This window comes from Leucobacter celer subsp. astrifaciens (assembly GCF_001273835.1).
In the GTDB taxonomy this organism is placed as follows: Bacteria; Actinomycetota; Actinomycetes; order Actinomycetales; family Microbacteriaceae; genus Leucobacter; species Leucobacter celer.
In genome coordinates this window covers 282,689-339,839 of record NZ_JHEI01000134.1, presented here as the reverse complement: position 1 = coordinate 339,839, position 57,151 = coordinate 282,689, and the positions used below count along the sequence as shown (strand labels likewise).

The window sequence follows — 57,151 nt, the reverse complement described above, 5'->3', positions numbered from 1 at the left end:
CGAAGAGCAGCGTGGGATCGACCTGTTTGAGGTGCAGATAGCCGATGCGCTCGGGCCGCTCCTCGATGAGCTTCACGTTGTCGCCGCCGTAGTAGGCGAAGTGGCCGGTGTCGAGGCAGAGGTTGGTGTACCGCGGGTCGGTCTCGTCGAGGAAGCGCAGCACCTCGCGGGTGGTGCCGATGTGGCTGTCGGCGTGGGAGTGGAACTGCCGCCGCATGCCGAACTCCTCGAGCAGCGCCTTGCCCAGGCGGTCATGGCCCGCTCCGAGCTTCTGCCACTGCTCGTCGGTGAGCGTGCGCGGCTCGAGCACCTCGCTCGTCGCGTCGCTGCGCCAGAGATCCGGGATCACGACGAGGTGCTCCGCGCCGAGCTTCGACGCGAGGCCCGCGACGGCGAGCGCCTGATCCCACGCGCGCTGCCACTGCTCCTCGCCCTTGTGGAAGCCCGTGAAGACGGTGCCGGCCGAGAGCTTGAGGCCGCGCTTACCGAGCTCGTCCTCGAGCTGATGCGGATCGGTCGGCAGATAGCCGTACGGGCCGAGCTCGATCCACTGGTACCCGGAGGCCACCACCTCGTCGAGGAAGCGCTCCCAGGGCACCTGCTTCGGGTCGTCGGCGAACCAGACGCCCCACGAATCGGGGGCCGTGCCGATGCGCAGGCCCGGGTTGTCGACTGCTTCGTTGCTCATCTGCTCACGCGCTTTCTCGTGATGTCTCGGTACCGCAATAGTCTACCCTCGAATCCCTACTTTGATAGGACAATAGACCAAATTTGCAGGGGTTTTCCTCTTCGCTCGCGTTCGGACGGGCGAGGGGCCGCGGAAGGTCTGGGATCTGCGGAAGATATGGCGGATCCCGAGCGGAACCGCCATATCTTCCGCAGATCCCATACGGACGGAGGCGCGGCGGCGCGAGAGGCCGTTCGACCGGCAGCAGCAGCCGCGGGCCCGGCAGCAGCCCCGGCCCCCGGCCCCGGCAGCGGCGCGACTACCCGAGCAGCGGCCTCTGGGCGGCGACCTGCTGCTCGTATTCCGCGCGGGCGCGCTGCGTCGACTCGAGCGTCGACACCTGCGGCACGGGGACGTCCCACCAGCCCGCGCCGTCAGGCGCGTAGATCAGCGGGTCGCTGTTGATGTGAATGAAGGTGGCGCGATCCGACGCCTTCGACTGCGCGATCGCGGCCTGCAGATCCGTGATCGCGGAGGCCCCGGGATCCACCTCGATGACGTCCATGCCGTAGCTGCGCGCGTTCATCGCGAGGTCGACGGGCAGGATCTCGTCGCCCTGGAAGTTCTTCGCCTCCTCGTCGTAGGAGCGGTACCAGGTGCCGAAGCGCTCCGATCCGACGGTCTCGGAGAGGTGGCCGATCGAGGCGTAGCCGTGGTTCTGAATGAGGATCACGATGAGCTTGATGCCCTCGGCGACCGCCGTGACGAGCTCGGTGTTGAGCATCAGGTACGAGCCGTCGCCCACCATCACGATCACGTCGCGGTCGTCGCCCGCGGCCAGCAGACCGCGCTTCGCGCCGAGCCCGCCGGCGATCTCGTAGCCCATGCACGAGTACGCGTACTCGACGTGGTAGCCGAGCGGGTCGCGCACCCGCCACAGCTTGTGGAGGTCGCCCGGCAGCGATCCCGCAGCCTGCACGATGACGTCCTCGGGTGCCGACGCCTGCTGCACCGCGCCGATGATCTCGGGCTGCCCGGGCAGCGCGAGACCGGACGGCGCGAAGGCCGCGTCCACGGCGGCGTCCCACTCCGCCTTCTCGGCAGCGATGCGCTCGGCGTAGGAGGGATCGACACGCAGATCCCCGGCCGCCCCGTCTCCGTGGGCACTGCCGTCAACGGCACCGATCAGCTCGAGAAGCGTCTCGCGGGCGTCGGCGATCACGGGAATCTGCGTGCCGTGCTTGTAGGCGTCGAACGACGCCACGTTGATGTTCACGAACCGCACGTCCGGGTTCTGGAACGCCGTGCGCGAGGCCGTGGTGAAGTCGCTGTACCGGGTGCCGATGCCGATGATGAGGTCGGCCTCGGCGGCGAGCCGGTTGGCCGCGAGCGTGCCGGTCGCGCCGACGCCGCCCAGGTACTGCGGGTGGTCCCAGTCGAGCACACCGCCGCCGGCCTGCGAGGAGCCGACCGGGATGCCCGTCGCCTCGACGAACTCGCGCAGCTGCTGCTCGGCATCGGAGTACAGCACCCCGCCGCCGGCCACGATGAACGGGCGCTTCGCCGCGCGGATCGCCTCGATCGCGAGGGCGAGCACGTCGCGCTCGGGCAGGGGCCGGCGGATGCGCCACTCGCGGGGCTGCAGGAACTCGAGCGGCACGTCCACGGCCTCGGCCTGCACGTCCTCGGGCAGCGCGATGGTGACCGCGCCCGTCTCGGCGGGGTCGGTGAGCACGCGCATCGCGGCGAGCGCGATCGAGAACAGCTGCTCCGGGCGCTGCACGCGATCGAAGAACTTCGAGACCGGGCGGAACGCGTCGTTGACGGTGAGGCCGATGTCGTGCGGCTGCTCCAGCTGCTGCAGCACGGGATCGGCGACCCGGGTGGCGAAGGTGTCGCTCGGCAGCAGCAGGGCCGGCAAACGGTTGGTGGTGGCCAGCGCCGCGCCCGTGAGCAGGTTCGTGGCGCCGGGGCCGACCGAGGCCGCAGAGGCGTAGGTGCCGCGGCGCCGATGCATGCGGGCGTAGCCGACGGCCTGGTGCACCATGGCCTGCTCGTTGCGGGCCTGGTAGTAGGGCATCAGATCGGGGTTCAGGGCGTTGCACTGCTTCAGGGCCTGGCCCACGCCCGCCACATTGCCGTGGCCGAAGATTCCGAACATGCCCGGAATGGTGCGCTCGCGGATCTCGCTGCCGTCGGCGGCGCGGTCGACGGTCCACTGGTTCGCCAGGAACTCGACGAGCGCCTGGCTGACGGTCATGCGACGGGTGGTCATCGTGGTCTCCTTGCGGGTTCGTTTCTCGTCATCCTGCAGTCATGCTGCGCGACCGGAGGGAGTCGCAGTACGCAGGACCTTGGTTCAAAATGTGGATTCTGCGACTCGCTGGCCCAGTGGGGCCACCGTGAAATGCGATAAACGCTGACGCGTTTCTCTCCGAGCATTTCACGCGCGCAGAATGACGGGTCTGACGATGCGTTCGTCTATTCGGCGGTGAAGGGGAGCCGGGGATCGAGCTGCTGCCCCTCCCAGGTGTCGCGCACCCAGCCGTGGGCCGGGTCGTCGCTGATGAGCCAGCTGCGATCGGGATCGGGTCCGGCCATCACGTTGAGGTAGTACATGTCGTAGCCCGGAGCCGCGACCGCGGGCCCGTGGTAGCCGTAGGGCACGAGCGCGACGTCTCCGGTCTTCACCTGCGAGTCGATCTCGAGGTGTCCGGCCGGCGAGGAGTACGAGCTGAACATGCCGAAGGCGCGTTCGGGATCGACGCCCGCGGGCGCATCCTTGACGGGCGCCACCTCGAAGTAGTAGATCTCCTCGAGCTGCGACTCGTGTCCGGGCACATGCTCGTCGTGCTTGTGCGGCGGGTACGACGACCAGTTCTCGGCGGGGGTGATCACCTCGACCACGATGAAGCGGGCCGCGTCGAGCACCTCCTTGCGGCCGAAGTTGTGCACCTGGCGGCTCGACGCGCCGGCACCGCGCAGCTCGACGGGGATCTCGTCCACCGGCAGATAGCGCGTGGGCCGAACCGTATCGGTGGGCGAGGTCGCGACCAGGAAGCGGCTCTCGCCCTCGGAGCGTGCGGTGACCGTGCCGGTCGCCGCCGCCGAGAGGTAGAGCATGTCGGTGCGGCCGTCGAAGACGGAGGCGCGGCCCGCCAGCTCGGTGATGGTCTCGACGCTCTCGCCACCGGCCGCGTTCTCGGTGTGTGCCACCGAGAACGCGCCGGAGAGGGGAACGATCAATCGCTCGACGCCGGTGCCGTCGAGCTCGAGCGAGGCGCCCTGTTCGAGTCTGCCCACTCGAATGCCGGTGTGCTCCCACCCCGGGATGCGCTCGTCGACCACGGTCTCCCAGCCGCCCTCGGCGAGTTCGCCGCGGCGGTGGAACCAGCGCTGCTCTGTCATGTCGTGCCCTTTCAGAAGGCGCGTCCCGCTGATTGAGCGAGCTTGCGAGTCGAAATCAAGGGTTTCGGCTCGCTCTGCTCGCTCAACCGGCGGCAATGCCTAGTCGTTCTGCGGGAAGCCGAGGTTGATGCCGCCGTGCTTGGCGGGATCGAGCCAGCGGCTGGTGATCGCCTTCTCGCGGGTGAAGAAGTCGAAGCCGTGCACGCCGTAGGCCTTGGCATCGCCGAACAGCGACGCCTTCCAGCCGCCGAAGGAGTGGTAGGCCACGGGCACGGGGATCGGCACGTTGATGCCGATCATGCCGACCTGGATCTCGTGCTGGAAGCGGCGAGCCGCACCGCCGTCGTTCGTGAAGATCGCGGTGCCGTTGCCGAAGGCGCCCGAGTTGATGAGGCTCACGCCCTCCTCGAAGGTCTCGACGCGCACGATCTCGAGCACCGGGCCGAAGATCTCCTCGGTGTAGGCGCGCGAGGTGGTGGGGATGTTGTCGATGAGGGTGGGGCCGACGAAGAAGCCGCCCTCGTGACCGTCGACCGCGAAGTCGCGACCGTCGACGACGATCGTCGCGCCGTCCTGCTCGGCGATGTCGATGTAACCCTTGACCTTGTCGCGGTGCACATCGGTGATGAGCGGCCCCATGTCGGGCTCGGGCGTCGAGGCGCCGTTGCCGATGTTGAGCTTCGCGATGCGATCCTTGATCTTCTCGATCAGCTCGTCGGCCACCGGCTCCACGGCCAGCACCACCGAGATCGCCATGCAGCGCTCGCCTGCCGCGCCGTACCCGGCGTTGATCGCCTGGTCGGCCACGAGGTCGAGGTCGGCGTCGGGCAGCACCAGCATGTGGTTCTTCGCGCCGCCGAGCGCCTGCACGCGCTTGCCGTGCTTCGAGGCGGTCTCGTAGATGTACTGCGCGATGGGCGTCGAGCCGACGAACGAGATCGAGGCCACGTCGGGCGAGGTGAGCAGGCCGTCGACCGCGAGCTTGTCGCCGTTGAGCACGGTGAACACGCCGTCGGGCAGACCGGCCTCCTTCCACAGCTCGGCGAGCCACAGCGACGCCGAGGGATCCTTCTCGCTCGGCTTCACGATGACCGCGTTGCCCGCCGCGATGGCGATGGGGAAGAACCACATCGGCACCATCGCGGGGAAGTTGAAGGGCGAGATGATGCCGGCGACGCCGATGGGCTGCTTGATCGAGTACACGTCGATGCCGGTCGAGGCGTTCTCGGAGAAGGCGCCCTTGATGAGGTGCGGGAAGCCGGTCGCGAGCTCCACGACCTCCTGGCCGCGCAGGATCTCGCCCATCGCGTCGGAGAGCACCTTGCCGTGCTCGGCGGTGATGATCGCGGCCAGCTCGCCCTTGCGGGCGTTCAGCAGCTCGCGGAACTTGAAGATGATGGTCTGGCGCTTCGCCATGGAGAACTCGCTCCACAGCTCGAAGCCGCGGTGCGCCGACGCGATGGCCTCGGCGATCTCGGCCTCGTCGGCCAGCGCGACGTGCGCCTGCACCTCGCCGGTCGCGGGGTTGTAGACGGGCACGGTGCGGCCGCTCGCCGACTCGCGGCGGGCGCCGTCGATCCAGTGCGGGATCACGGGGGTTTCGGTGGTCATGATTGCTCCTTCTTCGTCATCCTGCGGCCGCGAAGCGGATCGCAGGATCCAGGTCGAGTGGGGTGAGATCCTGCGACGCGCAAGCTTGCGCAGGATGACGGCGGATTGCGGAATCCCTACAGGTCAGTGTGCACGAGGCGGGCGGCGGTGTCGACGGCAGCGGCCACATCGTCGTCGTGCGGGTAGAGGAGCGTGCGGCCCACGGTGAGGCCGCGCACGCCGGGGAGCGCGAGCGCCTGCTCCCACGAGGCGAAGGTCTCGTCGGGATCGCCGCCGTTGTCGCCGCCGAGCAGCAGGGTCGGCATGGTGGTCGCCGCCATCACGCGCTCCATCTCCGGCACGACCGGCAGCTTCATCCAGGTGTAGGCGCTCGAGTTGCCGAGGCCGGAGGCGATGGCGGTCGAGAGGATCACGGCGTCGGCGCTGAGGTCGTTCACGACCCTGCCGTCCACGCGGTTGCTCATGAAGGGCTCGAGCATGATGGGCAGCCCGGCCGCCGCCGCCGCATCCACAGCCCGGGCGGTGGCCTCGAGCGTGGCGGCCGTGCCAGCATCGTTCAGGTCGACCCGGATGAGCGTCTTCGCGAAGTCGATCCCCTGCCGCACCATCGCCTCGACGTCGTAGGCGGTGTACCGGTCGTCCATCTCGAAGGAGGCGCCGCGCAGCCCGCCGCGGTTCATGGAGCCCACCACGATCTTGTCATCGAGCAGGCCGAGCGCGGCGAGGTCGTCGATGATATCGGGGGTGCCCAGCACGCCGTCCACTCCCGGGCGGGAGACGGCGAGCGCCATGCGTTCGAGCAGCTCGTAGCGGTCGGCCATCGCGGTGGGATCCGCGCCGACCGCGACGGCGCCTCGCGCCGGGTGGTCAGCCGCCACGATGAAGAGGCGCCCATCGCCGCGGATCACCTCGCGGCGCTTGCGCTCCGCGAGAGCGCGGCCCACGCCGGCGGGGTCCGCGGCGCGCAGCTCGCGCAGACGCTCGAAGTCCAACGCCATCTTAGGCTCCCTTCGTCAGTACGGCTTCGACCTCGGTGGCGTCGGGCATGGCCGTGGAGCACTCGAGTCGAGTGGCCACGATCGCGCCGGCGACGTTGGCGAAGCGGAGGATGCGCTCGAGGCCCCAGCCCTCGAGCAGGCCGTGGCAGAGCGCCCCGCCGAAGGCGTCGCCCGAGCCCAGGCCGTTGACGACGTCGACGAAGTGCGGCGGCACCTCGACCCGCTCCTCGCGGGTCTTGGCCAGCACGCCCTTGGGGCCCTGCTTCACGATGGCCAGCTCGACGCCGCGCTCGAGCAGCGCGTCGGCTGCGCGATCGGGCTCGGTCTCACCCACGGCGACCTCGCACTCCTCTTTGTTGCCGACGGCGACGGTCGTGTTCTCGATCGCGCGCGCCACCTGAGCCGTGGCCTCTGCGGGATCCGCCCAGAACATCGGGCGGTAGTCGAGGTCGAAGACCGTGTGCTGCCGGCGACCGCGGGCCTCGAGCGCCGCGTGGTGCGCGGCGCGGCTGGGCTCCTCGCTGAGACCGGTGAGCGTGAACCAGAAGATGCGGGCCTCGCGCACGGCGTCGAGGTCGAGATCCGCACTCTCGATCTGCAGGTCGGGCGCCTTCGGCTTGCGGTAGAAGTAGAGCGGGAAATCGTCGGGCGGGAAGATCTCGCAGAAGGTGACGGGGGTCGGGTGCTCCGGATCGACCCGCACCTCGCGCGGGTCGACGCCGAGACGGTCGAGCTCGCGCAGCAGGTACCGGCCGAAGGGGTCGTCGCCGACGCGGGACACGAGCGCGGCCGAGTGCCCGTACTTCGCGGCGGCCACCGAGACGTTGGCTGCGCTGCCGCCGAGGTACTTGCCGAAGCTCTCGACGTCTTCGAGAGGGCCCTGCTGAAGCGGGTAGACATCGACTCCCAGCCGGCCCATCACCAGCACGTCATCAGGACGCCGTTGTTCCGACATTCGCTACCCGCCTTCCGAGGTGACGCGCAGCGCGGAGTGCGCCGGCGCATTTGTCCTAACAATAGCACGAATGATCGGCAACGCACCTCGCTTTCCGCCGCGCCGCACGTCTCAGCACCGCTCACACGGCCAGTAAGAGGTAATGTTGTCATCACAAAGCGTGGCCGGGTCCGCCGATCAACGCCGCTCGATGTTCCAAGGAGGGACCATGAGCACTGCCCCCGTGTGGCCGGACGAGCTCTTCACCGACCTCGATCGCTCCGGCCCGGTACCCCTGTACTTCCAGATCTCCAGCCGCCTCGAGCGCGCGATCCGCGAGGGCGTGATCCCCGCGGGCGCCCGCCTCGAGAATGAGATCTCCATCGGCGAGCGCCTCGGGCTCTCCCGCCCGACGGTGCGACGGGCAATCCAGGAGCTCGTCAACAAGGGCCTGCTCGTGCGGCGCCGCGGCATCGGCACGCAGGTGGTGCAGGCCCGCGTGAGCCGCCCGGTCGAACTCACGAGCCTCCACGAGGATCTCACCCGCGTGGGGCACAAGCCCTCGACGCGCGTACTCTCGCTGGAGCGCATCCCGGCCGACGAGGATGCGGCGCAGCGCCTGCACGTGGCGCCGGGAGCCGAGATCACCCGGCTGCGCCGCCTGCGCAGCGCCGATGGCACTCCGATGGCGATCCTGGAGAACCTGCTCCCGCCGGAGTTCTCCGATCTCACGACCGAGAAGCTCGAACAGCAAGGCCTCTACGAGATCCTGCGCGCGCGCGGGATCACCATCAAGATCGCCAACCAGGTGATCGGCGCACGACGCACGCACGGCGACGAGCACGAACTGCTCGAGATCGCCAAGGGCAGCCCGCTGCTCACGATGGATCGCGTGGCGTTCGACCACGGCGGGCGCGTGATCGAGGCCGGCCACCACTGCTACCGGCCCGACCTCTACTCCTTCGAGACGACGCTCGTCTCGCGCTGACGGTGCCGGGGAGGGCGGGCGCGGGCTATCGCATCGCGGTGCTGATCAACCCTACCGCAGGGCGCGGGCGGGGCGCCCGTGTCGGGCAGGCCGCGGCGCGGCGTCTGCGGGCATCGGGTGCGGAGGTGCGGGTGCTCGTGGGCGGTTCCCCCGGGGAGACGAGACGTCACGCGACCGCGGCCGTCGCCGACGGCATCGACGCGCTCGCGGTCGTCGGCGGCGACGGCACGCTGTCCCTGATCCTCGACGAGGTCATCGGGTCTGACGTGCCGGTCGCCCTCGTCCCCGCGGGTACCGGCAACGATCTGGCACGCTCCCTCGGTCTGCCGCACGGCTCCGTCGAACGGGCCGCGGCAGCGGCCGACCTCGCACTGCGGGGCCGGGCGCGGAAGATCGACGCCGTCGAGGCGGTGTGCGGCGGTCGACGCCGTCGGTTCCTCACGGTTGCGGCACTCGGTTTCGACGCGAACGTCAGCGAACGCACCAACCGCCTGCGCTGGCCGGGCGGCGCCGCCCGCTACTACCTGGCACTGCTCATCGAGCTGGTGCGGCTGCGATCCGTCGCATTCGCGCTGAGCATCAATGGCGGATCCGTGCAACGCGTTCCGGGGATCCTCGTCGCCGTGGCGAACACCCGCAACTACGGCGGCGGGATCCCGATCTGTCCGGATGCCGATCCCGGAGACGGCCTGCTCGACGTCACGCACGTGGCCCCGATCGGGCGGATCCGACTGCTCCGGCTGTTCCCGCTGCTGCTGCGCGCTCAGCATGCGCGACGCCCCGAGGTAACGCAACATCGGGGATCGAGCCTCGAGGTGTCAGCGCCCGGGTCGGTCGTGGTGCTCGACGGCGACCGCCTCGGCACCGACTCAGTGAGCTTCCGGGTGCTGCCCGGCGCGCTCCGCGTGTTCGTGCCGTGAGAAGGTCGCGCAGATAGGGTCAGCCACGATTCTTGGCGTCCTATCCCTGCCCGACGGGAGCGACCGCGAGATCGCGCAGCACGTTCGTGACCCAGTCGACACCGAGGAGTCCTCCCAGCACGGGCAGTTCGATCCGCCGTGTCTCCGCGCCAGTGCCGCGATCGTATGACACCAGCAGCGCCTCGCCTGTTGCCTGCCGCCACACGACGGCTGTCAGCGCATCCGCGTCGAACTGGATCGAGATGTCGTCCTCCGCCGGATCGGGAGCCGGGTCGACTTGCAGGAGCCGCTTCGTCGCACCCGTCATGACGTCGGTCGAGAACACCGTCCCCTCCTGCGTCACCCAGTCGACCCGGCCTTCCCGGTACGCCTCGCTCGACATGCGCGCCCAGAACCCGAGATCCGGGAGGACGAGCTCCGTGAGAGCACGCCCATCCGTATCGACCAGGTCGACATCCGTGAGCTCACCCGTCGTGATGTTCCAACTCCGCAGGATCGGAACCTCCCCGCCGGACGTGTAGCGTGAGCCGATCGTGCGAATCACGCCCTCTGCGCAGGGCACGTCCTCGCCGATCGTGATCGAATCGACGGTGTCGACGATCGCGACAACCTCCTCCTTACCGGAGGACGTGCCCGAGAGCCGCGAGAGCATGACTGCGGTGAACCCGCTCTCCCCCTGAATCGCCCCGCCTCGCTTCTCGACCGTCTGCGCATAGGGGCCGCTCGGCTGGCCGATGCCATAGAGCGTGCCGTCGCAGAACGAAGTGGCGAAATAGTATCCCTCCACCTCACGCAGCGTCGAGATACGCCCATCGAACTCCACCACCTGCGACACGTACCCGTCTTCGACAAAACCGTCGTTGTAGGCAGCGACGGAGCCGCCGTCGCCGGTGGCCTGAATATCGTACTGGGACTCTCGTTTCGGACTCTCGGACCGGACTAGCTTGCTCGACAAGCGATAGTCGTACTCCTGATCCGAGAAGAACAAACCGCTCGCATCCCAGGACAACTGACCCAGGTCCATGCCCTCCGTGCGAAAGACGCGCTCAGCACCATCGCCTTCGACCAGCACGACATACCCGCCAGGGGCACCGTCGTTGAGTTCGATGCTTTGCGGACTCACGTACACAGCGGCGAGCGCGCCTCGCAGGGTCACCTCCTCTGCGCTCACGAACGAGTCTTCAACCGCCCGCGGGTACTGCCCTACTGGGGTGCCGCATCCTCCGGTTGCGCCAATGGCGAGGAGCACGATCGATGCCACCGCTGCGATCCCGCCCCGCTTGCTCGTTCTCACAGAACCTTGTACGTCTTGGTGAGCTGGGGCAGGCTGCATGCCTTGCTTCGCAGTGTGTCGAAAGCGTGCTTCCCCACCGCCTTCCGGTTCTTCGAGGTTGTCTGTGCTTCTCATCTTGAACGTATTCTTGCTGACCTTGAACGTAGCCGCACTGACAGTGCCGATCTTCATTTATTCAGGCCGGAGCCTGAACGAAGGCGCTCTTGCGAGAAGGCCTGCCAGTACGCTAATGCTTCACGAATCCAGCGGCGGCCGGAGCGACGAAAAGTGTCCCGATTTGCAAGGCACTCTTCACCAAGGCTGAGAGGTTTAGGCATGAGAACTTCTCCGCCGCGGGGGCAACAGGTAGACGCCGCCTCGGCTCCGCCCTGCGCAACGCTCCCGCGCCCGCTCCTTCGACGCGCGACCTACCGCTGACGCGCGACCTACCGCTGACGCGCAACCTACCGCTGGCGCGGCGGGTCAGCGGGCCAGCAGCTCGCGGTAGACCTCGAGCAGGCGCTCGGCCGAGACGTCCCAGCTGCGCTGCAGGGCGTGCTCCCGGGCCGCCGCTCCCATGCGCTCGCGCAGCTCCGCGTCGCCGAGCAGCCGCTCGATGGCCTCGGCCCAGACCCGCGGATCGTCGCCCGCGTCCGCATCGGAGTCAGGGGAGATGAGGATCCCCGTCTCGCCGTCGATCACCGCCTCGCGCAGGCCACCGGCGTCGCGCGCGATCACGGGGATCCCGGAGGCGGCCGCCTCGAGCGCGACGAGCCCGAAGGTCTCGGAGTGCGACGGCACGAGCATGATGCAGGCGCGCCGGATCCGCTCCGCGAGGTCGCTGCGGCGCAGCGCGCCGTCGAAGGCGGTCGTGCGGAGCATGCCGTGCTGCGCGACCGACTCGTGCAGCGAGCGCACGTAGTCGTCGCCGTCGGGCGGCGGCGCCCCCACGACCCGCAGCATCGGGCGGCGATCCGGCTCGATGGCCGCCACCGCGTCGATGACGAGGTCGAAGCCCTTCAGCGGGTGCAGACGGCCCACGACGATCGCCTCGGGGCGGCCACCGCTGCTGAGCCAGTCCCGATCCTCCGCGCACTCCCGCGTGGCGCAGGGGTGGAAGAGTTCGGTGTCGACGCCCAGCGGCACCACGCGCACCCGATCCTCGTCGCCGTCGAGACGCTCGAGCACCGTGCGCCGCTCGGCCTCGCTCACGGCGATCACGAGGTCCGCGTCGTGCGCGAGCCGACGCTCACCCGCCAGGCGTCCGGGTGACTCGGGGCGCTCGCCCTCGCCGAGGGGCGACTCGGGCGGAGCCGCGATGGAGTGATAGCTCTGCACGAGCGGGATCCCCGCCCGCCGCGCGGCGGGAAGCGCGGCGATGCCCGAGAACCAGTGCTCCGCGTGCAGCAGGTCGACCGGGCTGCTCTGCAGTTCGGCGTCGAGCAGCTCGCCGAAGCGCTCCATGACCGCCTCGTGCTCGCCCTTCGCCAGCAGTCGCGCCGGGCCGGCGTCGAGATGCACGACGGCGAGCCCCGGCCGCAGCTCGGCGCGCTGGGGCAGCGCGGGATCGCTCCGCCGGGTGAAGATGACGACGTCGTGACCGGCGCGCGCCAGCGCGTCGGCCTGCGCGCGCACCACCACGTTCATCCCCCCGGCGTCCTTGGTGCCCGGCACGTCGAGCGGCGAGGTGTGCAGCATGACGAAGCCGATGCGGAGCGGTGAGGTGTTCGGCGCAGAGCCCATGCATCGAGCGTATCGCCTCGCGCGGGAATACCCCGCCGGTGTCACGGGTTGTGTTGACGACATACCCCATGGGGGTATGCTGAGAAGACGAGCGATTCGAGAGGGAGTCATGAACGCCAGCACCACCACCGAATACCAGGTCACCGGAATGAGCTGCGGGCACTGCGAGGTCGCGATCCGCTCCGAGGTCGAGCAGATCCCGGGTGTCTCCGAGATCGCCGTCAGCTCGAGCACGGGCAGGCTCTCGGTGCGCACCGCCGGCGAGGCCCCCGTCGACGATGCCGCCGTGCTGGCGGCCGTCGACGAGGCGGGATACACCGCTCGTCGCGCTTGAGAGACCGGCGCGAGCGCGCCGCTCCCCCGCGTCGCACGCCGTGCCGGACCCGGCACGGGTCACCGCGACGCACCTCACCGCAACGCACCACAACACGACGCGCAGGAAGGATCCCATGAACACCCCCGCACGCCTCGGCCTCTTCGGCCTCGGCCTCGCAGCCGTCTTCGTCGCCGGCTTCTTCGTCGCCCGGGCCGTCGTGCCCCCGTCCGCTATCGAGGAACGGGCCACCGTCACGACCGATGAGCACGGCGCGCACGACGAGGCGGACGACACCTCGGCGCCCGCCGCGCTGCCCGGCCTCTCGCTCGCGGCGGGCGGCTACCGCCTGAGCCCGATCGAGGTACCGCACGAACTCGGTGAGGCGGGCGAGCTGAGCTTCTCGATCCTCGACGATCGCGACGAGGCCCTGACCGAGTACACCGAGGAGCACGAGAAGGATCTCCACCTGATCGTCGTGCGGAGCGACGGCGCCGAGTTCCGCCACGCGCACCCCGAGATCGACGATCGGGGCGTCTGGTCGCTGCCGTGGACCTGGGAGCGGGCCGGCACCTATCGCGTCTTCGCCGACTTCATCCCGGGCGGCGCCGAGGAAGGGCTCACCCTCACCCGCAGCATCGATATCGGCGGCGATTTCACCCCGGCCCACGGTCACGACGACGTGCGCGACGCGAAGGTCGACGACTTCGACGTGCAGCTGCAGGGCGACCTCTTCGTCGGCGGCGGTTCGACGCTCACCCTCGAGGTCACCCGCGACGGCGAGAAGGTCGCCGAGATGCAGCCCTACCTGGGCGCCTTCGGCCACCTGGTCGCGCTGCGCGAGGGCGACCTCGCCTACCTGCACGTGCACCCGGAGGGGGCCGAGCCGCAGCCCGGCGACCTCTCGGGCCCGACTGTCGACTTCGCGACCGAGGCCCCCACGGCCGGCCGCTACCTGCTCTACTTCGACTTCAAGGTCGGCGACGAGGTGCACACCGCCGCCTTCGCGCTCTCCACCGCCGAGGGCGAGGCCCCCGAGGGCGGATCGCACGACGACTCGCACTGAGCCGCTCCCACCGAGCCGACCGCTCTGCTTCCATCCACCGCTTCAGCGAAGGACACCGACCATGTCGACACCACAGACCGTGAGCGACTCCGCGGGGAGCGCATCCGCAGAGCGCAGCTACGAGCTCGAGATCGGCGGCATGACCTGCGCCTCGTGCGCGATGCGCATCGAGAAGAAGCTGAACCGGCTCGACGGGATCGAGGCGACGGTCAACTACGCGACCGAGAAGGCCAAGGTGCGCGCACCGGCCGGCTTCGATCCCGATCTGCTCATCGCCGAGGTCGAGAAGACCGGCTACACCGCCGCCCTGCCCGAGCCGCCCGCCGCGCAGGTGATGGACGCCGGCGCCGAGGAGACCGGGGACGATGCGGAGGCCCCCGACCCCGAGCTGATCGCACTGCGCCAGCGGCTCATCGGCTCGATCGTGCTCTCCGTGCCGGTCATCCTCATGGCGATGATCCCCGCCCTGCAGTTCGACTACTGGCAGTGGGCGTCGCTCGCGCTCGCATCGCCCGTCATCGTGTGGGCGGCCTGGCCCTTCCACCGCGCGGCGTGGATGAACCTGAAGCACGGCGCAGCGACGATGGACACGCTCGTCTCCGTCGGCACGAGCGCCGCCTTCCTGTGGTCGCTCTACGCCCTGTTCTTCGGCACCGCCGGCGTACCCGGCATGACCCACCCCTTCGAGCTCTCGATCAGCCCGAGCGACGGCACCGCCAACATCTACCTCGAGGTCGCCGCGGGCGTGACGATGTTCATCCTCGCGGGTCGCTACTTCGAGAAGCGCTCGAAGCGGCAGGCGGGAGCGGCTCTGCGCGCCCTGCTCGAGCTGGGGGCCAAGGACGTGGCGGTCGTGCGCGATGGCGCCGAGGCGCGGATCCCCGTCGATGAGCTCTCGGTCGGCGACGAGTTCATCGTGCGGCCGGGCGAGAAGATCGCGACCGACGGCGTGATCGTGTCGGGGCTGTCGGCGATCGACGCCTCCATGCTCACGGGCGAGTCCGTGCCGGTGGAGGCCGGCCCCGGCGACGCCGTGACCGGCGCCACCGTCAACACGAGCGGCCGGCTCGTGGTGCGCGTTACCCGCGTGGGCGGCGACACCCAGCTCGCCCGGATGGCGAAGCTGGTCGAGGACGCGCAGTCGGGCAAGGCCGAGGTGCAGCGCCTGGCCGACCGGGTCTCGGGCGTCTTCGTTCCGATCGCCATCGCGATCGCCGTGCTCGCGCTCGGGGCCTGGCTGGGCGCCGGCTTCCCCGCCGCATCGGCGTTCACCGCCGCGGTGGCGGTGCTCATCATCGCGTGCCCGTGCGCCCTGGGGCTCGCCACGCCGACCGCGCTGCTCGTGGGCACCGGCCGGGGCGCGCAACTCGGGATCCTGATCAAGGGACCCGAGATCCTCGAATCGACCCGCCGCGTCGACACGATCGTGCTCGACAAGACCGGCACCGTGACCACGGGCAAGATGACCCTGATCGACGCGATCCCGGCGCAGGGCACCGAGCGCTCCGAACTGCTGCGCCTGGCCGGCGCGCTCGAGGACGCCTCGGAGCACCCGATCGCCCAGGCCATCGCGAAGGGCGCGGTCGAGGAGCTCGACATCGACCTGCCCGACGTCGAGAGCTTCCGCAATACACAGGGCAAGGGCGTCTCGGGAGTCGTCGAGGGCCGCGCGGTGCTCGTGGGCCGCCGCACGCTGCTCGAGGAGTGGTCGATCGCGCTCGATCCCGCGCTGCAGGCGGCCCAGGAGGACGCCGAGAACCACGGCCGCACCGCCGTGCTCGTCGCCTGGGACGGCGAGATCCGGGGAGTGCTCGTGGTCGCGGACAGCGTCAAGCCGACGAGCGCCGAGGCGATCCGCCAGTTCCGCGAGCTCGGCCTCACCCCGATCCTGCTCACCGGCGATAACGAGACGGTGGCGCGACAGATCGCGGCGGAGGTCGGGATCGAACGCGGCGGCGATGCCGGCCCTCCAGGCCGGGACGGTGCGCATGCCGGCCTTCCAGGCCGCGACGATGCTCATGCCGGCCTTCCAGGCCGGGTCATCGCCGAGGTGCTGCCGAGCGACAAGGCCGAGGTGATCTCGAAGCTGCAGCAGGAGGGCCGGGTGGTCGCCATGGTGGGCGACGGCGTGAACGACGCCGCCGCGCTCGCGCAGGCCGACCTGGGCCTCGCGATGGGCACGGGCACCGACGCCGCCATCGAGGCATCCGACATCACCCTCGTGCGAGGCGATCTGCGCAGCGCGGCCGACGCGATCCGGCTCTCCCGCCGCACGCTCGGCACGATCAAGGGCAACCTGTTCTGGGCCTTCGCCTACAACGTCTCGGCGATCCCGCTCGCGGCGCTCGGCCTGCTCAATCCCATGCTCGCCGGAGCCGCGATGGCCTTCTCGAGCGTCTTCGTCGTCGGCAACAGCCTCCGCCTCAGGCGCTTCACCGGCTCCGTCACTCTCGAAGAGCAGCGGGGTTGATATGGTCGGCAGCATGAACGAGGAGCACGGACCGGCGGACTCCTGCGACGCCGAGTTCAGCGCAGGGCACCCCGAGCGGCCGGGCTCCCTCGCGGGCGCGCACGGCCACGGGCACGATCACGGGCTGCAGGGCGCGGGCACCGCGACCGGCAAGCACCGCAAGCGCCTGATCCTCGTCCTCTCGATCACCCTCACCGTGTTCGTGGTGCAGGTGATCGGCGCCCTCATCTCGAACTCGCTGTCGTTGCTCGCCGATGCCGGGCACATGCTCACCGATGCGACCGGAGTGGCCATCGCACTCATCGCGAGCCTCATCGCCGGGCTGCCCGCGACCTCGAAGCGCACCTACGGCTATCTGCGGGTCGAGGTGCTCGCCGCGCTGGTCAACGGGATCGTACTGGGGGTCATCGCGATCGTGATCCTCGTGCAGGCCATCTCCCGGTTCGGATCCGAGGTCGAGGTGCACTCGGGCCCCATGCTCATCGCAGCCGTCATCGGCGCCGCGGCCAACCTCGTCTCCCTGCTCATCCTGCGCTCCGGCCAGAAGGAGAGCCTCAACGTGCGCGGTGCCTACCTCGAAGTGCTCGGCGACCTGCTCGGCTCGGTCGCGGTCATCATCGCCGGCGTGATCATCATGTTCACGGGATGGAACGCGGTGGATCAGATCGCCTCGATCCTCATCGCACTGCTGATCTTCCCCCGCGCCGTCAGTCTGCTGCGCGACGTGGTCGACGTGCTGCTCGAGGCCTCGCCCAAGCACGTCGACGTCGATGCGGCCCGCGGCCACATGCTCGCGGTTCCCGGCGTGATCGAGGTGCACGACGTGCACGCCTGGACCATCACCTCGGGTGTGCCCGCGTTCTCCGCGCACGTCACCGTGACGGACACCGCGTGGAGCGAGCGCGACTACCACGCGATCCTCGACGAGTTGCGCGCCTGCCTGCACGAGCATTTCGACACGGAGCACGTGACCCTGCAGATCGAGCCGGAGGGCCACACCACCGGAGAGGGCGGCGCGCACCCGGCGGTGTGAGGGACTGCTCGCGCCACCGCTCGCCGCCTGGCGACCCCGATCCCCTCGGTTGAGAATCAACACTCAGTTAGGGTGGTACCCGCCGTCAAGACACGCCGGCGAAGCACCCGGCCGCTTCCTGCAGGGGGAACACACGTGACTCATCACCACCCGACTCAAGCGCTGCACGTCGGCCATGCCCAGACGCCGGGCTACCTCCCTGCGCCGGGCTCCCACCCTGCGCCGGCGCGACCGTCGGGCGTGCGGTTCTGGGCGCTCGGCTTCCTCTGGTTCATTCCGTTCATCGGAGCAGTCCTCGCTCCGATCCTGCTCGGAGTGGCCGCGGCCCAGAACCGCCGCCATCCGGAACCATTGGTGCGCGAGAACGCGCGCCTGGCCGCGAACTGGGTACTGACGCCGACGCTCGCCGCGGCCCTGGGCACCGCTCTCGTCGTACTCATCGGAATCATGCACCTCGTACTCACTGGAACGACGAAGATCGGATCGGAACTGTCCCCGCTCATGCTCGTCCCCAATCTCCTGCTGTGGGCGACCTGGATCACGCACCTGACGGTGTGCTGCATCGGGGTGGCGTCGGCCGGATCCAGGATCGTGAACCCGAGGATCGCGATCCCCTTCTTCCCACCGGCCAGGTAGCGCGAGAGCGAACCCGTCCGGCCGCGCGAATCGGACGGACCGAGGCGACACCGCGCAACACTCCTGACCGCGACACACCGCTTTGACATAATGGACGCAATCAAGCAAATCCGATTGCTCCAAGAAAGTGAGTCGACATGACTGGTACCGTGCGAAACGCGGTCGCCGAAGCCCTTGCGACGTTCCTGTTCGTCTTCGCGATCGTCGCTGCGATCAACAACGCCGGCGACTTCGCCCCTCTCGCCATCGGCTTCACGCTCATGGTGCTCATCTACGCGACCGGTCACCTCTCGGGCGCGCACCTCAACCCGGCCGTCTCGCTCGGCGCACTGCTGCGCGGCGCACTGAGCGCCGGCGACTTCGTCGCCTACGTGATCGCCCAGCTCGTCGGCGGTGCGCTCGGCGCGCTCGTCGCCGGCTTCATCTTCGCGGCTCCCGAGACTGCGAAGGCGATCGAGGTCGGCCCCGCGTTCCTGGTCGAGGCGGTCTTCACCTTCATCCTCGTCTACGTGGTGCTCAACGTCGCGACCTCGAAGGACACCGAGGGCAACTCGTTCTACGGTCTCGCGATCGGCTCCGTGGTCGTCGTGGGCGCGTTCACGGTCGGACCGATCTCGGGCGGCGGCTTCAACCCCGCGGTCGCGCTCGGCCTCGCCGTGCACGGCGACTTCGCCTGGTCGAGCCTGTGGCTCTACTTCCTCGCCCCGCTCGTCGGCGGCGCGCTCGCGGCGCTCGCGTTCCGCGCGCTCAACACGCACGACAAGCTCAAGGCCGGTGCCGCCGGGGCCTGATCCTCAGCGCACGCCCGAGGGGCCCGCTCCGGTTCGCCGGAGCGGGCCCCTCGTCGTTCCGCACCCGGGCCGAGCACTCGCGGCACCCCGCCGGAGCAGCGGGCGATCCTGCGATAGATTGATCGGAGCACCGGCGGTGCGAGCGCGCGGCAGAGACGCGCGGACGCACATTCGGAGGCATGCGGCACATTCGAGGAGGCTCCGCGGCATGGGCGTGATCGATCACAGGGACGTATCGGCGAGTCACGATTCCATCGCGGCCTTCACCGCGAACCGGGCGGCGACCCAGCGGAGCGACCTGCCGAGCTGGATCGCCAAGGAGCTCGATTCGGTCTTCATCTCGGACCAGGTCTCCCTGAGCTTCTGCGCGACGATGTTCGCCTGGGATGCGCCCGTGCGAACCGACCGTCTGTACAGCGCCGAGCGGCTGAACGAGTGGCTGCGCCTCACCGGGATCCCGGAGCTCACCCGCGACCCCACCGCGGCGGAGTTCCTCATGCTCGCCGAGCTGCGGGAGGCGATCCGGGAGCTCACGCTCGAGAGGATCGCGGGCGCGGACCGCCCCTCCTCCCATCACCGAGCCGTGCTGAACTCCGCGGCAGGGATGCGGCGCCCTCACACGTCGCTGCATCACGACGGGTTCGAACCCGAGCGGCCGGAGGAGTTCGACGCGCTCTCCCTGCTCCCGCTGCTCGCCCAGGATGCGGTCGAGGTGCTCACCGAGACCCCCGCCGAGCGCTTGAAGCGGTGCGAGATGGATCCGTGCAGCCACCTCTTCGTGGATCGATCCCGCCCCGGCAACCGCCGCTGGTGCACGAGTCAGCGCTGCGGCGGGAAGGCGCGAGCGGCCGAGTTCCGGGCCCGGAGGACGGCGAGCGCACTCACCCCGTCCTGAGATCGCCGGGTGCCCGGAACCCGGGACGGCCGGACGCCCGAGACCCGGAATCGCCGGCTTCCCCGGGACCCCGAGCCGCCGGGTGCCCGCGGCCCGGAACCGTGCCTCAGGCCGCCGACCCGGCTACGGCGAGCCGCTGTTCGCCGGCCCGGATCGCGACAGGCAGTCGATTCCCCTCGGGCGGCAGCGGGCAGACGAAGTGGTCGCTGAACGCGCACGGCGGCAGGAACGCCCGGTTGAAATCGATGGTCCACGGATCCCCCTCGGCGGGCTGCTCGATGCGGAGGAAGCGGAACCGGTAGCTCAGATCCCCGTTCGTCGAGTCCCCGAACACCACCGAGTACGAGGATCCGTTCCACCTCGCCTTGAGACGGAGCACCTCGCCATCGAGCTCGAACACGAACCGGGCGTCGATCACCTCGTCCTTCTGGAACCCGTCGACGAGCGTCACCGTCTCCGTCTCACCGCTCGTCTCGCGCACCGCCGTCACCCGCAGGGCCGGATCCGGCGCGAACGCGTCGATCCCCGTGATCCGCTTCCCGGCGGCGGTCTCCGGATCGAACACCCGCAGCGCGTAGCTGTCGTCCCGCGCGAAGACGCTGAAGCGCCGATCCCCGTCGAACAGCTCTTCGCCGGCGGCGAGGTCGATCCGCTCGCCGACCGGCCCGCCGTCACCCGTGCGATACCCGCTCCCGGTGAGCCCGGTGCCGCGCACCGGTCGCTCGGCGTCGCCAGTGGCCGCCCAGACGCCCGCGACGCCCGGCAGCTCGCCGCCCGCCCCAGCCAGCAGCCAGTAGGTGCCCGCGAGCGACGCCGGCCCGCCCGGGTCGGTCGCATAGCGCTCGCGGGCGGCGTGCCACTCGCGCCATTCCGCCTCCCAGACGGATCCCTCCAGCACGCTCCGCGCTCCACCCGACGAGGTGCTCATCTCGCACCTCCGTGCCGCAGCACCGGGTGCCGAAGCAGCGGGTGCCGCCGCTCGTCCCAGCCGGCCCGGAGCCTCGGCACGACCTCTTCGATCAGCGCCTCCGCCTTGTCGATGGTCTCGTCGATGGTGTGCAGGGCCGGATGGATCCCCAGTACGATCTCATCGCTCAGCAGCACCGTCGGGTCGTCGAGCAGATCGGCGGCGAGCGCCTCGGCGTCGCCCCAGATGAAGTTGTCGGAGAGCAGCTGCTCCGCGACGCTGCGATCGGCATCGACCCGTCCGATGGTGGCCGCGAACTCGTTCCAGCGGCCGGCCTTCTCGCCCGCCTCCGCGAGCGCCGCATCCGTGGTTGCGCCCGGGTACGCGGTGCGCGAGGTGACGACGTAGGGGGTGCGCTCCTCGCCCCAGGTCTCCGCGAAGAGCTCGCGGTACTCGATGACCGAGTCCGCCTGACGCTGCTGGAACGCCCGCCTCGCCTCGGGCGTGCGCTCCTCGCCGTTCCCGAACCGTTCGAGGATCAGCCCGTCGCCGCGGCGAGCCGCTCGCCTGATCGTCTCGATGTTCGAGCTGCCGTGGAAGAGCCGGCCCTCGAGGCCGCGGTTCTGGGGCCAGATCGAGGCGCTGCCGCCCTCGACCGCGCTCCCCCGAAGCGCCCAGTGCAGCTGCTCGACCTTGCCCTCGAAGTTGCCGTCCCGGTCCTCCTCCCACGCCTCGAACACGTGGAAGGAGTCGCTGGGCACCCCCTTCCCGATCCCGAGCAGCAGCCGGCCGTTCGAGAGGTGGTCGATGACGGCGACCTCTTCCGCGGCGCGAACCGCGTCGTCGAGCACGAGCGGCAGCACGGCGGTGCCGAGGCTGATGCGCTCGGTGCTGACCGCCGCGGCGCCGAGGAAGGCGTAGGGGCTCGGGAGCGCCGCCCAGCCGGAGAAGAAGTGCCGGGTCGCGATCCAGGCGCTGTCGTAGCCCTGCGCTTCGAGTGCCTGGAACAACCGGATGTTCTCGCGATAGATCGTGCTCGTGTCGTCGTGCTGGTCGAGGTGGGTGATGAAGCCGATCCGCAGCCGGGAGCCGATCTCGGTCGTGCCCAGCGGGTCGGTGGTTCCGCCGAGGGCGGTCTGGTGCTCACTCATGATGTGCCTTACGGTCGCGGGTGTGATGTGCTCGAGAGTGCCGCCGAGGGGTCGGCTGCGGGAGTGTCGAAGGCGCCGGGCGGCGCGCTCCCCACGTCGGGCTCCGCGATGCCCTCGCGGTACGGCGTCGTAGGTCGCGGCAGCGGCCGGTGCGGAATTCCGGGATCGGCGTACGGAACGGCGGTGCGGGGGGCGTCCGCCTGCAGGCCCGGCAGCTCCGCGGCGAAGAGCTCGATCGATTCGAGCGCGTGCGCGTGCGCGATGCCCGGGCCCTGGAACTGGATCGCCGTCTGCTCGGTACCGCCGAACTGCTCGGTCCACTCCCAGATCCGGTCGGCGACCTCGCTCGCCGTTCCCACGGCGAAGCTGAGCTTCTCGGCGATGTCGTCGAAGCTCTCGCTGTCGGGCCCGCCCCGCCAGTCCGTCGCGAGGTAGACGCCCGCGTACTCGCGCAGGAACTCGACGGCGCGCTGCCGCGCGAGCTCCCGGGTCGGTGCGACGAGGCCCGAGCGCAGGTGCACGACCTCGCCGTTCGGCACCGCCTCCCGGTACTCGGCGTTGATGCGCAGCCGCTCCGCGAGCGGCAGCGGGCGCGGGATCATGAGCCGGTAGCCGTGCTCGCGGGCCAGGCCGGTCGCGTTCCGGCCGGCCGCGGTCCAGATCAGATCGCGGGCCGGGCGTCCGGCGGGCGGCGATATCTCCACGTCCCGGTACCGGTAGAACTCGCCGTCGAAGTTCACGACGCCCTCATCGATCGCGATCCGGAGGATCTCGTGGATCTCCCTCGCCCGCGCAGCGGCGTCCTCGGCCTCGAAGTCGAAGACGCGAGCGAACTGCTCGCTCGTCATGCCGGTCCCGACGCCGAGGTCGAGGCGCCCGCCGCTCAGCGCGTCGAGCAGCAGCGCGGCTTCGGCGAGCCGGATCGGATCGTAGTACGGCGCGCACACGATCGCCGTGCCGAGGCGGATGCGCTCGGTCCTGCCGCTCAGGCGCGCGAGCAGCAGCAGCGGATCCGGCACCTCCCCCCGGGAGCGGAAGTGGTGCTCCGTGATCCACACCCCGTTGTAGCCGAGTCGATCCCCGAGCACGACCTGCTCTTCGATGTCGCGGTAGAGCTGGGCCGGGCTCTGCCCGGAGGAGACGTCGCCGTAGTAGAACAGATCGATGCGGGGCACGGGAGTCCTTTCGCCCTCAGGAGGCTGGTGTGATGGTGAAGGCGGTTCCGGGCGCCGTGCGCGGCACCCGGAACCGCGGGGAGGGGCCGGCTACTCGCTCAGCCAGACGTCGAAGAAGCTGTCGGTGTAGCCGACGGCGTCGAACGACCATCCGTTGACGGCGGAGGTGGTGCCGACGATCTTCTTCGGGATGTAGACCGGCACCGCGTAGCCGCGATCCAGGATCAGCGACTGCGCCTCGTGCGCCGCATCGATCCGCTCATCGGCTTCGAGCGAGGTGGAGATGGTGCCGTAGAGCGCATCGATATCCGGGTCGTTCACGAGGCCGTAGTTGATGCCGTTCGTGAAGCCCTCGCGCGGGATCTGGGTCGAGACGAACGGCACCACGGAGGTGCCCACGTCGGCGAAGCCGCGCGACGAATCGGCGAGGTGGTGCTCGCCCTTCGCGAGTTCGGTGCCGAAGGAGCCGGTGTCGAACGGGATCCGCTCGACCTCGAAGCCGGCCTCCTTCAGCGAGGAGGCAATCGCCTCGCCCAGCTGCTGGCGCTGATCGGTCTGCGCGTAGAGGCTGTCGACGTACCAGTCGAGGTGCAGGCGCTCGCCGTCCTTGACGCGGTAGCCGTCGCCGTCGATCTCGGTCCACCCGGCCTCCTCGAGCAGGGCGATCGCCTCGTCGAGGTCGTAACCCCACGAGTCGACGAGATCCTCGTCGAACGAACCGGCCGGCGGTGTGCCGGGAAGCGTCGTGCTCCACGCCTTCTCGTAGACGCCGGCGTAGATGCTCTGCAGCAGGCCGTCGATGTCGATCGCCGAGCGGAACGCGAGACGCACGTTCTCATCGTCGAACGGAGCCAGATTGGGATTGATGTTCAGCAGCCACGGGGTGCCCGTGTTGTCCTGCGTGATGATCTGGTTGCCCGCGCTCTCCACCTCGGGGATGTTGAGCGGCGGTACCTGGTCGATCGCGTCCGCCTGACCGGAGTTCAGCGAGCCGATGCGCGACTGGGGCTCCGGCACGAACTGGATCACGACCTCGTCGAGGTACGCGGCGCCCTGATGGTCCCGGGTCTCGGGAGCCCAGGCGTAGTCCTCGAAGCGCTCGAGCACGAGCTTCGATCCCGCGACGTACTCGGCCACCTGGAAGGGTCCGGATCCGATCGACAGCGTCGGATCCGCGCTGCGCTGGCCCGGCTCGGTCTCGCTGAGCACCTTGCCGGAGTAGATCGGCCAGTGCGGAGTCGAGAGCTGGTGGATGAACGCCGCGTTCGGGCGCGCGAGATCCACGCTGAGGGTGTACTCGTCCACGACCTCCGTCGACTCGATGAAGCTCGACGACGTCGCGAGGCCCGGCTCGTTCAGCGGCCGGTCGAGGTTCTGCTTGAGCACCTCGGCGTTGAACGGGGAGCCGTCGTGGAAGACGACGTCCTCGCGGAGGGTGAAGGTGTAGTTCAGCCCGTCGTCCGAGATCTCCCACCCGGTCGCGAGATACGGGTGGTACGTGCCGTCCTCCGCCTGGGCGACCACCTGATCGAAGATGCTCGAGTTGATGGAGTTGACGTTCAGGCTCGGGACGACCTGGCTGTCCCAGGTGGGCGGCTCGGTGTTGGCGAGATAGGTGAGCGTTCCGCCCGCGACGGGGGCGGTGCTCGAATCGTCCGCGCCCGCTGACCCGGTGTCTCCCGAGGAGCAGGCGGCGAGGCCGAGAGCGAGGGCGAGGCCGAGAGCGAGGCCGGTGGCCGCTCGGCGCAGTGGTCTGCGTGTCATGATGGGTTCCTTACTGGATGGACCGGCCGCGCGATGCCGCCGCCGGGAATGGTGCGAATGGGAAGAATCGGAGTCACAGTCTCGGTATCGCCGAGATCAGTTCTCTGGTGTACGGGTGTTCGGGCTGTTCGAATATCTGCTCGGGCTCCCCGGTCTCGACGATGCGGCCGTGCTGCATCACGGCGACGTCATGGGCGATGTGCCGGATCACTCCCAGGTCGTGCGAGATGAACAGGAGCGAGACGCCGAGCTGATCCTGCAGATCGGTCAGCAGATCGAGCACCTGCGCCTGGATCGAGACGTCCAGCGCGGAGACCGGCTCGTCGCAGACGATCACCTCCGGATCCGTGGCGAGCGCCCGCGAGATCGACACGCGCTGCCGCTGGCCGCCCGAGAGTTCCAACGGGTGGCGCCCGAGGTGCTCGCCCCGCAGCCCGACCTGCTCGAGCAGCTGCACGGCCCGGTCCAGGCGGTCCTCCGGGGGAACGCCGGCCGCGCCGAGCGCCTCGGTGAGGATCGCGCGCACGGAGTCGCGGGGATCGAACGAGCCCAGCGGATCCTGCGAGATCGTCTGGATCCGCCGCCTCCGCATTCGCCGTTTCCGCTCCGGCACGCTCGACCACGGCTCTCCGTCGAGGCGGACCTCGCCGGAGCTCGGCTCCGTCAGGCCCAGGACGATTCCGGCGGCGGTCGATTTGCCCGATCCGGATTCGCCGACCAGCCCGAGCGTGGTGCCCCGGCGCACGTCGAACGACACGTCGAACAGCACCTGGGTACCGCCGCCCCCGGGGCGGGGATACACCTTGTTCAGTGCGCGCGCCTCGATCACCGGAGGGGCCGGATCGGCGCTCCCCGGTGCGAGCGGCTGCGCGGCCGGAACCCGCCGATCGGCGAAGGAGAAGGGCGGGAGCTTCGACAGCCGGGTGCCCCGGGAGCTGCCCGAGGGAATCGCGGCGATGAGCTCTTTCGTGTACGAGGCCTGCGGATCCCGGAGCACCGCGTCGGGGTCGCCGCGTTCGACCAGCTCCCCGCCCCGCAGCACGAGGATCTCATCCGCGAGCGAGGACACGACGGCGAGGTCGTGGCTGACGAGCAGCAGCCCGGTCCCCTGAGCCTTCAGGCGCGCGAGCAGCGCCAGCACCTGCTTCTGCACGGTGACGTCGAGCGCGGTCGTCGGCTCGTCGGCGATCAGCACCCTGGGGTTCGCCGCCACGGCGCTCGCGATGAGCGCGCGCTGCCGCAGCCCGCCCGAGAGCTGGTGCGGGTACTGGCGGAGCCGGAGTGCTGCATCAGCGATCCCGACCTCCGAGAGCAGCTCCGCGGACCGCGAGAGGCGCTCCGGCCGGTTCAGCTCGGTGTGCAGCCGGAGGGGCTCGTTCAGCTGACCGCGGATGTTCACGAGGGGATCGAGCGAGACGAGCGCGTCCTGCAGCACGAGACCCACCTCTCGGCCGCGGAGCCCGCGCCACTCGCGCTCGTCGAGGCGCAGCAGGTCGTGCGCGCCCACCGTCAGGCGATCGGCCGTGACGGTCGATCCCCGCCCGGCGAGGCCGAGGAGGCTGCGCGCCGTGACGCTCTTGCCCGATCCCGACTCCCCGACGAGCGCGACGCAGCGTCCGGGTTCGAGGGTGAAGCCGATGCCGGAGACGACCGTCGTACCGTCGAAGGCGACGCTGAGATTCTCGACGCGCACGAGCGCATCGATCGCGGCGGCGGTCTCCGGAGCGCTCACCGCTCCGACCGCTGCGGCGCTCACAGGGAGCTCCGCTTCGAGACGAAGCGCTGCTGCAGGTAGCGCCCGGTCACCGTGACCGAGATCACCGTGACGGTGATGAAGACACCGGGCCACACCGCGATCCAGGGTGCGATGCTGAGATACTGCCGGGCCTCCGAGAGCATGAGTCCCCACTCCGGGGTCGGCGGCACGGACCCGAGTCCGAGGAAGCTGAGCGCGGCGCCGAAGATGATGCTCACGCCGACGCCGAGCACGGAGCTCACGAGCACCGGCCCGAGACTGTTGGGCACCACGTGGCGGGTGACGAGCACCGACGGCCGCAGCCCCAGCGCCAGCCCCGACGCGACGAATCCGGATCCGCGCACCTGCAGCACCTGCGCGCGCACGAGACGCGCGGCGCCGGGGATGCGCCCGAGGCCGACCGCCCAGATGAGGCTCCACTGGCCGGGCCCGAGGATCGTGATCGTCAGCAGCGCGATCATCACCTCGGGGAAGGCGAGCAGGATGTCGAGGAATCGTGTGATCACCCGGTCGAGGATCCCGCTCGCATAGCCCGCGACGACTCCGAGCAGGATGCCGCCGAGCAGGCCGATGAGCGTGGCGCCGATGCCGAGCGAGATCGAGTAGAACGCGCCGTGCACGATGCGCGAGTAGAGATCGCGCCCGAGCTGGTCGGTGCCGAGCCAGTGCGCCGCGCTCGCGGGCTGCAGCGCATCCGCGGGTCTGCCGAACAGCGGGTCGTGCGTCGCGAAGAGGCCGGGGGCGACCGCCGCGACGAGCAGCAGCGCGAACACGACCATCGCGAGCAGCACGCCGAACGGCGGAACGCCGGAGCGGCGGGAGGTTTTCTGGGGAGCGGTGGCGGCGCTTCCGGGAATCGTGGCCGTCATGGTCTCCCCTGTCGCAGTCTCGGGTCGATGATCGGATAGAGCATGTCGACGATCGTGTTGATCACGATGAAGATGAAGGCCGCGAAGACGACGAAGCCGAGCACGAGGGGGATGTCCCGGTCCTGCACCGCGGAGACCGCAAGACGGCCTATCCCCGGCCGGGCGAACAGCGTCTCGACGACGGCCGTGCCGCTGAGCAGGGAACCGAAGATCACGCTGCTCAGGGTGAGCGCGGGCAGGCTCGCGTGGCGGAGGACGTGATCGGTGCGGAGACGCGTCTCCCCGAGCCCCCGCGCGCGGATCGTCGTGACGAACGGCTCGTGGAGCGTGTGCTCCATGCGCTCCCTGAGCACCTGCGAGAGCACGCCGATCAGGGGCACCGCGAGGGTGATCACCGGCAGCACGAGGCTCGCCGGGCCGTCGTTGCCGAACGCGGGCAGCCAGCGCAGGCTGAAGGAGAACAGGGTGATCAGCAGGATCCCGAGCCAGAACGAGGGAATCGACACCGCGACGAGCTCGAAGCCCTGCGCGAGGAAGCGCACCCGGCGCTGCCTGCCCGAGGTCGCGAGCGAGAACAGCACCGCGACGCCGACGGCGACGATCATCGCCCAGACCGTCAGCTCCACCGTCGAGCCGAACTCCTTGAAGAGCAGGTCGACCACCGGGGTCGCCCGCAGGTAGCTCACTCCGAAGTCGAGGCGCACGATGCCCGCGAGATAGGAGAAGTACTGCACGATCAGCGGCTGATCGAGCCCGTAGTGGGCTGCGATCTCAGCGCGCATCTCCGGGGTCGCCTCCTGCACGCCGGCGAGCAGCTTGTCGAGCGGGTCGCCGGGGATCAGCTGCAGCGCGATGAAGGTGATCGTCGCCGCGGCCCAGAGCACGAGGACGATGTCGACGAGGGAACGTCCGAGCTTGTGCACCCAGCTGGGGGCGCCGCGGCGGTGCGCCGCGATCACCCGCGTGTCGATGTCGGCGGTCATGCGGTCACGCCTCCCACCGGCGGCGGCCGCCGCGCGCCTGGAACTCGGCGTCGGCTGCGGCGCGCAGCCCGGGATCCGCGAGATAGTCGGCGGCGAGGCCGCCGAGTGCGATCGCCCCGTCGACGAGCGCGCGGATCGCCGGTTCCCGCACCGTCGTCTCGGCGAACTCCGCGTTGTGGGGCACGACGTCCGGCGAGCCGCCGAGTCCGAGCGCCGGATGGATGGCCGGGATGAACTGACTGACGTTGCCCATGTCGGTCGACGGACCGCCCTGACGGGCGACCGCGGGGGTCACCGGCACGGTGCGACCGCGCGCGGTGAGGTGCCGCGCCCAGCGCTTCACGAGCTCGGTGTTCTGCACGAGCGGCAGGTAGGGCGGCTCGAAGTCGAGATCGATCTCGGCTCGCGTGCCCGTGGCGAGGGCGGCGCCCTCGAGGATGTCCACCACACGATCGGTGAGCACCTTCAGCGTGTCGATCTCCGTCGAGCGGATCAGGAACACGGCCGAGGCGCGATCCGGCACCACGTTCGGTGCGGCGCCGCCGTCGGTGATGATCCCGTGCAGACGGTCGACCGGCAGGATGTGCTGACGCAGCTGCGCGACCGACTGGTAGGCCGTCACGACCGCGTCGAGGGCGTTGAGGCCCAGGTACGGGCTGAGTGCGGCGTGCCCGGCTCTGCCGTGGTACGTCACCGAGACCCGGCGCACGCCGCTCGTGCCGGGCCCGAAGATCGGGCTGACCGAATCGCCCACCGAGGGGTGCACCATGCCCGCCGCGTCGACGTCGTCGAAGCCGCCCGCGCGGATGATGAGCTCCTTGCCCGCCCCGCCCTCCTCCGCCGGGGTGCCGATGAGCGAGACGCGACCGCCCAGGCGTTCGACGACGTCGCGCACGCCGAGGAAGGCGCCGACCGCGATGCCCGCGATCACGTTGTGCCCGCACGCGTGCCCGATCCCGGGAAGCGCGTCGTACTCCGCGAGGATCGCGAAGTGCGGGCCATCGCCCCCGTCGTCGCCCGCGGTCGCGACGAACGAGGTCGCGAGGCCGAACGCGGGCCGCTGCACCGCGACGCCGTGCGCCTCCAGCAGCTCCGCGATCCGGGCGACCGAGCGGTGCTCCTCGAAACCGACCTCGGGATGCTCGTAGAGATCGACCGCGAGAGCGCGGAGTTCGGCGGAGAGCCCCTCGATCCGCGCCGCGATCCGTTCCTGGAGCGCATCGTCGGCCCCTCGGAACGGGGAGTGCGGGTCGGGTTCGGGATGCACGGCATCCGCCTGCGCCCGCTCGAACGCCAGATAGGTCTCCAGCGGGTCGGTGCCGCTCATGCCTGCTCCTCCGGTCCGTATCGGGGATCGAACGAGAAACCGCCGAGCGCCTCGCGGACCTCGCGCTCGATCCGGGGGACGAGCTCGGCGGGGATCGGCCGCTCGAGCACCGCCAGGTTCTCCACCAGGTGCTGCGGCGACCGCGACCCGACGACCGCGAGGGTGTTCGGCGCCGTCGCGAAGATCCAGGCGAGCTTCAGCTGCGTCGGGGTGAGACCGGTGTCGTCGGCGAATCGCCGCAGCACCTCGTCGACCCGCTCGAACTCCGCGGCCGGCAGCCCCCGGCCGATGAGCGGCCAGTACCCCACGAAGGGGATCCCGCGCTCGGCCAGCGACCCGATGAGCGGGCGGTGCCCCGGCGCTGCGACGTTGTAGACGCTCTGCACCGCGGCGAGTCCCGGCTCGACGCGCAGCACGTCCTCCAGCTGCTCCGCGGTCGGCTCGCTCACGCCGATGCTCCCGACGAGGCCCTGATCGCGCAACTCCTGCAGTGCGCCGAGCTGATCCGCGAGCGGATAGTCCGGATCGATGCGGTGCAGATAGAGCAGGTCGATCCGTTCCCGCCGGAGCCGGTACAGGCTCGCGTGCACCTGCTGGCGCAGGTAGTTCGGGTGGCCCAGCACGTCCCACCGCGTGGGTCCGGGACGGAGCATTCCGACCTTCGTGGAGACGAGCACGTCGGAACGGTCGCCGACGACCTCGCCGATCAGCGTCTCGCTGATCCCGGGACCGAGCGCATCCGCGGTGTCCACGGCGTCGAAACCGGCGTCGAGGGCGGCCCGCAGCACGGCCTTCGAGGCCTCGGGATCCTGCGGGGCTCCCCAGCCGTCGAGGCGGGTCAGGCGCGCGCCGCCGAACACGAGGCGCCTCACGGGCCGGCCGGCGACGGACGTCGTAGCCGCTGCGGGCGCGGTCGCCGCTGCGGCCGTCGTCGAGTACTCGCTCATGCGGTCGCCACCGTCCTTCCCAGGAACTCGAGCACTCGGGGCCACAGGTCCGCTCGCGCGCGGGCGATGCCCTCCGGGGTGCCTCCGAGATTCGTGAATCGCTCGGAGACCCGGCCTGCGTCGGGTCCGATGATGACGGTCGCCGGGCCGTTCGCCGGGCCCAGGGTGTGCCCCGCGTTCTCGTAGCTCAGATGCTGGACCTCGTGGGCGAACCCCTTCTCGCGCAGACGGGACACCGCCCAGTCGCTGAAGATCGCGGACGGCCACAGCACGTCGTCCCGGCCGGAGAGGAAGAGGACCGGACCGTTGATCCGCTCCACGGGGATCTCGTACGGCTCCGGGTCGTCGATCAGCGAGCGGCTGCGGAGCGCACCGATCGCGAAGACCGCGCCGCCGTCGCGCAGCGGCACCGGATGGTCGGGATCGCTGAAGCCGCGGGGCAGGAACGGGATCGGCTCGCCGTTCAGCGTCCACGCCGCGCGCACGGTGTCGTCCCCGATCCTCGCGAACCCCTGATTGACCGTGTTGCTCGGCACCCACGCGAGCACGCCGCGCACCGTCGGGAAGGTGGCCCCGAGCAGCAGCGCGAGCTCTCCGCCGCGGCTGGCACCGCTGACGACCAGTCGGTTCGCATCGACCAGGGGCTGATCGGATAACCAGTTGAAGGCGTTATCGAAGTACTCGAGCGGAATCTCCTCGAGCGTCTCGGGGAGCAGATCCCCGACCCGGAAGTAGCCGAGGGCCAGCGCCGCGTAGCCGTGGGAGGCGTAGAGCGCGCCGAGCGCCTCGGGGATCCCCCCGTTGGACCCCGGCACGACAGCGATGGCCGGGTGCGGTCCCGCTCCCGCCGGGGTGAAGAGCGTGCCGACGACCCCGCTCTCGCGGATCTCACGACGCTCGACGCCCTCGGCGATCGGACGGCGCAGGATGGAGGCCTCGGCGGTGCCGCTGCGCGGCGTCTCGACCCGGAAAGTGAGCTCGAAGGGCCGGATCCCCGACTCGATGAAGCGGCTGTCCCTGATGCGCACGGGCGAGTCCTCCGTGGGACTCAGCGACCAGATGAGCCCGTTCGCGTCGGCCGTGCGATAGCTGCCGTCGACCGGGACGGCTGTCGCGAGATCGACCTGCCCCGCCGCGTCGGCGACGAAGTGCGCGAAGGAGGCCCACCGCGTGTCGCCGAGCTGCTCCGACTCGACGGCGACCGAGACGAGCTCACCCGCGCGAGCGCCGCCGATCCGGACGCGGGTGTCCGCGTCGATGAGCGCATCCGTCGGGGTGACATCGATGTGCAGAGACTCGCTCGCGTGACTCATTTCCCACTCCCGGATGTTCGATGGTGCCGATGACTTCGGCTCAGCTTATGTCTGGCATAAGCACTCCAACAACATGAGTGGGTAACGGGAAGTAATGTCGTAAACCCGTTACTCGATCGCCTCCCCCGAGGCGCAGAAGAACGACCGGGTCACAATCCGCAACAGATGCTGCGGGCCGTTACCCGATCGTTACCATGGGGGTATCGCGGCGACCCGGATGGTTCCGGTACACGGTTCATGACCGAGAAGCAGCGGGTTCGAATCCCGCCGTCGCGTCGAACGGAGCGGCCCCGCTCACCCCTCTTCGAAGAGCGTGCGCACGCGCGGGATGACGCGCGCGTAGCGCTCCCGCACCTCGCGATACGCGGCGGCGAGCGCCGGATCCGGCTCCACCCGCGTCCCCGGACGCACCATCGCGGCCGTCGCCCGATCCCAGTCCGGGTGCAGCCCGGCGGCCACGGCCGCGGTGATCGCCGCCCCGACCCCGGCGGCGTCGGTGATCGCGGGGCGCCGCACCGGCACTTCGAACACCGCGGCGAGCACCGAGAGCATCAGCTCCGAGGCGGCCCCGCCGCCGGTGACGACGAGCTCGTCGATGCGGCGCTCCAACGACACCGCCATGCGCGCGCAGTTGTCGGCCATCGTGATCGCGAGCGCCTCGAGGATCGCCCGGTGCACGTGGAAGCGCCCCTGGGTGCCGTCGAAGCCGACAATCCCGCCCCGCCGCTGCGGTGCTTCGTCGGGCGCGAGCCAGTCGAGCGAGACCACCAGGCCCTCCGCCCCGGGGGGCACGGACTCCGCGCCGCGCCCGAGCTCCTCCTCCGTCATCCCCGAGACCAGATCCCGGAACCAGCTCACGGTCCACATGCCGCGGCGGATCCCGGTGCTCTCGAAGAGGTAGTGTCCGGGGTCGGCCCCGAAATTCACCCAGGTACCGGCCTCCGACGGCTGCGACCGGGTGCCCGTCATCATCGCCGAGACGTACGTGCCGAGCGAGAGCAGCGCCTCCCGCTCCGAGCGGAGACCCGCTCCCAGCGCCTCCACGGCCTTGTCGTTGGAGGTGGCGACGACGGGCAGTCCCGGCGGCAACCCCGTCTCGGCAGCAGCCGCGGCGGTCACCCCGCCGAGCACCGCGCCGGGCGGCACCAGCTCGAAGAGCTGCTCCCGGCGCAGCCCGGTGCGCGCGAAGTCCCCCTCGGCGCGGCTCCAGTCCCAGCGCTCCGCGTCGATGGGCCAGACCCCCTGGTAGTTGCCCGCGGTATCGCGGAACCGGCCGGTCAGGCGATGGCCGATGTACCCCGACGAGGTCGTCACGTAGCGCGCATCGGGCGTCTCGGCCTCGTACGCCCGCGACACCCGCTCGTCCATCCAGCTCATCACGGGCTGCGCGAGGCTGCCGTCGGCGCGCAGCACGGCGCGGCAGAACCTGATCGTGCAGAGACCGAGTCCGCGGATCTGCGAGACGTCGCCGTCGAAGCGGGAGAGCGCCTCTCGGATCGCGGCGGTGATCGAGGTCCACAGATCGTCGTCCGGATGCTCCCACCGGCCCGGCGCCGGTGAGGCGTACGGCCGCAGCGCGACCCGCGCGCTCGCGTGCACGACCCCCGCGGCATCGAAGATCGAGACCTTCGTGCTCTGCGAGCCGTTGTCGACCGCGATCACATACGCCGCCACCCGCGCCCCGCTCACTCCGCCGCTGCGACGGGGTAGATCGTGCCCCGGTTCATGATCCCGTTCGGATCGAACCCGCGCTTGAGGGTCTCGAGCATCGCGTAGGCGCTGCCGTGCTCCTCGAGCGTCCACGGCGTGCGGTACTTGCCGATGCCGTGGTGGTGCACCATCGAGCCGCCGAGCCGCAGCGCCTCCTCGACCACGATGGCGTTGAGCGGCTCGTGGTACTCGGTGATCTCGTCGCGCGGGTCGCAGTCGATGTTGTAGTCGTAGACGAAGTAGAGGTTCGTGCCGGTCTGGTAGCTGTGCGAGGAGTGCGCGCCGAGCATGGTGAGGTCGGCGGCGCGCGCAAACTCCGTGCGCGCCCGGCGCATCACCGACTCGAAGAGCTCCTCGACCCCCGACCAGTCGATCGACACCTCGGTCGTGTAGCCGAGGTGCGCTTTCTCGAGCATCGTGCGCTTCTCGGCATCGATCTTGTCCTGGCCCCAGTTCAGCCCGTCGAACCACTCCTCGACGAGCGCGGGATCGACGCGCTCGTGCGGGATGTCGGCGAAGATCCGCTCGACGCCCTCGGCGGTCGCGTCAGCGACGCCCTGCGGCCCCTCGGCGACGACCACGACGACGGACTTGCCGCCGGCGAAGTGGGCGAAGTGCTGTGCGGCGTCCTCCTCGGAGTAGGCTCGCGCGACCGAGGGGTGGTAGCCCTCCGTGATGATCCGGCGCAGGCCGTCGACTCCGGCGGGCAGCGAGTCGACGAGGTAGCCGAGGAAGCGGTGGTTCTCGGGCTGGAATTTGAAGAGCTTGACGGTGACCTCGGTGATGAAGCACAGTGCGCCCTCGTTGCCGATCACGATGTGGCGGATGTCCGGCCCCGCCGCGCGGCGCGGCACGTTCTTGATGCGGCTGACCTCACCGCCGGGGAAGACCGCCTCGAGGCCGACCACCATGTCCTCGATGCCGCCGTACAGGGTCGAGAACTGGCCGATCGAGCGCGTCGCGACCAGCCCGCCCATCTGGGCGATCGGCTTCGACTGCGGAGAGTGCCCGGTCGTGAGCCCCTGCGCGCGCAGCGTGTCCTCGAGCACCTGCAGCGGTACGCCGCACTGGGCGGTGACCATCATGTCGACGGGATCGATGTCGAGGATCGCGTCCATCTGCGAGCCGTCGAGCACGATGGAGTCCTCGACGATGGTCTCGAGCCCGCCCTCCGTCGCGGTGCGGCCGGTGCGGGGCACCACGTTCACGAGGTGCTCGTCGGCGAACGCGAGCACCTTCGCCACGTCCTCGGTGGACCGGGCGAGGACGATGGCGGCCGGGATCGGGCCGTCGTAGATGCCGTGCACGGCGGTGTACTTCTTGAAGCGGTCGACGCTCGCCTCGCGCAGCTCCTGCGCGTCGGTGACGACCTGCGCCTCGCCGACGAGACCGTGCAGCGCGGAGACGATGTCGGATCGGCTGAGGTCCGATCGTGATGCAACCATGGGAATGAGGATCCTGTTCTTTCGTGGAGGTTCGTTACTGACTGCGTGAGCAGATACCGCCGGTTGAGCGAGCGAAGCGAGTCGAAACCCGATACTCCGGTGATTTCGATACTTCGACTCGTCGCTGCGCTCCTCGCTCAGCACGGCGCTCGGCTTCGGTCAGCGGGGTGAGAATCAATTGACACGGCCCATTCAGCGGACGAGGTAGCCGCCGTCGACGGTCAGCACGTGACCGTTGACGTACTCGGAGGCCCGGCCGGCGAGGAACACGGTCGCCCCCATCAGGTCGGCGACGTCTCCCCACCTCCCGGCCGGGGTGTGCTCGAGCACCCGGCGGTTGCGCTCGGGATCGGTGCGGGTCTCCTCCGTGATCCGGGTGGCGAAGTAGCCGGGGGCGATCGCGTTGACCTGGATGCCGTGCGGGCCCAGCTCGTCGGCGTACGCCTTGGTGAAGCCGACGATGCCGTGCTTCGTCGCGGCGTAGGCCGGGGACCCGAGACCGCCGAGGAACGCGAAGAGCGAGGCGATGTTGATGATCTTGCCCGAGCCCTGCGCGATCATGTGCCGCGCGGCCTCGTGGCTCATCTCGAAGGCGGCGGTGAGGTTCACCGCGACCATCGGGTCCCACTGCTCCCGGCCGAAGTCGGTCACGTCGGCGATCCTGCTGATGCCGGCCGAGTTCACGAGGATATCGACCCCGCCGAGGGCTTCGACGCAGGCCGCGACGGCCTCGGCGGGCGCGCCGGCCCGAGTGATATCGACCGTGAGCTCCTCGTACCGGCGACCCTCCGCCCGCACGAGCGCGGCCGTCTCGCCCCCGTCGGAGAAGAGCCCCGGCACGAACACGTCGGCGCCGGCCTTGGCGAGCGCGAGCGCGAAGCCCTGCCCGAGCCCGGTGTTCCCGCCCGTGACGATCGCGCGCTTCCCCTCCAGGGAGAAGAGATCCAGGGAGAAATCTGTGATGTTCAATCCAGCTCCTTCGAGACTGTCTGCCGGGTTCGAGCGAAGGGGTCGGAGATGCCGATGTAGCGGGTCTCGAGGTACTCCTCGATGCCCTCGAAGCCGCCCTCGCGACCGAGGCCCGACTGCTTCACCCCGCCGAACGGCGCGGCCGGGTTCGACACGATGCCGGTGTTCAGGCCGAACATGCCCGTATCGAGCCGCTCGGCGAGCCGGAGCGCGCGGTTCAGATCGCGCGTGTACGCGAAGCAGACGAGCCCGAACTCGCTGTCGTTCGCGAGCTCCACCGCCTCATCCTCCGTGCCGAAGGTCACGATCGGCGCGACGGGGCCGAAGATCTCCTCGCGCAGGATCCGCGCCTCTCGCGGCACGTCCACCAGTACGGTGGCGGGATAGAAGTACCCCGGGCCGTCGGGGGCCTCCCCGCCGAGCGCCAGCGTCGCGCCGTCCTCCTGCGCATCGGCCACGAGCGCCGCGACCTTGTCGCGCGTCGCCGCGTCGACCAGCGGGCCGAGCGTGGTGTCCGGCTCCGTGCCGCGGGCGAGCACGCACCCGCGCATCCGCGCGACGAGCTTCTCCGAGAACTCCGCCGCCACGCGCTCGTGCACGAGGAAGCGGTTCGCGGCGACGCAGGCCTCGCCGCCGTTGCGCAGCTTGGCGAGCAGGGCGCCCTCGACGGCCGCGTCGATGTCGGCGTCCTCGAAGACCAGGAAGGGCGCGTTGCCGCCGAGCTCCATCGAGACGCGGAGCACCTGATCCGCGGCGTCGGCGATGAGTCGCCGGCCCACCTCGGTCGAGCCGGTGAAGGAGAGCTTGCGCAGCCGGTGATCCTTCAGCAGCGGCCCGGTCACGGCGCCGGCCCGCGAGGTCGGAATGAAGTTCACGACCCCGGCCGGCACGCCGGCCTCGAGCAGCACCTCGCCGAGCAGCAGCGCCGTCAGCGGCGTCAGCGCGGCGGGCTTCAGCACGGAGGTGCACCCCGCGGCGAGCGCCGGAGCTATCTTGCGCGTCGCCATGGCGAGCGGGAAGTTCCAGGGGGTGACGAACAGGCACGGGCCCACGGGTCGCTTCGCCACGAGCAGCCGGTTCTTGCCGTCGGGTGCGGTGGCGTAGCGCCCCGAGATCCGCGGCGCCTCCTCCGAGAACCAGCGCAGGAACTCGGCGCCGTAGGCCGCCTCTGCGCGCGACTCGGCGAGCGGCTTGCCCATCTCGAGGGTCATCAGCAGCGCGAAGTCCTCGGCCCGCTCGGTGACGAGCTCGAAGGCGCGGCGCAGGATCTCGGCCCGCGCCCGCGGGGCCGTCGCCGCCCAGGCCTCCTGCGCGGCGTCGGCCGCGGCGAGCGCCGCCTCGCCGTCCTCGGGCGTCGCGTCGGCGACCAGGGCGAGCGTTTCGCCCGTCGCGGGATCGGTCACGGGGAACTCGGCCCCGGCGGAGCCATCCCGCCACTCCCCCGCGATCAGCAGCCGGGTGGGTACGCGCTCCAGCAGTTCGCGTTCGCTCGCGCTCACGGCGCTCACGGCGCTCGCCCCGCTCATGCGCCGACCCCCAGCCGCAGCGGGTGACCCAGCAGATCCTCGTAGAGCTTGAACGGCGTCATCTCCCCGGCGCGGTCGCCGTAGCTGGCCCGCGCCCTGCGGAACACCTGCTCGACGAGCGACGACAGCTCCGCGGGCATGCCCACCGAGCGGGCGAGATCCACCGACAGGCCCAGGTCCTTGCAGGCGAGCGCGATGGCGAAGCCCTCGTCGTAGTCGCCGTCGTTCAGGATCGAGAGCACGTCGCGCTCGACGAAGGTGCTGTTCGCGGGGCTCGCGATCAGCGAGTCGCGCAGCACCCCGAGGTCCACACCGGCCTTGACGCCGATCGAGAGCACCTCGGCGGTCGCCACGAGGTGCGAGAACCACAGCTGGTTGATCATCAGCTTCACCGCGTAGCCGGCGCCGGCGCCGCCGACGTGGAGGATCCGATCCGGATCCCCCATCGCCTCGAACACCGGGCGCAGCCGGGCGACGTCCTCGGCCTCGCCGCCGACGAAGATCTGCAGCATGCCGCTCGCGGCCCCCACCGACATCCCGCTCACCGGCGCGTCGAGGATCCTGAGCCCTCGACCAGCGTGCTCCGCGCGGATCCGATCGGTCACATCCGGCACCGAGGTGGACATGTCCACCCAGGTGCCCCCGTCGGGAATGCCCGCGAGGATACCGTCCGGAGCGCTCGCGACCTCGGCGACGTGCCGGGGCGTCGGCAGCATCGTGATCACGAGGTCACCGGCCGCGGCGACCTCGGCCGCGGTGTCGGCCCAGCGGGCGCCACCCACGATCAGGGCATCGGCGGCCTCGCGCCGGATGTCGGTGACGACGAGCGGGAAGCCCGCGGCCTGCAGGTTCCTCGTCATACCTGAGCCCATGCTGCCGAGTCCGATGAACCCGACGGTGGGCAAGGTGGTGTTGGTCATGCTTCGCTGGCTGCTTTCGGGGTGAAGAAGGGATTGGACGGTTGGTGGCGGGCCGCGAGCACCTCGTCGAGCGCGGGGAGCGCGGCGGCGCCGTTTCGGAGTGCGGTGCGAGTGGCCTCGCGGTTGTTGGCGTACACGGTCTCGGCGTCGTCGGCGTCGGGGTTGACCCACACCGCGGCGATGAGCGCGTGCGTCTCGGCCGCCTCGGCGGGGACGGATCCCTCGGCCACCGCATCGGCCACCCCGGCTGCGACACCGGCCTGCGCCGGGCCCCAGATGTGGGTCCCGTGCTCGTCGCTCGCGGGGGCGGCCTTGGTGACGAACAGGGTGAGCGGCTTCACCGGGAGCGACGGCCGGAGCACGGCCACGAAGGGGACGTGCCCCTGGCTCGGGGTGGCGAGTGCCGTCGCCCACGCCGCCCCGGCGGGTCCGTCGCGGTGACCGAGCACCGTGTTGATGTGCGCGGCGTTGACGCCGTCGCCGACGAAGCTCTCGCCGATCTGCACGGACTGCGCCGGCTGCTGCGCGGTTCCCGTCATCAGATGAGCCCCTGCTCTTCGAGCCAGTCGATGGCGACGTCCTGGGGATCCTCGCCGTCGACGTCCACGAGCGCGTTGAGGCGCTGCATCTCCTCGGTGGTGAGCAGCGGGCTGACGAGGTCCATGACGTCGGCGATCGCGGGGTACTCGTCGAGCGTCGACTGCTTCAGCGTGAAGCCGCCCTGGTAGCTGGGGAAGAACTCGAGATCGTCCTCCATCACCACGAGGTTCAGCGCGGGGATGCGCCCGTCGGTCTGGAACACCTCGCCGAAGTTGCAGTCGGTGCCCTTCTCGGTCGCGGTGTAGATCACGCCGGTGTCGAGCATCGTGATGTTGGAGTCGGGCGCGTCGAAGCCGTAGGCGGCCTTGAGGCCCGGCCAGCCGTCGTCGCGCGTCGAGAACTCGCTCTCGATGCAGAACGTCTGATCCGCGCTCGGCAGCTTCGCGACGTCGCTGAGGCTCTGCACTCCCAGCGCGTCCGCCTCGCTCTGGCGGATCGCGAATGCGTAGGTGTTGTTGAAGGGCGCGGGCTCGAGCCAGGCGATGCCGTGCTCGGCGTCCGCATCGCGCACCGCCTCGAACTGGGCCTCGGCCCCCTGCACCGGCTCGGTGTTGCCGTTGTAGGTGATCCACGAGGTGCCCGTGTACTCCCAGTAGCCGAGGAACTGATCGTTCTCGAGGGCCTGGCGCACGTTGGCCGATCCGACGAGCTTGGTGTTGGCCTCCACGTCGGCCCCGTGGGCGTTGAGCAGCTCGGTCGTGATGTGGGCGAGGATGTACTGCTCCGAGAAGTCCTTCGACCCGATCTCGCCGGTGAGACCGGAGAGCTCGTCGCTCGCCGAGGATCCGCCGCCCGAGCCCCCGGAGGAGCAGGCGGTGAGGAGGAGCGACCCCGCCGCGAGGGCGGCGAGGGCCAGCGTTGCGGTGTTCCGTTTGTTCATGGTGGTTCCCTTTCGGTGTGAATCGGAGGTAGATGACGAAGCGGGGGCCTACAGGCCGCGGGGGCGCACGGCCTCCTCGACCAGCCCGGCGGCCCAGTCGATGAGCACCGCGATGCTCGCGACCAGCACCGCCCCGACGATGAGCACGGGGTAGCGCTGCAGCTTCAGGCCGTTGACGATCATGTCGCCGAGGCCGCCGGCGTTGATGAAGGTGGCCACGGTCGCGACGCCGACCGCGAAGACGAGCGCGGTGCGCAGGCCGGCGAGGATCACCGGGGAGGCGAGCGGGAGTTCGATGCGGCGCAGCACCTGGCCGGAGGTCATCCCCATGCCCTTGGCCGACTCGCGCACGTTCGGGTCGACCTGGGCGATGCCGGTGATCGTGTTGCGCAGCACCGGTAGGAAGGAGTAGACCACGAGGGCGACCAAGGCGGTGGCGAAGCCGGTCTGCCACAGGATGGCGAGCAGGATCACCACGCCGATCGCGGGTGTGGCCTGTCCGATGTTGGCGAGACCGATGACGATGCCGGTGAAGATCCGCGACTTCGAGCGGCTGACCGCGATGCCCGCCGGTATCGCGAGCACCGCGACCAGCACCGCGGCCACGACCGACAGCGTCAGGTGCTCCCCGATGCGGGCCGTGATGTAGGCGCTGTTGAGCGTGCGCTGCTCGATCGAGTCGAGCTCGAGGCTGGCGATCCAGAGGTAGGTGACCAGCAGCACGGCCGCCACCACGATGAGCGGCATGACCTTGCGCAGCACGGTCGTGAAGCGGCGCGGTCGGTCGTCGCCGTTCGCGGTCTGGATCAGCGTCGTGGGCGAGGGGGTGATCTGCTGCGTCGCCACGGTCACACCCCCGTCGCCGGAGGCGCGGGTACGTCCGCACCGAGTACCGCCGAGATCGCGGCGTGATCGAGCGAGCCGACGAGCCGTTCCCCGCTCGCCACGTTGATCCGCGGCGCCCCGGTGAGCACGAGCAGGTCGAGCGCCTCGCGCAGCGAGTCGTCCTCGCCGATCGTGATCGCGGGCGCGGCCGAGTCCACCGCGCCGAGCCGAGCACCGCTGGCGGGGATCAGCGCGAGGCGCTTGAGCGCGGCGCCCTGCCCGATGAACGAGGTGACGTAGTCGTTGGCCGGCGCCGCGAGCACGTTCGCGGGGGTGTCGAACTGCTCGATCTGGCTGCGCTCGCTCAGCACGGCGATGCGATCGCCCATCCGGATGGCCTCTTCGAAGTCGTGCGTCACGAAGATGATCGTCTTGCCGATATCGGCCTGCAGCCGCAGGAACTCGGCCTGCAGCTTCTCCCGCGTGATCGGGTCGGTGGCGCCGAACGGCTCGTCCATGAGCATCACGGGCGGGTCGGCCGCGAGTGCGCGCGCCACACCGACCCGCTGCTGCTGCCCGCCCGAGAGCTGGCGCGGGAAGCGGTTGGCGAAAATCGCGGGGTCGAGCTGCACGGTGCGCAGCAGCTCATCGACGCGCTCGGCGATGCGCTGCTTCGACCAGCCGAGCAGCTTCGGCACGGTCGCGATGTTGTCGGCGATCGTGAAGTGCGGGAAGAGGCCGATCTGCTGGATCACGTAGCCGATGTGGCGCCGCAGCTCGTTGCCGTCGAGGGAGAGCACGTCGTCGCCGTTGATCCGGATCGATCCGGAGGTGGGTTCGATGATCCGGTTGATCATCTTCATGGTCGTGGTCTTGCCGCAGCCGCTGGGGCCGACGAACATGATGAGTTCGCCGGGCTCGATGCGCATCGAGAAGTCCTCCACCGCGGGGATCTGCTGCCCGGGGTAGTGCTTGGTGATGCGATCGAGTTCGATGTCGACGCCGCCCTGCTGAGCGGCGAGCGAGGAGATGACGCCGGTGTTCGTGGTGAGTTCAGGCACGGAGACCCCTTGAAGTCGTGTAGCGGGCGATGAGGACGAAGATGCCGTCGAGGACGAGGGCGAGGATGATGACGGCCACGGTGCCGGTGAGCGCGTAGTTCAGCGCGTTCTTCGACCCGAGCGACGAGAGGCCCTTGAAGATGTACTCGCCGAGACCGGGGCCCGCCACGTAGGCGGCGATGGCCGCGATGCCGACCGTGAGCTGCGCGGCGACGCGCACTCCGGTGAGGATCACGGGCCAGGCGACGGGCAGCTGGATCGTGAAGAGCACGCGCACCGGCCCCATGCCGACGCCGCGCGCCGCCTCGAGCACGGGAAGCGGGACCTCGCGCAATCCCACGACGGTGTTGCGCACGATGGGGAGCAGCGAGTAGAAGACGAGCGCGACGACCGTGGGGAGCCAGCCGAGGCCGAGCACCGGGCTCAGCAGCGCGAGCAGGGCGAGCGAGGGGATCGTGATGGCGACCGCGGAGGCCGTCAGCACGACGGACCGGGCGAAGCGGCGGCCGCGCACGAGGATCCCCAGGCCGATCCCGATCACCATCGCGAAGGCGAGCGAGATGAGCACGACCACCAGGTGGTCGATCGTGAGCTCGAGGATGTCGTCGGAACGACGCGAGAGGAAGGTGAGCAACCCTTCCCAATCGAAACCTGTCAAGAAAATGTTCTCCTGTCTCATCGTCGAGGCGGGGTGAGGACAATGCCTCACAAGTTATCCGCTGTAACCATTTCGACATAACGAATTGTTGATATGGCAACAAATGGATCTACACTGTCTCCATGACCGAGCAGACATCCGCCGCGCCGCCGCGCCGCAACTCCTCCGGCCTCACGCGCGACATCGAGATCCTCGAGCTGCTCGGCTCGGCCGAGTCGTTCCGGGGCGCCGGTCTCGGCGTCACCCAGGTGGCGCAGCTGCTGCGCCGCGACAAGGCCGTCGTGTCGCGCGCGCTCACCACCCTCGCCGAAGCGGGCCTCGTGGAGCGCGACGAGGCCTCCCTGCGCTACCTGCCGGGGGCTCGGCTGTACGCCCTCGCCGCGCACAGCGCGCCCTCGACGATCGTCCACGCCTCGCGTGCGCACCTGCGACGACTCACTCAGCTCACCCGCGAGACGAGCCACCTCTGCGTGCTGCGGGGCGGCAACGTGCTCACGCTGCTCAGCGAGCTGAGCCCGCACGAGGTGCGCACCACGGGGTGGGCCGGCATCACCACGGCGGCCTGGCGCACGCCGTCGGGCCGGGTGCTGCTGAGCGACTGGGACGAAGCCTCCCTCACCCAGTGGTATCGGGATCACGGCAAGGATCACGCACTCGTCGGCGTGCTGAATCCCGATGCCGAGCCCCTGGGCTTCCCCCTGCTCGAGACCCCGCCCCCCGGCGCAGCGCCGGTCGCCGACCTCGACACCCTCCTCGCCGAGCTCACGCACATCCGGGAGCGCGGATACGCCACCTCGGACGAGGAGCTGGAGATCGGCGTCGTCGCCGCCTCCGCTCCCGTCGTCGACTTCACCGGCCGCATCGTCGCGGCCATCAACGTCAGCGCTCCCAAGGTGCGCATCGGCCAGCGCCTCGACGCGCTCGGCGTGTACGTGGCGCGGGCCGCGCGCGAACTCTCCCAGCGGCTCGGGGCGCCCGCCTCCGAGTAGCCCGCCGGCTCATTCCCCGAGCCTGCCGCCGTTCCCTGAGCCTGCCGCAGGGAACCCGGTCTCGCCCCTCGACCGGCTCAGGGTTCGACCGGGATCAGTCCAGCAGCAGCGCGGGCTCCTCGAGCACCGAGGCCACGTCGGCCACGAAGCGCGAGATCACGTCGCCGTCGACGATGCGGTGATCGAACGAGCCGCCCACCGTCGTCACCATGCGCGGCCGCACCTCGCCGTCGACCACCCACGGCTTCTGCCGGATGGTGCCCATCGCCATGATGGCGCACTCCCCCGGGTTGAGGATCGGGGTGCCGAAGTCCATGCCGAAGACGCCGATGTTGGTGATGGTGATGGTGCCGTTCTGCATCTGAGCGGGCTGGGTACGGCCGTCGCGCGCCGTGATGGTCAGCTGCTCGATCGCCTTCGCGAGGTCGAGCAGGCTGAGCTCCTGCGCATCCTTGATGTTGGGCACGATGAGGCCGCGCGGCGTCGCCGCGGCGATGCCGAGGTTGACGAAGTTGTGGCGGATGATCTCGGTCTCGGTGAACGTCGAGTTGATCTCGGGGTTGCGCCGGATCGCCCACAGCATCGCCTTCGCGAAGATGAGCAGGGGCGACACCTTGACGCCGGCGAAGTCGGTCGAGTTCTTGAGCCGCTTCACGAACTCCATGGTGCGAGTGGCGTCGACGTCGGTGAAGACGCTCACGTGCGGCGCCTCGTTCGAGCTCGTGACCATCGCCTGCGCCGTCATCTTGCGCACGCCCTTGAGCGGGATGCGCTCCTCGCGCGCCTCCGAGACCTCGGGCGTCGAGATGTTGCGGAAGAGGCTGGCCTGAGTCGCCTGCCGCACCACGTCGTCGCGCAGGATCTCGCCGGCGATCCCGGTGCCGCTCACCTGCGTGAGGTCGACGCCGAGATCCTTCGCCAGCTTGCGGATCGGGGGCTTCGCGATGACCGGGACCGCATCGGCCACGGGGATCGGCGCCTGCGCGCCCCCGGCCTGCACCGCGCCGCTCAGCGGCGGCTCCCCGCCGCGGCGACGGCGCGACTTGACCGCGCCCGCCGCGCCGTAGCCCACCAGCACGGCGCCGCCCTCCTCCTCGTGCTCGATCGAGTCCGCGGCATCGGCCACGGCGTCGCGGGTCTCCTCGGACTCGGCCGGCGCGGCGGTGGGCGCCGGATCCGGATCCCCGCCCTCGACGGAGACCCGCAGGATCGGGTCGCCCACGGGCACCGTCTGCCCGATCTCCGCGAGCAGCTCCGTGACCGTACCGGTGAACGGGGAGGGCAGCTCGACCAGCGACTTCGCGGTCTCGATCTCGCAGATCACCTGGTTGAGGGCGACCGTGTCGCCCGGGGCGACGTGCCAGGTGACGATCTCGGCCTCCGTCAGCCCCTCGCCGACGTCGGGGAGGGGGAACGTCATCTCGCTCATGTGTAGCTCCTGGGATTCGGTGTGAGAACAGCGTATGTGTGGAGTTTCCGGTCGTTCCGCGTGAGCTTGCGAGTCGCGGAATCCCAATGCGAGATCCTGCGACTCCTCCGTCGCGCAGGATGACCGGGCGGGCGCACTGACGAACCTCAGTAGTGCATGGTGCGGTCGACGGCTTCGAGCACGCGGTCCGCGTCGGGGAGGAAGAGCGGCTCGATGGAGGCGGCGGGGAACGGGACGTCGTACCCGGAGACGCGCAGCACGGGTGCCTGCAGCGAGTAGAACATGCGCTCCGCGACGGTCGCCGCGATCTCACTTCCCACGCTCGCGTTGCCCGATGCCTCCTGCGCGACGACGAGTCGGCCCGTCTTGCGCACGGAGGCGAGCAGGGGCTCGTAGTCGATCGGCGAGACGGTGCGCAGGTCGACCACCTCGATGCTCGTGCCCTCCGACTGCGCGATCTCCGCCGCCTGGAGCAGGGTCGTCACCATGGCGCCGAAGCCGGCGACGGTGCAGTCGGAGCCGGTGCGGGCGATGCGGCTCCGGTGCAGCTCGGCGGCGGGGGCGGCGGGGTCGACCTCGCCCTTCTGCCAGTACTTCGCCTTCGGCTCGAAGAAGAGCACCGGGTCGTTCGAGGCGATCGCCTGCTGGATCATCCAGTAGGCGTCGTTCGCGGTCGAGGGTGCGACGACGCGGAGCCCCGGAGTGTGCGCGAAGTAGGCCTCGGGGCTCTCCTCGTGGTGCTCGATCGAGTTGATGTGCCCGCCGTAGGGCACGCGGATGACGATCGGCATGTCGACCTTGCCGTCGTGCCTGGCGCGGATCTTCGCGAGCTGCGTGGTGATCTGGTTGAAGGCGGGGAAGATGAAGCCGTCGAACTGGATCTCGATGACGGGGCGGTAGCCGCGCATGGCCAGGCCGATCGCGCTGCCGACGATGCCGGCCTCCGCGAGCGGGGTGTCGAGCACGCGGGCCGAGCCGAACTCGGCCTGCAGCTTGTCGGTCACGCGGAACACGCCGCCGAGCGGCCCGATGTCCTCGCCCATCAGGAGCACACGGTCGTCAGCTGCCATGGCGGCGCGGAGCCCCTCGTTGATCGCCTTCGCGATCGGCAGGGTGGTGCGCTCCGCAAGGGTCACGATCTCGGTCATGCGGTCACCCCTCGCTCCGCTCCGTGGGCTGCCGCCGTGTGCGGCACCGGCCGCGACGCAGACGCTGGCGCGTCTGCCGGCGTCGCGTCAGCCCCCTCGAACGACGACTCGTAGTGGGCGAACCAGGCGCGCTGCTCGTCGATCCGCGGGTGCGGCTCGGCGTAGACGTGCGCGAACATCGAATCCGGCTCCGGTTGCGGCAGCGTCAGGATCTGATCGCGCACGGCCTTCGCCTGACGGTCGGCGGTCTCGGCGACCTCGGCGAAGAACGCGTCGTCGACGCCGAGACTGCGCAGGTGGGCCTCGAGACGGGCGATCGGGTCGCGCTGCTGCCAGGCCTCGAGCTCGCCGTCCGGTCGATACCGCGTGGGATCATCGGCGGTGGTGTGCGCGCCGATGCGGTACGTCAGGGCCTCGATGTAGCCGGGGCCGTGACCCTCGCGCGCGAGGCGCAGGAAGCGGCGCCCGACGGCGTAAGCCGCGAGCGGGTCGTTGCCGTCGATCTGCACGGCGCGGAGCCCGAAGCCGAGCGCGCGACGGTAGAGCGGCGTGCGCGACTGCCGGGTCACGGGCACCGAGATCGCCCAGCCGTTGTTCTGCACGACGAAGACCTCTGGGGTCTGGTAGCTCGCGGCGAACACCATCGCCTCATTGGCGTCGCCCTGGCTGGAGGTGCCGTCGCCGTAGAAGACCATCGTGGCCTCGCCGGTCGCGGTGCCGGCCTCACCCGGGTCGAGCGCGGTGTCACCGGCACGGCGCTTCGCGTCGAGCACCTGCCCGAGCGCGTGGCCGGTGGCGTGCTGCGTCTGCGAACCGAGCACCAGGGTGTACAGGTGCACGTTGCCGTTGGCCGGATCGGTGACGTCCCACCCGCCGTGCGTCACGCCGCGGAACTGCGCGGCGATGTCGAGCAGGTCGACGCCGCGCACGTTCGCCACGAGGTGCTCGCGGTACGCGGGGAAGATGTGGTCCTGCGGTTCCGAGGCGCGCGCGAGGCCCACCTGGCAGCCCTCCTGGCCCACGCTCGGCACCCAGAGGGCGAGCTGGCCCTGCCGCTGCAGGTGCGTGCACTCGGTGTCGAAGGCGCGGGTGGACACCATGTCGCGGTACCACTGCTTGAAGTCATCGAGCCCGACGGCCGAGAGCTCGTCGGCGAACTCGGCCGCGGTGTTCGAGGGTGCGTAATCGCCCGCCTCGTCGAGGAAGCGGATCGGCTCGGGATCCGCGCCACTCGCGAGCAGCGGGGTGTCAGTCGTCTCTTCGCTCATCCCGACCCAGTGTAATCGCGCCCCATGTCGCGGCGCGGATATTCAGCGGCCGGGCGGTGCGGCGGGGGTGCGTGGGCGGCGCGGCGGACGGCGCAGCGCAGCGCGTGAGCGGCAGCCCATCGTCGTGCGGTCTACGGCGCTAGGTGCGCTGCGACGATGCGCAGCACCTCCGGCACGCTCTCGGCCTCTCCCACCGAGACGCGCACGCCGTGGCCGGCGAACGGCCGCACGAGCGTGCCGGCCTCGGCGAAGTCCGCGGCGAGCGCGAGCGCGCTTCCCACCCCGCGCTCCCCCGGAGCCGTCTCGGGAATCCACACGAAGTTGCCCTGCGCCTCCGGCACGGCGATCCCGAGCTCGCGCAGCGCGGCGGCGAGCGCGTCGCGACGGGCCGCGAGCTCGGCGATGCGTTCGGCACCCACTGCCCGGGCCTCCGGTGTGAGCGAGGCGAGGGCGGCGCTCTCAGCGATACCGGTCACGGAGAGCGGGATCGAGACGCTCGCGGCGGCCGTGAGGATCGCGGGATCGCCGACGCCGTAGCCGATCCGCAGCCCGGCCAGCCCGTAGGCCTTCGAGAAGGTGCGCAGCACCACGAGGTTGCGATGGCTGCGCAGCACGTCCTCCCCGCGCACCGCATCGGGATCGGTGACGAACTCGCGGTAGGCCTCGTCGAGCACCACGAGGGTGTCGGACGGCACGCTCGCCATGAAGCGATCGAAGTCGGCGCGGCGGATCGTCGGACCCGTGGGGTTGTTCGGCGTGCACAGCAGCACGACCCGCGTGCGATCGGTGATCGCGGCGGCCATGGCGTTGAGATCGTGCTCGGCCCGGTCGTTCAGCGGCACCGCGACGGGGATCGCCCCGGAAGCGAGGCCCATCGCCGGGTACGCCTCGAAGCTGGGCCAGGCGTAGAGGTACTCGTCGCCGGGTCCCGCCGCGGCCTGCACGAGCTGGTAGAGGATCGCGACCGAGCCGGCGCCGAGATGCACCCCGTCGAGGCTCACCCCGAAGAACCCGGCGAGCGTCGCCCGCAGCTCGGGCATCGCGGCCGCCCCGTAGCGGTTCGTCTGCTCCGCGCGCCCGGCGATCGCCTCGAGCACGCCGGGCAGCGGGTCGAAGGGGTTCTCGTTGCTCGACAGTTTGAAGCCGGGCTTCGTGGGCGTCGCGCCCTGCCGGTAGGCGGGCGTGGCGAGCACCTCGGGGCGAAGGCGGACGGGCGAGGCGGCGTTTTCGCTCATGGGTGTTCAGTCTAGAGGTCGCGCGGATGAGCCCGCCGGTTGCCCTGCGTGAGCAAAGCCCCCCGTCATCCTGCGTAAGTGCAGCACCCAGTCATCTGCGTGCACGGGATGCTCTGGCAGAACGCGCCGACGTTCTGCCATTCCGTGCGCTCGCGCAGCATGACCGGCTTCGCCGCGCGCAGCCTGACGAGTACCGAGCACGTACCGCCCGGTGCTCCTCAGTGCTCCTCAGTACTCCCCAGTGCACCGCGGGCTCCCTGGTCCTGTGCAGTCCGGGCTGCAAGACTGGTGGCATGCGCACCATCATCCGGGTTCTCGTCGGCGCCTTCGCGCTGTGGCTCACCACGCTGATCGTGGGCGGCAGCGGTCAGCACGGGGTGTGGGTCGAATCTCCCGGTCAGGGGATTCTGCGCACCGAGAGCGCTGCGCTCAACGACGTCACGATCTACGACCCGTACGGTCCGATCATCACCCTCGTGCTCGTGGCGCTGGTCTTCGGGCTCGTCAACGGCACCCTCGGTCGGGTGGTGCGCTTCGTGTCGATCCCGCTCTACATTCTCACGCTGGGCCTGTTCGGGCTCATCGTGAACGGCTTCCTCTTCGCCGTCGTCGCCTGGCTCTCGGACCTGGCGGGCTTCGGCCTGCGCATCGAGACCTTCTGGTGGGGCGTGCTCGCGGCCGTCGTGATGTCGATCCTCTCGGGGCTGATGAACGGTCTGCTGGGCACCGGGAAGAAGAAGGAACGCTGAACAGGGCCGCCGTCCCGGATTTCAGGACGCGTCTGCTGCGCAATGCGGTGCGTAGTGCAGCAGACGCGTCCTGAAATCCGGAGGACCCTCGGGCAGACTGGAGGGGTGACCAGCCCCGAGATCCTCCGCATCAGCTTCGTCTGCTCCGGCAACATCTGCCGCTCCCCCATGGGCGAGGTGATCTTCCGCTCCCTCGCGGAGCAGGCGGGACACGGCGACCGCTTCCACGTGACCTCGCGCGGCACCAACGGCTACCACATCGGCGACGGCGCGGATCCGCGCACCCTCGTCGCGCTGACCGCGGCGGGATACGACGGCAGCGACCACCGCGCCACGCGGGTGAGCAGCGCCGACATCGCGGGTCACGACCTGCTCATCGCGCTGGATCGGGGCCACGAGCGGCACCTGCGCGAGCTCGGCGCCGATCCGGATCGCCTCAGCCTGCTCACCGCCTTCGACCCTGAGCGGCCGGCCGACCCGGATGTCTTCGACCCCTACTACTCCGAGCAGGGCGCCTTCCACGAGGTGCTGGCGCAGGTCGAGCGCAGCAGCGCCGCACTGCTCGAGCACCTGACTCGGCGCAGCTGACCGCATTCGCGCGCCGCTTCCACCTCGCACCGCGGGCCCTCGCGCCCGCCCCGGGTGCCACATCCCGCCCCGGCCGACCCGCCCCGCCCGCCACACCCCGGCCCGCCACGCGAGACGCCACGCACCCTGTCTTCGCGCGTCAGTAGTTGTCACCAACCTGACGGGAGGCAGCAACTACTGACGCGCGAAGATAGAGGGCGCGGGCGCGCGGGCTGGGGCGGGTCGAGGCGCCGGGTGCCGCCGCCGCGCGGCCGCACGACCGGCGTGGGAGAATAGACCTCGGATCGCGCGGCGGATCGCGCGCCACACGCCACGACTGCACGGAGACTCCATGACGCCCCTGCCCCCGCAGCCCATCAGCCCGCTCGACGGCCGTTACCGCTCGCAGGTCGCCGGCCTCGGCGACACGCTCTCGGAGGCGGGCCTCAACAAGGCGCGCGTGCACGTCGAGGTGGAGTGGCTCGTCTACCTGACGTCGCACTCGCTGCTCGGCGGCACCCCCATCGCCGAGGATCAGGTGGCGTCGCTGCGCGAGTGGGCGGCGAACTTCGGGCAGGCCGAGATCGACGAGCTCGCCGAGACCGAGAAGACCACGCAGCACGACGTGAAGGCCGTCGAGTACCTCGTGCGCGCGCGGCTCGAGCAGCAGGGACTCGGCCACCTGGCGGAGCTCACCCACGTCTGCTGCACGAGCGAGGACATCAACAACCTCTCCTACGCGCTCACCGTGAAGCAGGCGGTCGCCGACGTGTGGCGCCCGCGCTTCGAGCGGGTCATCTCCGAGATCGCACGCCAGGCCGAGCAGTACCGCGAGCTGCCCATGATGAGCCGCACGCACGGCCAGCCCGCGACGCCGACCACCCTCGGCAAGGAGCTCGCCGTCTTCGTACACCGGCTCGAGCGCCAGCTCAACCAGATCGACGACATCGAGTACCTGGGCAAGTTCTCGGGCGCCACCGGCACCTTCGCGGCGCACCTCGCGGCGGATCCCGACACCGACTGGGCGCAGGTCTCGCAGGAGTTCGTCGAGGGCCTCGGCCTCGACTGGAACCCGCTCACCACGCAGATCGAGTCGCACGACTGGCAGGCCGAGCTCTACACGCGGATCGCCCACGCCAACCGCATCCTGCACAACCTCGCGACCGATATCTGGAGCTACATCTCCATCGGGTACTTCCGTCAGATCCCCGTCGCCGGGGCCACCGGATCCTCGACCATGCCGCACAAGGTCAACCCGATCCGCTTCGAGAACGCCGAGGCCAACCTCGAGCTGTCGAACGCGATCCTCGACTCCCTCGCCGCCACGCTCGTGACGAGCCGCTGGCAGCGCGACCTCACCGACTCGTCGGCGCAGCGCAACATCGGCGTGGGTCTCGGCCACTCGGTGCTCGCCCTCGACAACATCCTCAAGGGCCTCGGCCAGATCGACGCGGCGCCCGAGGTGCTGGCCGCCGATCTCGACGCGAACTGGGAGGTGCTGGGCGAAGCGATCCAGACGGTGATCCGCGCCGAGGTGACCGCCGGCCGCTCCACCATCTCGGACCCGTACGCGGCGCTCAAGGAGCTCACCCGCGGCCGACGCATCGGCCAGGCCGAGCTCGTCGAGTTCGTCGATGGGCTGGAGATCGGCGACGCGGCCAAGCAGCGGCTGCTCGCCCTGACGCCGGCGGGCTACATCGGCGACGCCGTGCGGCTGGTCGACTTCCTGCAGCGCTAGTCGGTCGCAGAACGCCGAGGGGCCTCCCGGGATCGCAGCACCGCGATCGGGAGGCCCCTCGTCGTTCGCGCCCGGGGTCCACAGGCCCCCAGGCCCCGGGAACCCCGGCAGACCGTATGAGATCCGCAGAAGATATGCCGGCTCCCACTGTTCTGGGCATATCTTCTGCAGATCCCATACGGTGCGCGGCGGGCTAGGCGCTCATATCCCGCGCGTGCCGACGGCGCAGCCTGCCGGTGAGCAGAACGGCTCCGGCGAGGATCGCCACGACACCGGCGGCGAGCATCCACGGCATCAGCTCAGACCCCGTGCGCGAGAGCTCGGACCCCTCGGCAGCGCCATCCGCGGGGCCGCTCGCGGCGGTGCCGCCGGCCGAGCCGTTCCCGGCGGAGCCGGCCCCGCCGTCCGCGGCGCTCGAGCCCGCGCCGTCGGCGGCTCCCTGTCCTCCGTCGGCAGCCGCGGCGGCATCGCCGCCGCCGTCCGCATCGCCCCCGGTCTCCTCGCCCGCCACCACGAAGTCGCGCTGCACGACCGTGCCGCTCGGGTTCGCCAGCAGTCGCAGCGTCACCTCCTGCCCGGCCAGCTGCTCGGGAACGGTGAAGCGCACGTGGGCCGCCCCGCCGGAGACCGGGACCGTGGAGATCTGCTCTCCGTTGAGGGTGATCGCGAGTTCCGTGTTGGCCGGAGCGCCGATGCTCGTCAGGTCCAGCGCCGACACCTCGAACTCGACGACGCTGCCCGGTGCGACCAGCGGAGCGGCCGCGGGTGCCGCTGCCACGACAGTCGTGCTCGCCGAGCCTGCGGTGATCGGCGCGGACGCCTCCCCGCCCGTCAGCGGCGTAGATCCCTCGGTCTCGACCAGCTTCGCGCCGTGCTTCGCGAACGAGGGAGCGACCGGCCCGTTCTCGCTCAGCTCGGCGAAGTACCGCTGGAACCCCTCGACGTCGAGCAGGCCCGACTCCCGCGCGTCGGTGAGCTCGACGCCCTCGTGGAAGTTGACGATGCCGATCAGGATCGCCCCCGACAGGCCGACGCGGTAGGTGCTCTCGGCCTGCACCGGCCGTCCGTCCAACGTGATCGAGGTGATGCGGTCGCCCTCGGGACGGGCATCGTCGTAGGTGTAGGTGACGTTGTCGGACATCGCCAGCTGGATGTAGCCTCTCGCCTCGCCCCCGAGCGTGCGCTGCCACTGCTGCTCGAAGAGGCGCTTCAGCTGCGCGCCCGTGATGTCGGCTGAGACGATCGAGTCGCGGATCGAGAAGGTCTCGATGATCTTCATCACCGGCACGTTGCCCTCGGCGTCGGGCATGAGGTCGCTGCGGATGAAGTTCGGGATGGTGAGGCCGAACTGCGGGGGTGCCGGCTGATCCTGCTGCACGTCGCGGAACATGTTGGCGACGAGCGTGCCGAGCGACGACTCGAGCGTGCGGTTGCCCGAGGTGCCTCCGGCGTAGACCCCGTCCACATAGTCGCCACCGCTGAACGCCGTGGTGACGGGTGCGCTGACCTGCCCCGCCGGGAGGTTCCCCTCCTGCTCGGCGTAGGCGAGCGCGTCGGCGACGATCGTCTGCACCGCTGCGGCTCTCGGGTAGGTGCCGACGAGCTCCTCCACCGGGGTCTGCGTCAGCGGCACGATCCGCCCGGTAGACGCGACGACCCGATCCTCCGCACGGTCGTAGGTGAGGGTCACCTCTCCGAGCAGCTCGCCGAAAGCGCCGGCCTGGATCACCGGTCGCGTGCGCTCCTCGTCGCCCGGGATCGGAGCGTCGTAGACGTACTTGTTGTGCGTGTGCGCGGTGAACAGCGCGTCGATGAGCGGCGACGACTGCTGGATGATCTGCGCCAGCACGCTGCCGGAGGCGAGCTCGCTCTCGAGGCTCGCGGGAGGCGAGTCGGCGCCGCCGTCGTGCACCAGTGCGACGATCACGTCGGCGAGGTCCTGGTCCTCGATCTCCTCGGCAGCGGCGTTCAGGGCCGGGATCATCGGCAGGAACTTCGGATCACCGCCTGGGAACTGCACCTGCGTATCGGGGGTGACGACCCCGATGACACCGATGCGCACGCCGCCCGCCTCGATGATCGTGTACGGGTCGAGCTCGGTCTCCCCGGTTGCGGGGTCGATGACGTTCGCGGCGAGGTGCGGGAACTCCGCGACGTTGTCGGCGAGGTGCATGAAGTTGTCGTGTCCGATGAAGTACTCCCCGTTGCCGGCGGCCGTCGCCTGCAGCTCGAGCGCGTTGAGCACGTCCACCGTGGGCTTCTCCCCCTGCACCGAGGAGGCGTAGAGCGAATTGCCGAAGTTGTCGCCCGCGCTCAAGAACACCGAGTGCTCGGCTCCGGCTCGGAGCTCCTCGATGGTGCCGGCCCACCTCGTGGTGCTGTCGTTGATGCGCCCGTGGAAGTCCTGCGTGACCACGAAGGTGATCTCGGTCTGATCATCCTCCGCCGCATTCGCGGCGACCGGGGTCGCGAGCAGCAGTGCCAGTGCGGCCGAGGTCGCGAGCGCCCTCAGGACCGTCGGGGTGCGGGGTGTGGTCATCGGCATATCTCCCTCGATATTGCTCAGCGGCCGCGCGTCTTCGCGCGGCGAGGTTCCACTGTAGACAGGCCCACTCCGATTAGTCAACGCTGGTAGAAATAAAAATCTCGCCCCAGAATCCGCGCCAGCGAGCCTCCCGGGCTTCGCGCGCCCCGGTCGCGACGCAGCCCTTTGCCATGGGTGCTGCCCCCCTGCGACGCCGCTGCTGCGACCTCGGCGCACGTGGCCGCCCGGTCACCGCCGGTGGGCCAGTAGACGCAGTCGATGCGGTTGTCACCGGAGTCGTCGAGCGCCGGCCGAAGGAACGAGGTGCGCAGGACGTCGGTGCGCGAGTACTGCGAACCGGGGAAGGCGTCGGCCTCGGCCTCGGTGGCGAACTCGAGGAGCGCGGACCCCCTCGCCTCATCGTTCTCCGCGACGGAGAAGGCGGTGGTCGAGGCGAAGTTCACCGGGAGGCGCTGCGCCGGGTCCTGGGACTGCGAGCCCAGAAGCTCATGCCGTATCCCGAGGAGCCGGCCTCGCGCTTGTACATCTCGTCCGGGATGCGCTCAGTGCGCCGACACGTCCACGATCTGCGGGGCGCCATCGACGATGCGGATCCCGCCCACCAGCTGGAACTCGCTGCGCCGGGGCGCGGGATCCGGATCGCCCGGGGTGGGCACGCTCTTCACCGTGATCACCGCCGTCTGCGAGACGAAGCCGGTCTCCGAGAAACTCTCGAAGTCGCTCGGCAGCGACGAGACGGAGAGTTCGCTGAGCTTCGTATCGCGCGTGATCGACGGGCACTCGGGATCCATGTTTCCGGGCACGTGCGTGCACTGCTCGATGCGCGCCTGCACCTGCGTCAGCACCGACTTCCGGAACTCCTCGTTGGGCGTCGCGGCGAGAGTCACCGCCTGCGGGGTGCCGCGCGGCACGGTCACCACGACCCGCTGCGGTTGCACGTCGAAGACGCCGCTCGCCTCGCCAGCGATCTCGTACACGCCCGGGTAGAGGGCGACGACGGCGCCGGCCGTGCTCAGATCCACCGGAACCCCGCCGACGGTCGCTCGGCCGATGCCCGTGCCGCCGATCTCGACCAGCGCGACGAGCGGCTGGTCGATGCGCCAGCCGCTCGCCGCGTCCGGTGAGAGCGTGAAGACGTGCTCGAACTGCGCGCCGTCGAGCTGCAGGGTCGCCCGCACGCTCGCGGAATCGCCCGACGCGGAGATCTCCTCCACCGCCAGCACGCGGATCCACTCGTCGGCTCCCGCCAGCGCGCCGTCGAGCAGCGTGGCGCCGCGCGGCACCCAGCTGGAATCGGCCTCTCCCGTGGAAGCCAGCTCCTGCGCTCCCCCGGCGTCGCCCTCGGCGAGCTTCTCCAGGTACTCCTCGACGGTGCGCACCGGGTCGGCCGCCTCCGCGTTCGCCCCGGCGGCCTCCTGACCGCCGGACGAGCGCTGCTCCTCGCCGCTCGAGGCGGATCCCGCGCCGCTCGCGATCGTGTGGTTCAGCAGCAGGATGCCGCCCGTCACCAGGGCCGCCAGCACGATCGCGGCGAGCACGAGCCAGATCAGGAGCCGCGTCTTGCTCCCGCCATCGGCCGGGCGCGCGGGCGCGGGCGTCCACGGCTCCGGTGCCGGAGGTTGCGCCGCCCACGCCGCCGGGGCCACTTGCGGCGGGGCCGGGGCCACCTGCGGCGGAGCCGGGGGCCGGGGCGGGACCGGCGCGTGCTGGTGCTGCGGCTCGAACTGCGCCGGCGGACCCATCCGAGCGGGCGGCGCGGGAGCTGGAGGGGCGGTCTGCACGGCCGGCGGGGGCGGCGGGATCGGGGGCACTACGGGCGCAGGCGGCGGGATCCGGACCTCGGCGTTCTGCGGCTGGGCTGCCCCGTCGGCGGGAGCAGCGGCGTGCGGACTCGCCGCGCGGCGGGTCACGGGCTCCGTCGAAGTCTCCTCGTGTTCCGGTCGCTCGTCCTGCTCCATGGCCGCTCCCTCTTCGCATCCCGATACCCGCTGCCGATCCGGCACGCCCCGCCAGCCCAGCCCGCTCGTCACAGAAGCACAGGCTGAGAACAGGTGAAGCATAGCAATAGCCGCGCTCCCGTGCACAGCCCCTCGCCATGTGCCAGAGTGGAAACATCCGACGAGAGGATGTCCGTGTCCGAACTGGAGCCGACCCCCGACGATCGCTTCGTGCGCACCCGCACGAAGCACCGCTTCACCGCGCGTCGGGTGACTGTCATCGAGATCACCGAGATCGAGCACTTCACGCGGGTGACGCTGTCGAGCGACGAGTTGGGGGACTGGGCGAGCACCGGCCCCGAGGATCACGCGCGCGTGTTCTTCCCCGACCCCGAGACGGGCGAGCTGCCGGCCCCCACTCCGGTCGGCCCCGACGAGAGCGGCATCGTGCGCCCCGAGGGGGTCACCTTCGGCCGCGACTTCACGCCGCTCAACGTGCGCACGAGCCCCGGATCGGGCCACCGGGTCTTCGACCTCGACATCCTGCGGCACCAGGCCCCGGGCCCGGCGGCGCGCTGGGCCGCGCGCGCCGAGCTGGGCGATGAGATCGTGATCGTCGGCCCGCGCGGGTCGGTGTCGGCGGCCTCGGCCGCGCCGCGTGTGCTCTGCGTCGTCGACGAGACCGCACTGCCGGCCGCTGCGCGATGGATCGAGGACATGCCGTCCTCCGCCCGCATCGAGGTCATCGCCGATGTCGCCGACGGCCTCGACTGGGTGCGCGCCTATCTCGCCGCCCAGGGAGGCCGCGACGTGCGCGTCTCCGCGCCTCCCGCCGGGTCCGACGGACTGGCCGCGGCCGTGCGTGCGGCGGGTGTCGACGCCGGGACCTACGTCTTCGCGGCCGGCGAGGCCACGCGCCTCATCCCGCTGCGCCGCCTGCTGCGCTACGAACTCGAGCTGCCCCGCGAGCAGTACACGATCACCGGCTACTGGAAGCGCGGCGACGTGGGGTTC

49 protein-coding genes and 1 tRNA gene (2 of these 50 cut by a window edge) are annotated in these 57,151 nt (G+C 70.3%); 15 read left to right on the top strand and 35 right to left on the bottom strand.

The annotated features are described in order from the left end of the window. The 6 genes from AMS65_RS05605 to iolC all read right to left on the bottom strand — a co-directional run. On the bottom strand, positions 1-688 hold the 5' portion of the coding sequence (locus AMS65_RS05605; RefSeq protein ID WP_053383157.1) for a sugar phosphate isomerase/epimerase family protein. 239 nt of this gene lie to the left of the window's left edge; only the first 688 of its 927 coding nucleotides appear in the window; the start codon lies at positions 686-688; the stop codon falls past the left edge of the window. A gap of 298 nt (positions 689-986) precedes the next feature. Next, a complete protein-coding gene (gene iolD / locus AMS65_RS05600; RefSeq protein WP_053383156.1) occupies positions 987-2,942 on the bottom strand; it encodes a 3D-(3,5/4)-trihydroxycyclohexane-1,2-dione acylhydrolase (decyclizing) in 1,956 nt (651 codons plus the stop codon). Between the two features lie 206 nt (positions 2,943-3,148). Continuing rightward, a complete protein-coding gene (iolB, locus tag AMS65_RS05595; protein WP_053383155.1) occupies positions 3,149-4,075 on the bottom strand; it encodes a 5-deoxy-glucuronate isomerase in 927 nt (308 codons plus the stop codon). A 99-nt stretch (positions 4,076-4,174) separates the two neighbouring features. Beyond that, the gene (locus AMS65_RS05590) at positions 4,175-5,686 is read right to left on the bottom strand and encodes a CoA-acylating methylmalonate-semialdehyde dehydrogenase (RefSeq protein ID WP_053383154.1); all 1,512 of its coding nucleotides are present in this window, start codon (positions 5,684-5,686) and stop codon (positions 4,175-4,177) included. A 116-nt stretch (positions 5,687-5,802) separates the two neighbouring features. Then, entirely contained in the window at positions 5,803-6,684 is an 882-nt protein-coding gene (locus tag AMS65_RS05585; protein WP_053383153.1) for a class I fructose-bisphosphate aldolase, read from the bottom strand. 1 nt (position 6,685) lies between these two features. After that, on the bottom strand, positions 6,686-7,639 hold the full coding sequence (iolC, locus tag AMS65_RS05580) for a 5-dehydro-2-deoxygluconokinase (RefSeq protein WP_053383152.1): 954 nt from the start codon (positions 7,637-7,639) through the stop codon (positions 6,686-6,688). Between the two features lie 208 nt (positions 7,640-7,847). Between iolC and AMS65_RS05575 the strand changes: the two genes are divergently transcribed. Then, positions 7,848-8,606 carry a GntR family transcriptional regulator gene (locus AMS65_RS05575; RefSeq protein WP_053383151.1) on the top strand — a complete coding sequence of 253 codons (759 nt, stop codon included), beginning with the start codon at positions 7,848-7,850 and terminating at the stop codon, positions 8,604-8,606. Positions 8,607-8,644: 38 nt separating this feature from the next. Then, entirely contained in the window at positions 8,645-9,526 is an 882-nt protein-coding gene (locus AMS65_RS05570; RefSeq protein ID WP_241489348.1) for a diacylglycerol/lipid kinase family protein, read from the top strand. 40 nt (positions 9,527-9,566) lie between these two features. Here the strand turns inward: AMS65_RS05570 and AMS65_RS05565 are convergent, their stop codons facing one another. Together AMS65_RS05565 and AMS65_RS05560 are read right to left on the bottom strand one after the other, a co-directional pair. Beyond that, positions 9,567-10,787, bottom strand: coding sequence for a hypothetical protein (locus tag AMS65_RS05565; RefSeq protein WP_162231755.1), 1,221 nt, complete (start codon positions 10,785-10,787; stop codon positions 9,567-9,569). Positions 10,788-11,282: 495 nt separating this feature from the next. Continuing rightward, on the bottom strand, positions 11,283-12,542 hold the full coding sequence (locus AMS65_RS05560) for a glycosyltransferase (protein ID WP_053383149.1): 1,260 nt from the start codon (positions 12,540-12,542) through the stop codon (positions 11,283-11,285). A 109-nt stretch (positions 12,543-12,651) separates the two neighbouring features. On the opposite strand from AMS65_RS05560, the gene AMS65_RS05555 reads away from it, so the two are divergent. The 7 genes from AMS65_RS05555 to AMS65_RS05525 all read left to right on the top strand — a co-directional run bounded on the left by AMS65_RS05555 (position 12,652) and on the right by AMS65_RS05525 (position 19,746). Continuing rightward, the gene (locus AMS65_RS05555; protein ID WP_053383148.1) at positions 12,652-12,876 is read left to right on the top strand and encodes a heavy-metal-associated domain-containing protein; all 225 of its coding nucleotides are present in this window, start codon (positions 12,652-12,654) and stop codon (positions 12,874-12,876) included. A gap of 115 nt (positions 12,877-12,991) precedes the next feature. Beyond that, on the top strand, positions 12,992-13,921 hold the full coding sequence (locus AMS65_RS05550) for a hypothetical protein (RefSeq protein ID WP_053383147.1): 930 nt from the start codon (positions 12,992-12,994) through the stop codon (positions 13,919-13,921). A 61-nt stretch (positions 13,922-13,982) separates the two neighbouring features. Then, entirely contained in the window at positions 13,983-16,391 is a 2,409-nt protein-coding gene (locus AMS65_RS05545) for a heavy metal translocating P-type ATPase (RefSeq protein ID WP_053383146.1), read from the top strand. Positions 16,392-16,404: 13 nt separating this feature from the next. After that, entirely contained in the window at positions 16,405-17,424 is a 1,020-nt protein-coding gene (locus AMS65_RS05540; protein ID WP_083451532.1) for a cation diffusion facilitator family transporter, read from the top strand. Between the two features lie 135 nt (positions 17,425-17,559). Then, positions 17,560-18,060, top strand: coding sequence for a hypothetical protein (locus AMS65_RS05535; RefSeq protein WP_157502105.1), 501 nt, complete (start codon positions 17,560-17,562; stop codon positions 18,058-18,060). Positions 18,061-18,197: 137 nt separating this feature from the next. Next, positions 18,198-18,851, top strand: a complete 654-nt coding sequence (locus AMS65_RS05530; RefSeq protein WP_053383144.1) for an MIP/aquaporin family protein — start codon at positions 18,198-18,200, stop codon at positions 18,849-18,851. 208 nt (positions 18,852-19,059) lie between these two features. Then, entirely contained in the window at positions 19,060-19,746 is a 687-nt protein-coding gene (locus AMS65_RS05525; RefSeq protein ID WP_053383143.1) for a CGNR zinc finger domain-containing protein, read from the top strand. A gap of 106 nt (positions 19,747-19,852) precedes the next feature. Here AMS65_RS05525 and AMS65_RS05520 read toward each other — a convergent pair whose 3' ends face one another. From AMS65_RS05520 to AMS65_RS05475, 10 genes are all read right to left on the bottom strand, one after another. Beyond that, positions 19,853-20,674, bottom strand: a complete 822-nt coding sequence (locus AMS65_RS05520; protein WP_053383142.1) for a DUF1684 domain-containing protein — start codon at positions 20,672-20,674, stop codon at positions 19,853-19,855. Beyond that, on the bottom strand, positions 20,671-21,804 hold the full coding sequence (locus tag AMS65_RS05515; protein ID WP_053383141.1) for an LLM class flavin-dependent oxidoreductase: 1,134 nt from the start codon (positions 21,802-21,804) through the stop codon (positions 20,671-20,673). The genes AMS65_RS05520 and AMS65_RS05515 overlap by 4 nt, the downstream gene beginning before the upstream one ends. Before the next feature lie 8 nt (positions 21,805-21,812). Next, positions 21,813-22,979 carry an LLM class flavin-dependent oxidoreductase gene (locus tag AMS65_RS05510; RefSeq protein WP_053383140.1) on the bottom strand — a complete coding sequence of 389 codons (1,167 nt, stop codon included), beginning with the start codon at positions 22,977-22,979 and terminating at the stop codon, positions 21,813-21,815. A 90-nt stretch (positions 22,980-23,069) separates the two neighbouring features. Continuing rightward, complete coding sequence (locus AMS65_RS05505) at positions 23,070-24,743, bottom strand: ABC transporter substrate-binding protein (RefSeq protein ID WP_053383139.1); 1,674 nt, start codon at positions 24,741-24,743, stop codon at positions 23,070-23,072. A 73-nt stretch (positions 24,744-24,816) separates the two neighbouring features. After that, a complete protein-coding gene (locus AMS65_RS05500; RefSeq protein WP_053383138.1) occupies positions 24,817-26,499 on the bottom strand; it encodes a dipeptide ABC transporter ATP-binding protein in 1,683 nt (560 codons plus the stop codon). Then, on the bottom strand, positions 26,496-27,368 hold the full coding sequence (locus AMS65_RS05495; protein ID WP_053383137.1) for an ABC transporter permease: 873 nt from the start codon (positions 27,366-27,368) through the stop codon (positions 26,496-26,498). The genes AMS65_RS05500 and AMS65_RS05495 overlap by 4 nt, the downstream gene beginning before the upstream one ends. Continuing rightward, a complete protein-coding gene (locus AMS65_RS05490; RefSeq protein WP_053383136.1) occupies positions 27,365-28,351 on the bottom strand; it encodes an ABC transporter permease in 987 nt (328 codons plus the stop codon). The genes AMS65_RS05495 and AMS65_RS05490 overlap by 4 nt, the downstream gene beginning before the upstream one ends. Positions 28,352-28,355: 4 nt before the next feature. Continuing rightward, complete coding sequence (locus tag AMS65_RS05485; protein WP_083451504.1) at positions 28,356-29,678, bottom strand: M20 family metallopeptidase; 1,323 nt, start codon at positions 29,676-29,678, stop codon at positions 28,356-28,358. Beyond that, a complete protein-coding gene (locus AMS65_RS05480) occupies positions 29,675-30,625 on the bottom strand; it encodes an aldo/keto reductase (protein ID WP_053383135.1) in 951 nt (316 codons plus the stop codon). The genes AMS65_RS05485 and AMS65_RS05480 overlap by 4 nt, the downstream gene beginning before the upstream one ends. Further along, positions 30,622-31,938, bottom strand: coding sequence for an acyl-CoA thioester hydrolase/BAAT C-terminal domain-containing protein (locus AMS65_RS05475; RefSeq protein ID WP_053383134.1), 1,317 nt, complete (start codon positions 31,936-31,938; stop codon positions 30,622-30,624). The genes AMS65_RS05480 and AMS65_RS05475 overlap by 4 nt, the downstream gene beginning before the upstream one ends. Before the next feature lie 204 nt (positions 31,939-32,142). Here AMS65_RS05475 and AMS65_RS19355 point away from each other — a divergent pair. Then, positions 32,143-32,214, top strand: a tRNA-Met gene (locus AMS65_RS19355). 18 nt (positions 32,215-32,232) lie between these two features. On the opposite strand, the gene AMS65_RS05470 is transcribed toward AMS65_RS19355, so the two are convergent. The 10 genes from AMS65_RS05470 to AMS65_RS05425 form a co-directional block, all read right to left on the bottom strand. After that, on the bottom strand, positions 32,233-33,627 hold the full coding sequence (locus tag AMS65_RS05470; RefSeq protein ID WP_053383133.1) for an FGGY-family carbohydrate kinase: 1,395 nt from the start codon (positions 33,625-33,627) through the stop codon (positions 32,233-32,235). After that, positions 33,624-35,093 (bottom strand): FAD-binding oxidoreductase, encoded by a 1,470-nt coding sequence (locus AMS65_RS05465; RefSeq protein WP_053383132.1) that lies wholly within the window; start codon positions 35,091-35,093, stop codon positions 33,624-33,626. The genes AMS65_RS05470 and AMS65_RS05465 overlap by 4 nt, the downstream gene beginning before the upstream one ends. Positions 35,094-35,285: 192 nt before the next feature. Then, positions 35,286-36,062: an SDR family oxidoreductase gene (locus tag AMS65_RS05460; protein ID WP_053383131.1), complete on the bottom strand. Its 777-nt coding sequence runs from the start codon at positions 36,060-36,062 to the stop codon at positions 35,286-35,288. Continuing rightward, positions 36,059-37,588, bottom strand: a complete 1,530-nt coding sequence (locus AMS65_RS05455) for an NAD-dependent succinate-semialdehyde dehydrogenase (RefSeq protein ID WP_053383130.1) — start codon at positions 37,586-37,588, stop codon at positions 36,059-36,061. The genes AMS65_RS05460 and AMS65_RS05455 overlap by 4 nt, the downstream gene beginning before the upstream one ends. Continuing rightward, the gene (locus AMS65_RS05450; RefSeq protein WP_053383129.1) at positions 37,585-38,508 is read right to left on the bottom strand and encodes an NAD(P)-dependent oxidoreductase; all 924 of its coding nucleotides are present in this window, start codon (positions 38,506-38,508) and stop codon (positions 37,585-37,587) included. The genes AMS65_RS05455 and AMS65_RS05450 overlap by 4 nt, the downstream gene beginning before the upstream one ends. Beyond that, a complete protein-coding gene (gene fae, locus AMS65_RS05445; RefSeq protein ID WP_053383128.1) occupies positions 38,505-39,047 on the bottom strand; it encodes a formaldehyde-activating enzyme in 543 nt (180 codons plus the stop codon). The genes AMS65_RS05450 and fae overlap by 4 nt, the downstream gene beginning before the upstream one ends. Then, complete coding sequence (locus tag AMS65_RS05440) at positions 39,047-39,988, bottom strand: glycine betaine ABC transporter substrate-binding protein (RefSeq protein WP_053383127.1); 942 nt, start codon at positions 39,986-39,988, stop codon at positions 39,047-39,049. The genes fae and AMS65_RS05440 overlap by 1 nt, the downstream gene beginning before the upstream one ends. A 48-nt stretch (positions 39,989-40,036) precedes the next feature. After that, positions 40,037-40,834, bottom strand: a complete 798-nt coding sequence (locus AMS65_RS05435) for an ABC transporter permease (RefSeq protein WP_306455221.1) — start codon at positions 40,832-40,834, stop codon at positions 40,037-40,039. A gap of 2 nt (positions 40,835-40,836) precedes the next feature. Further along, positions 40,837-41,874: an ABC transporter ATP-binding protein gene (locus tag AMS65_RS05430; protein WP_083451503.1), complete on the bottom strand. Its 1,038-nt coding sequence runs from the start codon at positions 41,872-41,874 to the stop codon at positions 40,837-40,839. Continuing rightward, a complete protein-coding gene (locus tag AMS65_RS05425) occupies positions 41,867-42,532 on the bottom strand; it encodes an ABC transporter permease (RefSeq protein WP_241489347.1) in 666 nt (221 codons plus the stop codon). Before AMS65_RS05425 ends, AMS65_RS05430 begins: the two co-directional genes overlap by 8 nt. A 122-nt stretch (positions 42,533-42,654) precedes the next feature. On the opposite strand from AMS65_RS05425, the gene AMS65_RS05420 reads away from it, so the two are divergent. Next, complete coding sequence (locus tag AMS65_RS05420; protein WP_053383125.1) at positions 42,655-43,521, top strand: IclR family transcriptional regulator; 867 nt, start codon at positions 42,655-42,657, stop codon at positions 43,519-43,521. 94 nt (positions 43,522-43,615) lie between these two features. Here the strand turns inward: AMS65_RS05420 and AMS65_RS05415 are convergent, their stop codons facing one another. From AMS65_RS05415 to AMS65_RS05400, 4 genes are all read right to left on the bottom strand, one after another. After that, positions 43,616-44,950 carry a dihydrolipoamide acetyltransferase family protein gene (locus AMS65_RS05415; protein ID WP_053383124.1) on the bottom strand — a complete coding sequence of 445 codons (1,335 nt, stop codon included), beginning with the start codon at positions 44,948-44,950 and terminating at the stop codon, positions 43,616-43,618. 146 nt (positions 44,951-45,096) lie between these two features. Next, positions 45,097-46,098: an alpha-ketoacid dehydrogenase subunit beta gene (locus AMS65_RS05410; protein WP_053383123.1), complete on the bottom strand. Its 1,002-nt coding sequence runs from the start codon at positions 46,096-46,098 to the stop codon at positions 45,097-45,099. Then, positions 46,095-47,366, bottom strand: coding sequence for a thiamine pyrophosphate-dependent enzyme (locus AMS65_RS05405; RefSeq protein WP_083451502.1), 1,272 nt, complete (start codon positions 47,364-47,366; stop codon positions 46,095-46,097). Before AMS65_RS05405 ends, AMS65_RS05410 begins: the two co-directional genes overlap by 4 nt. A gap of 131 nt (positions 47,367-47,497) precedes the next feature. Next, on the bottom strand, positions 47,498-48,601 hold the full coding sequence (locus tag AMS65_RS05400; protein WP_053383122.1) for a histidinol-phosphate transaminase: 1,104 nt from the start codon (positions 48,599-48,601) through the stop codon (positions 47,498-47,500). Positions 48,602-48,894: 293 nt separating this feature from the next. Between AMS65_RS05400 and AMS65_RS05395 the strand changes: the two genes are divergently transcribed. The 3 genes from AMS65_RS05395 (at position 48,895) to purB (ending at position 51,655) form a co-directional block, all read left to right on the top strand. Continuing rightward, complete coding sequence (locus AMS65_RS05395; RefSeq protein WP_053383121.1) at positions 48,895-49,350, top strand: phage holin family protein; 456 nt, start codon at positions 48,895-48,897, stop codon at positions 49,348-49,350. Between the two features lie 105 nt (positions 49,351-49,455). Continuing rightward, entirely contained in the window at positions 49,456-49,938 is a 483-nt protein-coding gene (locus tag AMS65_RS05390; protein ID WP_241489346.1) for a low molecular weight protein-tyrosine-phosphatase, read from the top strand. Positions 49,939-50,269: 331 nt separating this feature from the next. After that, entirely contained in the window at positions 50,270-51,655 is a 1,386-nt protein-coding gene (gene purB, locus AMS65_RS05385) for an adenylosuccinate lyase (protein WP_053383120.1), read from the top strand. Between the two features lie 193 nt (positions 51,656-51,848). Here the strand turns inward: purB and AMS65_RS05380 are convergent, their stop codons facing one another. From AMS65_RS05380 to AMS65_RS05370, 3 genes are all read right to left on the bottom strand, one after another. After that, positions 51,849-54,194 carry a bifunctional metallophosphatase/5'-nucleotidase gene (locus AMS65_RS05380; RefSeq protein WP_162231754.1) on the bottom strand — a complete coding sequence of 782 codons (2,346 nt, stop codon included), beginning with the start codon at positions 54,192-54,194 and terminating at the stop codon, positions 51,849-51,851. A gap of 83 nt (positions 54,195-54,277) precedes the next feature. Next, entirely contained in the window at positions 54,278-54,643 is a 366-nt protein-coding gene (locus AMS65_RS05375) for a hypothetical protein (RefSeq protein ID WP_053383118.1), read from the bottom strand. 99 nt (positions 54,644-54,742) lie between these two features. Continuing rightward, positions 54,743-56,158 (bottom strand): hypothetical protein, encoded by a 1,416-nt coding sequence (locus AMS65_RS05370; protein WP_053383117.1) that lies wholly within the window; start codon positions 56,156-56,158, stop codon positions 54,743-54,745. 174 nt (positions 56,159-56,332) lie between these two features. On the opposite strand from AMS65_RS05370, the gene AMS65_RS05365 reads away from it, so the two are divergent. Next, on the top strand, positions 56,333-57,151 hold the 5' portion of the coding sequence (locus AMS65_RS05365) for a siderophore-interacting protein (protein WP_241489345.1). The gene runs 42 nt beyond the window's last position; only the first 819 of its 861 coding nucleotides appear in the window; its start codon is at positions 56,333-56,335; its stop codon lies off the right edge, out of view.

Bases quoted from the DNA above. Each gene is read 5' to 3' on its own strand.
- iolD (WP_053383156.1), bottom strand. From the start codon at position 2,942: ATGACCACCCGTCGCATGACCGTCAGCCAGGCGCTCGTCGAGTTCCTG.
- iolB (WP_053383155.1), bottom strand. From the start codon at position 4,075: ATGACAGAGCAGCGCTGGTTCCACCGCCGCGGCGAACTCGCCGAGGGC.
- AMS65_RS05590 (WP_053383154.1), bottom strand. From the start codon at position 5,686: ATGACCACCGAAACCCCCGTGATCCCGCACTGGATCGACGGCGCCCGC.
- AMS65_RS05585 (WP_053383153.1), bottom strand. From the start codon at position 6,684: ATGGCGTTGGACTTCGAGCGTCTGCGCGAGCTGCGCGCCGCGGACCCC.
- iolC (WP_053383152.1), bottom strand. From the start codon at position 7,639: ATGTCGGAACAACGGCGTCCTGATGACGTGCTGGTGATGGGCCGGCTG.
- AMS65_RS05575 (WP_053383151.1), top strand. From the start codon at position 7,848: ATGAGCACTGCCCCCGTGTGGCCGGACGAGCTCTTCACCGACCTCGAT.
- AMS65_RS05560 (WP_053383149.1), bottom strand. From the start codon at position 12,542: ATGGGCTCTGCGCCGAACACCTCACCGCTCCGCATCGGCTTCGTCATG.
- AMS65_RS05555 (WP_053383148.1), top strand. From the start codon at position 12,652: ATGAACGCCAGCACCACCACCGAATACCAGGTCACCGGAATGAGCTGC.
- AMS65_RS05550 (WP_053383147.1), top strand. From the start codon at position 12,992: ATGAACACCCCCGCACGCCTCGGCCTCTTCGGCCTCGGCCTCGCAGCC.
- AMS65_RS05545 (WP_053383146.1), top strand. From the start codon at position 13,983: ATGTCGACACCACAGACCGTGAGCGACTCCGCGGGGAGCGCATCCGCA.
- AMS65_RS05540 (WP_083451532.1), top strand. From the start codon at position 16,405: ATGAACGAGGAGCACGGACCGGCGGACTCCTGCGACGCCGAGTTCAGC.
- AMS65_RS05530 (WP_053383144.1), top strand. From the start codon at position 18,198: ATGACTGGTACCGTGCGAAACGCGGTCGCCGAAGCCCTTGCGACGTTC.
- AMS65_RS05525 (WP_053383143.1), top strand. From the start codon at position 19,060: ATGGGCGTGATCGATCACAGGGACGTATCGGCGAGTCACGATTCCATC.
- AMS65_RS05520 (WP_053383142.1), bottom strand. From the start codon at position 20,674: ATGAGCACCTCGTCGGGTGGAGCGCGGAGCGTGCTGGAGGGATCCGTC.
- AMS65_RS05515 (WP_053383141.1), bottom strand. From the start codon at position 21,804: ATGAGTGAGCACCAGACCGCCCTCGGCGGAACCACCGACCCGCTGGGC.
- AMS65_RS05505 (WP_053383139.1), bottom strand. From the start codon at position 24,743: ATGACACGCAGACCACTGCGCCGAGCGGCCACCGGCCTCGCTCTCGGC.
- AMS65_RS05495 (WP_053383137.1), bottom strand. From the start codon at position 27,368: ATGACGGCCACGATTCCCGGAAGCGCCGCCACCGCTCCCCAGAAAACC.
- AMS65_RS05490 (WP_053383136.1), bottom strand. From the start codon at position 28,351: ATGACCGCCGACATCGACACGCGGGTGATCGCGGCGCACCGCCGCGGC.
- AMS65_RS05485 (WP_083451504.1), bottom strand. From the start codon at position 29,678: ATGAGCGGCACCGACCCGCTGGAGACCTATCTGGCGTTCGAGCGGGCG.
- AMS65_RS05480 (WP_053383135.1), bottom strand. From the start codon at position 30,625: ATGAGCGAGTACTCGACGACGGCCGCAGCGGCGACCGCGCCCGCAGCG.
- AMS65_RS05475 (WP_053383134.1), bottom strand. From the start codon at position 31,938: ATGAGTCACGCGAGCGAGTCTCTGCACATCGATGTCACCCCGACGGAT.
- AMS65_RS05465 (WP_053383132.1), bottom strand. From the start codon at position 35,093: ATGGTTGCATCACGATCGGACCTCAGCCGATCCGACATCGTCTCCGCG.
- AMS65_RS05455 (WP_053383130.1), bottom strand. From the start codon at position 37,588: ATGAGCGGGGCGAGCGCCGTGAGCGCCGTGAGCGCGAGCGAACGCGAA.
- AMS65_RS05450 (WP_053383129.1), bottom strand. From the start codon at position 38,508: ATGACCAACACCACCTTGCCCACCGTCGGGTTCATCGGACTCGGCAGC.
- fae (WP_053383128.1), bottom strand. From the start codon at position 39,047: ATGACGGGAACCGCGCAGCAGCCGGCGCAGTCCGTGCAGATCGGCGAG.
- AMS65_RS05440 (WP_053383127.1), bottom strand. From the start codon at position 39,988: ATGAACAAACGGAACACCGCAACGCTGGCCCTCGCCGCCCTCGCGGCG.
- AMS65_RS05420 (WP_053383125.1), top strand. From the start codon at position 42,655: ATGACCGAGCAGACATCCGCCGCGCCGCCGCGCCGCAACTCCTCCGGC.
- AMS65_RS05415 (WP_053383124.1), bottom strand. From the start codon at position 44,950: ATGAGCGAGATGACGTTCCCCCTCCCCGACGTCGGCGAGGGGCTGACG.
- AMS65_RS05410 (WP_053383123.1), bottom strand. From the start codon at position 46,098: ATGACCGAGATCGTGACCCTTGCGGAGCGCACCACCCTGCCGATCGCG.
- AMS65_RS05405 (WP_083451502.1), bottom strand. From the start codon at position 47,366: ATGAGCGAAGAGACGACTGACACCCCGCTGCTCGCGAGTGGCGCGGAT.
- AMS65_RS05400 (WP_053383122.1), bottom strand. From the start codon at position 48,601: ATGAGCGAAAACGCCGCCTCGCCCGTCCGCCTTCGCCCCGAGGTGCTC.
- AMS65_RS05395 (WP_053383121.1), top strand. From the start codon at position 48,895: ATGCGCACCATCATCCGGGTTCTCGTCGGCGCCTTCGCGCTGTGGCTC.
- purB (WP_053383120.1), top strand. From the start codon at position 50,270: ATGACGCCCCTGCCCCCGCAGCCCATCAGCCCGCTCGACGGCCGTTAC.
- AMS65_RS05380 (WP_162231754.1), bottom strand. From the start codon at position 54,194: ATGACCACACCCCGCACCCCGACGGTCCTGAGGGCGCTCGCGACCTCG.
- AMS65_RS05370 (WP_053383117.1), bottom strand. From the start codon at position 56,158: ATGGAGCAGGACGAGCGACCGGAACACGAGGAGACTTCGACGGAGCCC.